Source organism: Providencia sp. PROV024 (assembly GCF_032709665.1).
In the GTDB taxonomy this organism is placed as follows: Bacteria; Pseudomonadota; Gammaproteobacteria; order Enterobacterales; family Enterobacteriaceae; genus Providencia; species Providencia huashanensis.
Window position 1 is genome coordinate 1,153,430 of the sequence record NZ_CP120545.1, and the last position, 57,671, is coordinate 1,211,100.

54 protein-coding genes, 7 tRNA genes and 2 pseudogenes (2 of these 63 running past the window's edge) are annotated in these 57,671 nt (G+C 41.6%); 21 read left to right on the forward strand and 42 right to left on the reverse strand.

Going from position 1 to position 57,671, the window contains the following annotated elements; genetic code table 11:
- From proW to P3L56_RS05240, 5 genes and pseudogenes are all read right to left on the reverse strand, one after another.
- A protein-coding gene (gene proW / locus P3L56_RS05220; protein ID WP_042848392.1) for a glycine betaine/L-proline ABC transporter permease ProW crosses the window boundary here: on the reverse strand, window positions 1-534 show its 5' portion. Its footprint begins 630 nt before the window's first position; 534 of the gene's 1,164 nt are visible here — the first part of the coding sequence; it begins with the start codon at window positions 532-534; its stop codon lies off the left edge, out of view.
- Window positions 527-1,726 (reverse strand): glycine betaine/L-proline ABC transporter ATP-binding protein ProV, encoded by a 1,200-nt coding sequence (gene proV, locus P3L56_RS05225; RefSeq protein ID WP_042848391.1) that lies wholly within the window; start codon window positions 1,724-1,726, stop codon window positions 527-529. Before proV ends, proW begins: the two co-directional genes overlap by 8 nt.
- 727 nt (window positions 1,727-2,453) lie before the next feature.
- Window positions 2,454-3,440 (reverse strand): class 1b ribonucleoside-diphosphate reductase subunit beta, encoded by a 987-nt coding sequence (gene nrdF / locus P3L56_RS05230; RefSeq protein WP_261984780.1) that lies wholly within the window; start codon window positions 3,438-3,440, stop codon window positions 2,454-2,456.
- A pseudogene (nrdE, locus tag P3L56_RS05235) lies at window positions 3,440-5,065 on the reverse strand (class 1b ribonucleoside-diphosphate reductase subunit alpha); the annotation flags it as partial. The gene nrdF and the pseudogene nrdE, both read right to left, overlap by 1 nt.
- Before the next feature lie 173 nt (window positions 5,066-5,238).
- The gene (locus P3L56_RS05240; protein ID WP_000349485.1) at window positions 5,239-5,553 is read right to left on the reverse strand and encodes an ArsR/SmtB family transcription factor; all 315 of its coding nucleotides are present in this window, start codon (window positions 5,551-5,553) and stop codon (window positions 5,239-5,241) included.
- Window positions 5,554-5,664: 111 nt separating this feature from the next.
- Here P3L56_RS05240 and P3L56_RS05245 point away from each other — a divergent pair, with 111 nt between their 5' ends.
- Window positions 5,665-6,699, forward strand: a complete 1,035-nt coding sequence (locus P3L56_RS05245; protein WP_029396327.1) for a permease — start codon at window positions 5,665-5,667, stop codon at window positions 6,697-6,699.
- Between the two features lie 12 nt (window positions 6,700-6,711).
- A complete protein-coding gene (locus tag P3L56_RS05250; protein ID WP_000610829.1) occupies window positions 6,712-7,989 on the forward strand; it encodes an ISL3 family transposase in 1,278 nt (425 codons plus the stop codon).
- A gap of 57 nt (window positions 7,990-8,046) precedes the next feature.
- Here the strand turns inward: P3L56_RS05250 and P3L56_RS05255 are convergent.
- The 3 genes and pseudogenes from P3L56_RS05255 to nrdH all read right to left on the reverse strand — a co-directional run.
- Window positions 8,047-8,565: pseudogene (locus P3L56_RS05255) on the reverse strand (ribonucleotide reductase N-terminal alpha domain-containing protein); the annotation flags it as partial.
- Between the two features lie 12 nt (window positions 8,566-8,577).
- Window positions 8,578-8,991, reverse strand: a complete 414-nt coding sequence (gene nrdI / locus P3L56_RS05260; protein WP_042848388.1) for a class Ib ribonucleoside-diphosphate reductase assembly flavoprotein NrdI — start codon at window positions 8,989-8,991, stop codon at window positions 8,578-8,580.
- Window positions 8,992-8,999: 8 nt separating this feature from the next.
- Complete coding sequence (gene nrdH, locus P3L56_RS05265) at window positions 9,000-9,227, reverse strand: glutaredoxin-like protein NrdH (protein WP_042848387.1); 228 nt, start codon at window positions 9,225-9,227, stop codon at window positions 9,000-9,002.
- 287 nt (window positions 9,228-9,514) lie between these two features.
- Here nrdH and P3L56_RS05270 point away from each other — a divergent pair, with 287 nt between their 5' ends.
- Together P3L56_RS05270 and cspE are read left to right on the forward strand one after the other, a co-directional pair.
- A complete protein-coding gene (locus P3L56_RS05270) occupies window positions 9,515-9,973 on the forward strand; it encodes a methylated-DNA--[protein]-cysteine S-methyltransferase (protein WP_042848385.1) in 459 nt (152 codons plus the stop codon).
- Window positions 9,974-10,190: 217 nt separating this feature from the next.
- Window positions 10,191-10,400, forward strand: a complete 210-nt coding sequence (gene cspE, locus P3L56_RS05275) for a transcription antiterminator/RNA stability regulator CspE (protein ID WP_014657708.1) — start codon at window positions 10,191-10,193, stop codon at window positions 10,398-10,400.
- Window positions 10,401-10,556: 156 nt separating this feature from the next.
- Here the strand turns inward: cspE and lipA are convergent, their stop codons facing one another.
- From lipA to rsfS, 9 genes are all read right to left on the reverse strand, one after another.
- Window positions 10,557-11,522 (reverse strand): lipoyl synthase, encoded by a 966-nt coding sequence (gene lipA, locus P3L56_RS05280; RefSeq protein WP_042848383.1) that lies wholly within the window; start codon window positions 11,520-11,522, stop codon window positions 10,557-10,559.
- 124 nt (window positions 11,523-11,646) lie between these two features.
- A complete protein-coding gene (gene lipB, locus P3L56_RS05285; RefSeq protein WP_370661216.1) occupies window positions 11,647-12,261 on the reverse strand; it encodes a lipoyl(octanoyl) transferase LipB in 615 nt (204 codons plus the stop codon).
- 246 nt (window positions 12,262-12,507) lie between these two features.
- Window positions 12,508-12,771, reverse strand: coding sequence for a DUF493 family protein YbeD (gene ybeD / locus P3L56_RS05290; protein WP_042848378.1), 264 nt, complete (start codon window positions 12,769-12,771; stop codon window positions 12,508-12,510).
- 135 nt (window positions 12,772-12,906) lie between these two features.
- Complete coding sequence (dacA, locus tag P3L56_RS05295; protein WP_042848376.1) at window positions 12,907-14,118, reverse strand: D-alanyl-D-alanine carboxypeptidase DacA; 1,212 nt, start codon at window positions 14,116-14,118, stop codon at window positions 12,907-12,909.
- Window positions 14,119-14,306: 188 nt separating this feature from the next.
- Window positions 14,307-15,278 (reverse strand): endolytic peptidoglycan transglycosylase RlpA, encoded by a 972-nt coding sequence (gene rlpA / locus P3L56_RS05300; protein WP_048606341.1) that lies wholly within the window; start codon window positions 15,276-15,278, stop codon window positions 14,307-14,309.
- Between the two features lie 13 nt (window positions 15,279-15,291).
- On the reverse strand, window positions 15,292-16,404 hold the full coding sequence (gene mrdB / locus P3L56_RS05305) for a peptidoglycan glycosyltransferase MrdB (RefSeq protein ID WP_042848373.1): 1,113 nt from the start codon (window positions 16,402-16,404) through the stop codon (window positions 15,292-15,294).
- Between the two features lie 51 nt (window positions 16,405-16,455).
- A complete protein-coding gene (gene mrdA / locus P3L56_RS05310) occupies window positions 16,456-18,345 on the reverse strand; it encodes a peptidoglycan DD-transpeptidase MrdA (RefSeq protein ID WP_042848372.1) in 1,890 nt (629 codons plus the stop codon).
- Window positions 18,346-18,377: 32 nt separating this feature from the next.
- Window positions 18,378-18,848, reverse strand: coding sequence for a 23S rRNA (pseudouridine(1915)-N(3))-methyltransferase RlmH (gene rlmH / locus P3L56_RS05315; RefSeq protein WP_048606343.1), 471 nt, complete (start codon window positions 18,846-18,848; stop codon window positions 18,378-18,380).
- Between the two features lie 2 nt (window positions 18,849-18,850).
- On the reverse strand, window positions 18,851-19,177 hold the full coding sequence (gene rsfS / locus P3L56_RS05320; protein ID WP_080750930.1) for a ribosome silencing factor: 327 nt from the start codon (window positions 19,175-19,177) through the stop codon (window positions 18,851-18,853).
- Window positions 19,178-19,498: 321 nt separating this feature from the next.
- Between rsfS and P3L56_RS05325 the strand changes: the two genes are divergently transcribed.
- Complete coding sequence (locus P3L56_RS05325) at window positions 19,499-20,170, forward strand: YbgA family protein (protein WP_225832864.1); 672 nt, start codon at window positions 19,499-19,501, stop codon at window positions 20,168-20,170.
- Here the strand turns inward: P3L56_RS05325 and nadD are convergent.
- Genes nadD through leuS form a run of 4 tightly spaced genes read right to left on the reverse strand, consistent with a single transcriptional unit; the run spans window position 20,158 to window position 25,009 of the window.
- Window positions 20,158-20,832 (reverse strand): nicotinate-nucleotide adenylyltransferase, encoded by a 675-nt coding sequence (gene nadD, locus P3L56_RS05330; RefSeq protein ID WP_131680482.1) that lies wholly within the window; start codon window positions 20,830-20,832, stop codon window positions 20,158-20,160. The two genes, P3L56_RS05325 and nadD, sit on opposite strands and share 13 nt — an antisense overlap.
- Window positions 20,825-21,856, reverse strand: coding sequence for a DNA polymerase III subunit delta (gene holA, locus P3L56_RS05335; RefSeq protein WP_042848365.1), 1,032 nt, complete (start codon window positions 21,854-21,856; stop codon window positions 20,825-20,827). Before holA ends, nadD begins: the two co-directional genes overlap by 8 nt.
- The gene (lptE, locus tag P3L56_RS05340) at window positions 21,856-22,395 is read right to left on the reverse strand and encodes an LPS assembly lipoprotein LptE (RefSeq protein ID WP_042848364.1); all 540 of its coding nucleotides are present in this window, start codon (window positions 22,393-22,395) and stop codon (window positions 21,856-21,858) included. The genes holA and lptE overlap by 1 nt, the downstream gene beginning before the upstream one ends.
- A 31-nt stretch (window positions 22,396-22,426) precedes the next feature.
- Window positions 22,427-25,009, reverse strand: coding sequence for a leucine--tRNA ligase (gene leuS, locus P3L56_RS05345; RefSeq protein ID WP_166685904.1), 2,583 nt, complete (start codon window positions 25,007-25,009; stop codon window positions 22,427-22,429).
- 374 nt (window positions 25,010-25,383) lie between these two features.
- On the opposite strand from leuS, the gene P3L56_RS05350 reads away from it, so the two are divergent.
- On the forward strand, window positions 25,384-25,800 hold the full coding sequence (locus P3L56_RS05350; protein ID WP_042848361.1) for a GFA family protein: 417 nt from the start codon (window positions 25,384-25,386) through the stop codon (window positions 25,798-25,800).
- Between the two features lie 309 nt (window positions 25,801-26,109).
- On the opposite strand, the gene P3L56_RS05355 is transcribed toward P3L56_RS05350, so the two are convergent.
- The 4 genes from P3L56_RS05355 to P3L56_RS05370 form a co-directional block, all read right to left on the reverse strand.
- A complete protein-coding gene (locus P3L56_RS05355; protein ID WP_042848359.1) occupies window positions 26,110-26,835 on the reverse strand; it encodes an amino acid ABC transporter ATP-binding protein in 726 nt (241 codons plus the stop codon).
- Window positions 26,832-27,512, reverse strand: coding sequence for a glutamate/aspartate ABC transporter permease GltK (gene gltK / locus P3L56_RS05360; protein WP_042848358.1), 681 nt, complete (start codon window positions 27,510-27,512; stop codon window positions 26,832-26,834). Before gltK ends, P3L56_RS05355 begins: the two co-directional genes overlap by 4 nt.
- 1 nt (window position 27,513) lies before the next feature.
- Window positions 27,514-28,254 (reverse strand): amino acid ABC transporter permease, encoded by a 741-nt coding sequence (locus P3L56_RS05365; RefSeq protein WP_042848357.1) that lies wholly within the window; start codon window positions 28,252-28,254, stop codon window positions 27,514-27,516.
- Window positions 28,255-28,372: 118 nt separating this feature from the next.
- Window positions 28,373-29,266 (reverse strand): amino acid ABC transporter substrate-binding protein, encoded by an 894-nt coding sequence (locus P3L56_RS05370; protein ID WP_210831385.1) that lies wholly within the window; start codon window positions 29,264-29,266, stop codon window positions 28,373-28,375.
- A gap of 650 nt (window positions 29,267-29,916) precedes the next feature.
- Between P3L56_RS05370 and P3L56_RS05375 the strand changes: the two genes are divergently transcribed.
- From P3L56_RS05375 to P3L56_RS05395, 5 genes are all read left to right on the forward strand, one after another.
- Entirely contained in the window at window positions 29,917-30,327 is a 411-nt protein-coding gene (locus P3L56_RS05375) for a hypothetical protein (RefSeq protein WP_042848354.1), read from the forward strand.
- A 48-nt stretch (window positions 30,328-30,375) separates the two neighbouring features.
- Window positions 30,376-32,454, forward strand: coding sequence for a protein-disulfide reductase DsbD family protein (locus P3L56_RS05380; RefSeq protein WP_210831384.1), 2,079 nt, complete (start codon window positions 30,376-30,378; stop codon window positions 32,452-32,454).
- Window positions 32,451-33,182 (forward strand): DsbA family protein, encoded by a 732-nt coding sequence (locus P3L56_RS05385; protein ID WP_042848351.1) that lies wholly within the window; start codon window positions 32,451-32,453, stop codon window positions 33,180-33,182. Before P3L56_RS05380 ends, P3L56_RS05385 begins: the two co-directional genes overlap by 4 nt.
- A 278-nt stretch (window positions 33,183-33,460) precedes the next feature.
- Window positions 33,461-33,961 carry a protein disulfide oxidoreductase gene (locus tag P3L56_RS05390; RefSeq protein WP_042848350.1) on the forward strand — a complete coding sequence of 167 codons (501 nt, stop codon included), beginning with the start codon at window positions 33,461-33,463 and terminating at the stop codon, window positions 33,959-33,961.
- 110 nt (window positions 33,962-34,071) lie between these two features.
- Entirely contained in the window at window positions 34,072-34,599 is a 528-nt protein-coding gene (locus P3L56_RS05395; RefSeq protein WP_048606353.1) for a hypothetical protein, read from the forward strand.
- A 48-nt stretch (window positions 34,600-34,647) separates the two neighbouring features.
- Here the strand turns inward: P3L56_RS05395 and P3L56_RS05400 are convergent, their stop codons facing one another.
- Entirely contained in the window at window positions 34,648-35,361 is a 714-nt protein-coding gene (locus P3L56_RS05400) for an NUDIX hydrolase (RefSeq protein ID WP_042848348.1), read from the reverse strand.
- 151 nt (window positions 35,362-35,512) lie between these two features.
- Here P3L56_RS05400 and P3L56_RS05405 point away from each other — a divergent pair, with 151 nt between their 5' ends.
- On the forward strand, window positions 35,513-36,532 hold the full coding sequence (locus tag P3L56_RS05405) for an SPFH domain-containing protein (protein ID WP_042848346.1): 1,020 nt from the start codon (window positions 35,513-35,515) through the stop codon (window positions 36,530-36,532).
- Complete coding sequence (locus P3L56_RS05410) at window positions 36,532-37,455, forward strand: sugar kinase (RefSeq protein WP_042848345.1); 924 nt, start codon at window positions 36,532-36,534, stop codon at window positions 37,453-37,455. Before P3L56_RS05405 ends, P3L56_RS05410 begins: the two co-directional genes overlap by 1 nt.
- Window positions 37,456-37,504: 49 nt before the next feature.
- On the opposite strand, the gene lnt is transcribed toward P3L56_RS05410, so the two are convergent.
- From lnt to miaB, 5 genes are all read right to left on the reverse strand, one after another.
- Complete coding sequence (lnt, locus tag P3L56_RS05415; RefSeq protein ID WP_210831383.1) at window positions 37,505-39,037, reverse strand: apolipoprotein N-acyltransferase; 1,533 nt, start codon at window positions 39,035-39,037, stop codon at window positions 37,505-37,507.
- Complete coding sequence (gene corC / locus P3L56_RS05420) at window positions 39,037-39,921, reverse strand: CNNM family magnesium/cobalt transport protein CorC (RefSeq protein WP_042848343.1); 885 nt, start codon at window positions 39,919-39,921, stop codon at window positions 39,037-39,039. The genes lnt and corC overlap by 1 nt, the downstream gene beginning before the upstream one ends.
- A 242-nt stretch (window positions 39,922-40,163) precedes the next feature.
- Window positions 40,164-40,637, reverse strand: coding sequence for an rRNA maturation RNase YbeY (ybeY, locus tag P3L56_RS05425; protein WP_042848341.1), 474 nt, complete (start codon window positions 40,635-40,637; stop codon window positions 40,164-40,166).
- On the reverse strand, window positions 40,638-41,690 hold the full coding sequence (locus tag P3L56_RS05430; protein ID WP_210831390.1) for a PhoH family protein: 1,053 nt from the start codon (window positions 41,688-41,690) through the stop codon (window positions 40,638-40,640).
- 44 nt (window positions 41,691-41,734) lie between these two features.
- Window positions 41,735-43,165, reverse strand: a complete 1,431-nt coding sequence (gene miaB, locus P3L56_RS05435; RefSeq protein ID WP_042848340.1) for a tRNA (N6-isopentenyl adenosine(37)-C2)-methylthiotransferase MiaB — start codon at window positions 43,163-43,165, stop codon at window positions 41,735-41,737.
- A gap of 444 nt (window positions 43,166-43,609) precedes the next feature.
- Between miaB and ubiF the strand changes: the two genes are divergently transcribed.
- Window positions 43,610-44,797, forward strand: a complete 1,188-nt coding sequence (gene ubiF, locus P3L56_RS05440; RefSeq protein WP_210831382.1) for a 3-demethoxyubiquinol 3-hydroxylase — start codon at window positions 43,610-43,612, stop codon at window positions 44,795-44,797.
- Window positions 44,798-44,849: 52 nt separating this feature from the next.
- On the opposite strand, the gene P3L56_RS05445 is transcribed toward ubiF, so the two are convergent.
- The 11 genes from P3L56_RS05445 to nagB all read right to left on the reverse strand — a co-directional run bounded on the left by P3L56_RS05445 (window position 44,850) and on the right by nagB (window position 51,151).
- On the reverse strand, window positions 44,850-46,226 hold the full coding sequence (locus tag P3L56_RS05445; protein ID WP_210831389.1) for a dicarboxylate/amino acid:cation symporter: 1,377 nt from the start codon (window positions 46,224-46,226) through the stop codon (window positions 44,850-44,852).
- A gap of 567 nt (window positions 46,227-46,793) precedes the next feature.
- A tRNA-Gln gene (locus P3L56_RS05450) sits at window positions 46,794-46,868 on the reverse strand.
- Window positions 46,869-46,899: 31 nt separating this feature from the next.
- Window positions 46,900-46,984: transfer RNA gene (locus tag P3L56_RS05455), tRNA-Leu, on the reverse strand.
- 6 nt (window positions 46,985-46,990) lie between these two features.
- Window positions 46,991-47,067 (reverse strand) — tRNA-Met (locus tag P3L56_RS05460).
- A gap of 51 nt (window positions 47,068-47,118) precedes the next feature.
- Window positions 47,119-47,193: transfer RNA gene (locus tag P3L56_RS05465), tRNA-Gln, on the reverse strand.
- A gap of 31 nt (window positions 47,194-47,224) precedes the next feature.
- Window positions 47,225-47,299: transfer RNA gene (locus P3L56_RS05470), tRNA-Gln, on the reverse strand.
- Between the two features lie 31 nt (window positions 47,300-47,330).
- A tRNA-Leu gene (locus P3L56_RS05475) sits at window positions 47,331-47,415 on the reverse strand.
- A gap of 6 nt (window positions 47,416-47,421) precedes the next feature.
- Window positions 47,422-47,498 (reverse strand) — tRNA-Met (locus tag P3L56_RS05480).
- A 374-nt stretch (window positions 47,499-47,872) separates the two neighbouring features.
- A complete protein-coding gene (locus tag P3L56_RS05485) occupies window positions 47,873-49,096 on the reverse strand; it encodes an ROK family protein (RefSeq protein ID WP_042848335.1) in 1,224 nt (407 codons plus the stop codon).
- A gap of 11 nt (window positions 49,097-49,107) precedes the next feature.
- Window positions 49,108-50,271, reverse strand: a complete 1,164-nt coding sequence (gene nagA / locus P3L56_RS05490; RefSeq protein WP_042848333.1) for an N-acetylglucosamine-6-phosphate deacetylase — start codon at window positions 50,269-50,271, stop codon at window positions 49,108-49,110.
- Between the two features lie 76 nt (window positions 50,272-50,347).
- On the reverse strand, window positions 50,348-51,151 hold the full coding sequence (gene nagB, locus P3L56_RS05495; RefSeq protein ID WP_042848332.1) for a glucosamine-6-phosphate deaminase: 804 nt from the start codon (window positions 51,149-51,151) through the stop codon (window positions 50,348-50,350).
- A 416-nt stretch (window positions 51,152-51,567) separates the two neighbouring features.
- Between nagB and nagE the strand changes: the two genes are divergently transcribed.
- The 7 genes from nagE to glnS all read left to right on the forward strand — a co-directional run.
- Window positions 51,568-53,595 carry an N-acetylglucosamine-specific PTS transporter subunit IIBC gene (nagE, locus tag P3L56_RS05500; protein ID WP_048606367.1) on the forward strand — a complete coding sequence of 676 codons (2,028 nt, stop codon included), beginning with the start codon at window positions 51,568-51,570 and terminating at the stop codon, window positions 53,593-53,595.
- 236 nt (window positions 53,596-53,831) lie between these two features.
- The gene (locus tag P3L56_RS22615; protein WP_410480077.1) at window positions 53,832-53,945 is read left to right on the forward strand and encodes a colicin E3-like toxin immunity protein; all 114 of its coding nucleotides are present in this window, start codon (window positions 53,832-53,834) and stop codon (window positions 53,943-53,945) included.
- A gap of 29 nt (window positions 53,946-53,974) precedes the next feature.
- Window positions 53,975-54,076: a hypothetical protein gene (locus P3L56_RS22620; RefSeq protein ID WP_370661215.1), complete on the forward strand. Its 102-nt coding sequence runs from the start codon at window positions 53,975-53,977 to the stop codon at window positions 54,074-54,076.
- A gap of 241 nt (window positions 54,077-54,317) precedes the next feature.
- The gene (locus P3L56_RS05510; protein ID WP_166687357.1) at window positions 54,318-54,722 is read left to right on the forward strand and encodes a hypothetical protein; all 405 of its coding nucleotides are present in this window, start codon (window positions 54,318-54,320) and stop codon (window positions 54,720-54,722) included.
- Between the two features lie 35 nt (window positions 54,723-54,757).
- On the forward strand, window positions 54,758-55,525 hold the full coding sequence (locus P3L56_RS05515) for an SEL1-like repeat protein (RefSeq protein ID WP_198861175.1): 768 nt from the start codon (window positions 54,758-54,760) through the stop codon (window positions 55,523-55,525).
- Window positions 55,526-55,714: 189 nt separating this feature from the next.
- Window positions 55,715-56,530 (forward strand): sulfite exporter TauE/SafE family protein, encoded by an 816-nt coding sequence (locus tag P3L56_RS05520; protein WP_129466803.1) that lies wholly within the window; start codon window positions 55,715-55,717, stop codon window positions 56,528-56,530.
- Between the two features lie 164 nt (window positions 56,531-56,694).
- Window positions 56,695-57,671: the 5' portion of a glutamine--tRNA ligase gene (gene glnS, locus P3L56_RS05525; RefSeq protein WP_042848325.1), read on the forward strand. It continues 691 nt past the right edge of the window; only the first 977 of its 1,668 coding nucleotides appear in the window; its start codon is at window positions 56,695-56,697; its stop codon lies off the right edge, out of view.

Here is a 57,671-nt window from a genome sequence, read left to right on the forward strand (position 1 = left end):
CATGGCTTCTGACCATGCTCCGATTGCCCCGATAACAATCATTGAAACGAATGTTGCAATACCCATTGCTCTTCCTGCGAATTGCCATGCTAATAAAGCAAATAAAATAATGGCAACGGGGGAGGGCAGGGAGGTTAAAAATTGCTCGAACCCACTGAGAATAAAATCAATTGGTGCACGAATAGCTTGGAATACTGGGCGAAAATTTTGTACTACCCAATCAATACCGTGAGTTACCCACGAATCTAATGGTAACAATGTGTGCTGAAATGGGTCCATAAAGTTAAATTGATCAATTGATACGCCATCTGTTGGCGCTGCATCTAACCAGTCGTTGCTGCCAGATTCCGCTGGTGCATCTGTTGTTGGGGCATTACCCCATGGGTCATCTGAAGATGTTTGGCTATTATCGGAGCTCGCAGCCCATGGATCATCAGCAGCAGTTTCTGGGGTTTGTGTTGGGGCTTCTTGCACTGAAGCATCCGCCCATGGATCTTGCTGGTTAGTTGTTTGTTCTTGATTATGTTTACTCATTTGGCGTCTCCTTATCCAGTGCTTGCAACAGCATTCCTTTCGAAATTACCCCCAAATAACGATTTTTTTCGTTAATGACTGGTACCGCACAAGGAGCTTGCGCTACAGTTGAGATAACTTCATTCAAAGATGTATCGCCTTGAATAGGCTCGATATCGGTTAAAATTGCAGATTCAATACCGGCTTTTTCACGGAGCGCTTTTTCGAGGGATTCAACAGAAACGACACCGACAAAGGTATGACCTCGAGAGATCAAATAACCATGATAGCGGTCCTCGTCATTTAGAACTTTAAGGGCAGAACGCGGACCAAAACCCGGTGCGATATGTAAAAGAGCATCAGGTCGCCGACGAGCAATATCTTTGGCGCTAAAGACTTGGCTAATATCAACGCCACGGAAGAATGTTTTGACGTAATCATTCGCAGGGTTATTCAGAATTTCATCTGGAGTGCCTATTTGAACAACGACTCCCCCTTGCATGATGGCAATGCGATCACCAATTCTCATGGCTTCATCAAGGTCATGGGAAATAAAAACAACGGTGCGCTGTTTATCCCCTTGTAAAGAGAGCAACTCATCTTGCATTTCAGTTCGGATCAAGGGATCTAGCGCAGAAAAAGCCTCATCCATTAATAGGATATCAGGGTCATTGGCTAGTGCTCTTGCCAACCCTATACGTTGACGCATACCTCCTGACAGTTCATCAGGGTATGAGTTAGCCCATTTCTCTAGGTTGACTTGTTGAAGGGCATCCATTGCTTTTTTATGCCGTTCTTCTTTCGAAATACCAGAAAGTTCCATACCAAAAGCAGTGTTATCAATCACGTTCATATGCGGCATAAGTGCAAATGATTGAAACACCATACTGATTTTAGTTCGTCGAACTTCACGCAGTGCTTTGTCAGTAATACCGGAGATGTCTTCTCCATCAATCATGACTTGGCCACTTGTCGGTTCTATCAGGCGATTGAGGAGGCGTACCAACGTGGATTTCCCTGAGCCAGAAAGCCCCATCACGACAAAGATCTCGCCTTCTTCAATCGTCAGATTAACATCTTGAACACCTACGGTTAGGCCTGTTTTTTCAAAGATATCATCTTTACTCATTCCTGATTTCAGTAGCTTGAAGGCCGGATCAGGATTTTCCCCAAAAATTTTATATAAATTTTTAACTTCTAATTTTGTTGCCATATATTATTTACCCAACTTTCAATCAATAAGGAAGAATGATTGCCCATATTGAATGTGATTAATTCTGTCGTGATAGCTTAAACAATATTTTAAAATTGCGACTATCGGTTGAAAATTATTAGGGCAGAAATTCCTATTTTAGTTTAATGGGTTCGATCATTATGGTTTAAATTTAATTATTCCTGTTTTAGTTATTAGCAAAACTTGCAAGCAATAAACCCTAGCATAATAAAATCGACTGACAACCCTCGGTTAAGCATAATTAATCAAAAAAATCACATGCAGAAAAGACGAATTATTCTTGCTGATTAAAGAAATAATTAGCCTAATTCGTTAGTGCGTTAATTTAAGATCCTATAGGTTAACTAACTGGTGAGACTGAATTTATTAGATAGCGCATTTAATACAATCTATTGGAGTAATAAGTTTTTAATTTATTATTAATACGGATAAAAATTAACATTTAGAGTAGAAAAATAAATGTAATATACACTAGTTTATATTAATTTATCTTATCAAAAATAATTGAAATATGGATTATTTTCAAATAATTTGCCAGATTGACTCATTAAAAATGAGTAATCAAACAGATATACATATAAAAAACGAAATGAATTGTCTGTTTTTTGAGCTAAAAAATATCATGATAAATAAAATCATTATTATTCATCATGATATAGTTTTTTAGGGGATTTGCTTTGATAGATAAACTAAATTTACTGGTTTATTAGAAGTTCCAATCATCATCCTCGGTACTTACTGCCTTTCCAATAATATAAGATGAGCCAGAGCCCGAAAAGAAATCATGGTTTTCATTCGCATCTGGGGATAATGCGGATAATATTGCAGCACTAACATCTGTCACTGTATCTGGGAATAATGCTTCATAACCTAAATTCATTAATGCTTTATTCGCATTATAATGAAGGAATTTTTTTACATCTTCTGACCAACCCACCGAGTCATACAGTTCTTGCGTATACTTAACTTCATTTTCATATAAATCAAGTAATAATGAAAAAGTGAAATCTTTAATTTCTTTTTGTACTTCATTATCATATTGTTGTAATGAGTTTTGAAATTTATAGCCAATATAATATCCATGTACAGCTTCATCCCTAATAATTAATCGAATGAGGTCTGCGGTATTAGTTAATTTACCTCGACTTGACCAATACATAGGTAAATAAAACCCTGAATAAAAAAGGAATGATTCTAAAAATACACTCGCAATTTTTTTCTTCAGTGGATGTGAATTGCAATAATAAGAAAGGATGATTTTGGCTTTATTCTGTAACGCTGTATTTTCTTCACTCCAACGGTATGCGTCATCGACATCAGTGGTCGAGCACAATGTTGAAAATATTGAGCTATAAGACCGAGCGTGTACCGCTTCCATGAAGCTAATATTAGATAATACGGCTTCTTCATGAGGGGTTTGAGCATCAGGCATTAAACAAGGAGCACCAACCGTATTTTGGATGGTATCGAGTAACGTTAAGCCAGTGAATACTCGAATAGTGAGCTGTTTTTCTGCCGCAGTAAGCGTGTTCCAAGATGGTGTGTCATTGGAGAGCGGGATTTTTTCAGGTAACCAAAAGTTGGTGGTTAACCGGTTCCAAACTTCTAAATCTTTATCGTCTTGAAGTCGGTTCCAGTTGATAGCTTTAACAGGTGTATAAGATGTGCTGGTGGTCATTTGATTTTTTCCTATTACAGAGTGCAAGATACGCAGCCTTCGACTTCGGTTCCTTCTAGGGCGGTTTGGCGTAACCTAATGTAATACAGTGTTTTTATCCCTTTTCGCCATGCATATATTTGCGCACGATTGATATCGCGGGTAGTGGCATCATCTTTAAAAAATAGGGTTAAAGATAAACCTTGGTCAACATGTTGAGTGGCCATTGCATAGGTATCAATAATTTTTTCTGGCCCGATTTGGTAAGCATCTTGGTAATACTCTAGATTTTTGTTATCCATAAAAGGAGCAGGGTAGTAGACGCGCCCAATTTTACCTTCTTTACGAATTTCTATTCGTGAAACGATAGGATGAATGCTAGATGTTGAATTATTAATATAGGAAATTGAACCTGTCGGAGGGATAGCTTGCAGATTCTGGTTGTAAATTCCGTGGGTCATAATTGACTGTTTCAAGGCTAGCCAATCTTCACGACTTGGAATTTCGATACCCGAACGTCGGAATAATTCCTGCACATTCTGTGTCTTTGGTAACCAAAGGTTGTTGATATATTTATCGAAATATTCACCAGAGGCATATGTAGAGTGTTCAAAGCCAACAAATGCAGTTTTTCTTTCTCTGGCTAATTGGTTGGATGTTTTTAGCGCATAATAAGTGACACAGTAAAAATAAATATTGGTAAAATCCAACGCTTCTTCAGAACCATAATGAATGTGCTCCCTTGCAAGGTAGCCATGTAAATTCATTTGCCCTAAGCCAATGGCATGGGATTGGCGGTTACCTTGTGCAATAGAAGGGACTGAGCGTATATCACTCATATCTGAAACTGCACTTAAAGCCCGCACAGCAGCCTCAATAGACTGAGCAAAATTAGGGGAGTCCATTGTTTTAGCGATATTCATTGAACCTAAGTTACAGCTAATATCTTTACCAATCTGTTGGTAGCTTAAATCATCTTCATAAGTACTAGGGCGATTAACTTGCAGTATTTCCGAACACAAGTTGCTCATATTAATTCGCCCTGCGATTGGGTTGGCCCGGTTGGCAGTGTCCTCGAAGAGAATATAGGGATATCCCGATTCAAATTGAATTTCAGCTAAGGTTTGGAAAAATTCTCGCGCATTAATTTTGTATTTTTTGATCCCCTTGTTATTTACCATTTCATGGTATTTCTCTGTCACACTAATTTCGGACATTGGAACACCATATATGCGTTCAATATCATAAGGAGAGAACAAATACATATCTTGATTATCTTTTGCTAACTGGAAAGTGATATCAGGAATAACAACCCCTAGAGAAAGCGTTTTGATGCGTATTTTTTCATCGGCATTTTCCCGTTTAGTATCAAGAAAACGCATAATGTCAGGATGATGCGCGTGTAAATAAACGGCTCCGGCACCTTGACGAGCCCCTAATTGGTTAGCGTAGGAAAAGGCATCTTCTAGCATTTTCATGACAGGGACTACACCAGATGATTGATTCTCAATCAATTTTATTGGAGCGCCTTGTTCACGTAAGTTGCTCATTAAAAATGCGACACCACCGCCACGCTTGGATAATTGTAATGCTGAATTTACGGAGCGACCGATGGATTCCATGTTGTCTTCGATTCTCAAAAGAAAACAAGAAATTAGGGGTATCCGGAATTTCTGGTTGATAAAATGTCAAAGATGTAAAGAAGAAAATCTTTCTCAGCGGATTATCTGATTGATCCTCTTCAGCCTACTCTACTGCCAATTTTCTGTTTCCACCTTCGCCTGAGTCTTCATAGCGATGCTGACTAGGGAGGACAGCGAGAGCTGGGCAAGCGTCAAAGCGGTTCTGGTTCATGCGCAATCCGGACACCTGCACAACATTCCTCTTGTAAGAAACCGATCAAATTCTCTAGGTGCCCATACTCGGGTATACAGACAATCGTGCGGCTATGTTTCTCCTGCCGGATCAGCCCTACCTTGGCCATGCGCGCAAGGTGATGTGATAGCGTCGAAGCAGGAATACCCAGCCCCTTCTGGATATCTCCGACCGAAGCCCCATCATGGCCAGCTTTGACCAGAAAGCGGAACACGGACAGTCGGTGACTATTCCCTAGCTCAGCTAAGCTGGCTGCAACCTTTTCGTGATCCATAGCACGCCCCAATAATTCGATGTTTCTAGAATTATAGTTGACAGGTCGGATAAACGCAAGTAGACTGCGTACATCATTTCGATAAAACTAGAAATATAGGAGTAATATTGAATGTCACCTCAACTCCAAGACGCTCTAGGCATGTTCGCCTTTCTCGCTATCGAGCTATCGGTTTTATTCATTGGCATTAGCTTGCTGGTCGGAGTTCTTCAACGTCACATCCCACCATCCAAGGTGGAAGCGTTACTGACTTCCAGTGGGAAGCGAGGCTATTTTCTTGCTGCTGGTTTAGGAGCTATAACGCCCTTCTGTAGTTGCTCGACTATCCCCATGTTGAAAGGGTTGATTCAGGCACGGGCCGGTTTTGGGCCGATGATGGTGTTTCTTTTCACATCTCCGTTGCTGAATCCTATCGTCGTCGGCCTGCTGGTTGCCACGTTTGGATGGACACTTACTGCTATCTATGTGCTCGCCGCTTTGGTGGTCGCGGTAGGTGCCGGATGGCTGCTTCACACGCTTGGCTTCGAGCGTTATGTGCGCCGGACGGCGACACAAGAGAGCAGTGGATGTAGTTCATCAGCAAGCCCGTGCAGTGCTACATCGACCGCATCGAGTTGCGGCACCAACAGCTGCGACACCACTCCGAAGACGGCTTCTTGCGGGGCTGATAGGAAGACAACAGTCTCTACGTCTAGCGAATGCTGTGACAGTCAACCCACTGTCACGGTTAAGAAAGAAGGGAAGTACAATGGTGTGTGGCGGGAAGCTTGGTCGGACTTTATCGATGTGTTGCCTTACCTGCTCATCGCTATTGCGATTGGCAGCGTGATCTATGGTTTCATGCCCACTGACTTATTGGAGCAGTATGCAGGCCCAGATAATCCCTTTGCCATTCCAGTTGCCGCTGTCATCGGCGTGCCGTTGTATATTCGCGCTGAAGCCGTCATACCTCTGGCAGCGGCTCTGATGGCCAAAGGCGTGGGTGCCGGGACGGTGCTTGCGTTGATCATCGGCAGTGCCGGAGCCAGCCTGACTGAGCTCATTCTGTTGCGCTCTTTGTTCACGCTGAAGCTTTTAGCGGCGTTTTTAGCAGTCATTTTTGCTATGGCGATGATTGCCGGTTACGCCACCTACCTGTTTTTCTGATCAAGGCGGGAGATGATTAATTCGTTAAGCCTTCCTGGTTACCAGTTGGTGGATTCTGATGAGCAGAATGAAGACATACATTTTCGGCTTGAAGCACCTACACCAGTAGCCTGCGAGGGGTGCTGCGTGCAGGGTGAGTTCGTGCGGTTCGGCAAGCGTGATGTTCCCTATCGTGACCTGCCCATCCACGGCAAGCGGGTCACCCTCTGGGTAGTTCGTCGCCGGTACACCTGCCGGGCCTGCAAGACCACCTTCAGGCCCCAGCTACCGGAGATGGTGGACGGCTTCCGCATGACGCTGCGGTTGCATGAGTACGTGGAGAAGGAAGCCTTCAATCACCCCTACGCCTACGTGGCTGATACCACGGGCCTGGACGAGAAGACGGTACGCGACATTTTCAACGCCCGCGCCGAATTCCTGGGGCGCTGGCACCGCTTCGAGACGCCCCGCATTCTCGGCATTGACGAGTTGTACCTGAACAAGCGCTACCGCTGCATCCTGACCAACATCGAGGAGAGGACCCTGCTCGACCTGCTGGCCACCCGCCGTCAGGACGTGGTGACCAACTACCTGATGAAGATGAAAGACCGGCAGAAGGTCAAGATCGTCAGCATGGACATGTGGAATCCCTACCGAGCAGCGGTCAAGGCGGTGCTGCCACAGGCCCGCATCGTGGTCGATAAGTTCCATGTGGTGCGCATGGCCAACGATGCCCTGGAGAAGGTGCGCAAGGGCCTCAGGAAGGAGCTGATGCCCTCCCAGAGCCGAACCCTCAAGGGTGACCGGAAAATCCTGCTGAAACGCGCTCACGAAGTCTCAAACCGGGAACGCCTCATCATGGAGACCTGGACCGGCGCATTCCCACAACTGCTGGCCGCCTACGAGCACAAGGAACGTTTCTACGGCATCTGGGACGCTACCACACGGCCCCAGGCAGAAGCCGCCCTGGACGAGTGGATAGCCACCATCCCGAAGGGCCAGAAGGAAGTCTGGAGCGATCTGGTCAGGGCTGTAGGCAACTGGCGCGAAGAGATCATGACCTACTTCGAGACGGACATGCCCGTCACCAACGCTTACACGGAGTCCATCAACCGACTGGCCAAGGACAAGAACCGTGAAGGACGTGGTTACTCCTTCGAGGTGATGCGGGCACGAATGCTCTACACCACGAAGCACAAGAAGAAGGCCCCGACCGCGAAGGTCTCTCCGTTCTACAAGAAAACCATCGGTTACGGACTGCCGGACTTCGCAGAGGAACTCAACTACGGGGTCGATCTATCAACCATCTGATAATGGTATCAGGTTGGTGGGGTAAAGGTGCCCCATCAACCATTAAATCCGTATACCCGAAATTAGTTCACCTCTTTGCTTTTTACCGCAATTCAGGAATGTGGGGGTAGCAGGTTGAAAACGACCGCTGATGATCTCATCCACATATAACATCGCGAGGCTTTCTGAGCCTTGTGCAAGTGTTAATGCCACCATACAGACACGATCTTCATAACGCTCTAAATAACGTTTACCATCAAAGGTTTTTAGGGTATAGCTGGTGTAATATTTGAAGGCACCTAAAAAAGTCTGGAAACGAAATTTATGCGCATAAGCTCGTTTAAATAATGATTTGATAAACTCAAAATCATATTGACCTAATACGCTACTTTCGTAATAGTTTTCTTGCACTAAGAAATCTAATTTTTCTTTTAAGTCATGAAAAAATACAGTGTTTTGATTTACATGTTGCCTAAAATAATGATGTGCAGCTTCCTTGTCTTTATCAAATTGAATGTGGCCTTCGCTATCATATAAATTCAACATAGCATTAAGTGCGTGATAGTCTATATCAGTGGTATTTTGCATTTTATCCATTTTGAAATAACTCTAGTTGTCAGTGCGCTGCCAAAATATTTGAAGGCCTTGCTTAACGGATTGAACATCTTTTTCTGTGCCAAGAAGCTCAAAACGGTAAAGGTAAGGAATACGGCACTTTTGCGCGACAATATCCCCAGCAATGGCATAGGCATCGCCAAAGTTGGTGTTACCCGCAGCGATCACTCCACGGATAAGTGAGCGATTGGCTTCAATATTTAGAAATTGGATCACTTCTTTTGGGACAGCACCCTTTAAGCCTCCACCACCATAAGTAGGCAGCAACAAAACATAAGGTTTTGTTGCAATTAGGCTGTTTTCTTGGCGACCAATGGGGAGCCGTGTTGCTGGAAGGCCTAACTTTTTAACAAAGCGATGGCAATTTCCAGAACGACTGGAAAAATAGATAAGCGCTTCCGTTGCCATAAGAACCTCTAGGCCGCTAATAAGCTAATCATATCTGGACGAAACCCAGACCAATGTTTGTCCCCAGCAATGACTACTGGGACTTGTTGATAGCCTAATTTTTTAACTAGCTCAAGGGCTTGGTCATCTTGAGTGAGGTCAATTACCTGATAGGAAATTTGTTTGCGATCTAGCGCTTGGTATGTTGCATTACATTGAACGCAATTAGGCTTACTATAAATGGTAATCTCAGTCATATTATTTACCTTTTGATTTTTTAACGTGTCATAGCCAACAAGATTAATAAGTAAATACTATATATGGGTGAGTTATTTATCAACCACACAATATGTAGTGGATATGAAAAGTTGAATGATAATTATTCTAATTATTTGCTAGGTTGTTATTAACATTGAAAATAAAAAATAAGTGGATTTAGTGATTCAGTTGGTGACACTAAGAAAAAAGATTATTGCAAAGCGGAAATAATTTACTCTATAACTGTATATACAATCAGGTAATTGATTCCTTTTAAGGAGATACTATGTACCATCAATATTTAGAAACACCGGAAAAGTTTCCTAAACCGTGGATCCATATTACGGCTGATGATGACGGAATAACGAGCCTGTACTTTGTTGAAGAAAAAACAGAAAAAGAAATTAAGAATGAACACTCCAAACTTTGCGTGAAAGAGTTAAAAGAATATTTTAGTCATAAAAGAAAAGTTTTTACGGTTGCTTTAAATCCTCAGGGAACTGAGTTTCAAAAGAAAGTTTGGAAGCATTTATGTGGGATACCTTATGGTGAGCGATGGAGCTATAAGGATTTGGCTTTAAAGTTAGGTTCTGTAAATTACTGTCGTGCTGTTGGAATGGCTAATTCACGTAACCCCATTTCTTTAATTGTACCTTGTCATCGTGTATTAGGGCATGATGGAAAGCTAGTCGGTTATACTGGCGGCCTAGATATTAAAGGTTGGTTACTATTGCATGAGAAGTAATATCTAAATAATTCACTATAGCTAATACTATTAGTTGTAATAATTGCTATTTGTAAGAATTATGGGTGGAATTTGCACAGATAATACCGATAAATAATATATTTTTACTTTTTTAGTCAATTTTCGTGATCTAGGTTGTAGACAAGTAACTTAGATATCTGATGTACTGAGCCTGATACAGATGGTGTGTCTATTTTATTTTAAAGGTAATAATTTGATGTCTAAAGTTAAAGGTAACGTTAAGTGGTTCAACGAGTCTAAAGGTTTTGGTTTTATCACTCCAGAAGATGGTAGCAAAGATGTATTTGTGCACTTTTCTGCGATTGCAAGCGAAGGTTTCAAAACCTTAGCGGAAGGCCAGAAAGTCGAATTTGAAATCACTGAAGGTGCTAAAGGCCCATCTGCTGTTAACGTTGTCTCTCTGTAATTTTAATAATTAACAATTAGAAACTAACAGCTATAAACTCGCTCTAGTTAACTGGGGCGAGTTTTTTATTAAGCAGTAAAAGACAAGAGCCGGATTTAAACAAATAGGTTGAATCCGGCTTTATAGAAATAATGTAGCGTACCAAAAAGCTAGGGGTTATTTGACCTCTTCACCTTTAGCTTGTAAGTCTGCATGGTAAGACGAGCGTACAAAAGGCCCACAAGCTGCGTGGGTGAAGCCCATTGCCATTGCCTCTTCTTTCATTTCGTCAAACTCAGCTGGGCTAACATAGCGTTTTACAGGCAGATGATGGCGACTCGGTTGCAAGTATTGACCAAGCGTTAGCATTGTTACGCCATGACGGCGTAAATCACGCATAACTTCAATAATTTCGGCGTTCGTTTCGCCTAACCCAACCATTAGCCCTGATTTAGTTGGGATATCAGGGTGCGCTTCTTTAAATTTTTCGAGTAATTTTAATGACCATTCATAATTCGCGCCTGGGCGAACTTGGCGATAAACGCGTGGTACGTTTTCAAGATTATGGTTAAAGACATCTGGTGGCGTTGCGGTCAGAATTTCTAGTGCGCGATCCATACGCCCACGAAAGTCAGGGACTAATGTTTCAATTTTAATTGAAGGGTTTTTTTCGCGAATAGCACGAATACAATCCGCAAAGTGCTGTGCGCCACCATCACGTAGGTCGTCTCGGTCCACAGAAGTAATAACGACATACCGTAATGCCATATCTTTGATTGTTTGCGCTAATTTTTCTGGCTCATTGGCATCTGGCGCGTTTGGACGACCGTGGGCAACATCACAGAATGGGCAACGTCGAGTACAGATAGCACCTAAGATCATAAAGGTTGCTGTACCATGGTTAAAGCACTCGGAAAGGTTTGGGCAGGAGGCTTCTTCACATACCGAATGTAGACCATTTTTACGCATAGCGGCTTTAATGCCTTGAATACGAGTTGAGTCAGCGGGAAGCCTAATTTTCATCCAGTCAGGTTTACGTAGAATTTCTTCTCGTTCAGTCACAACGTTTTTGACAGGGATCAGCGCCATTTTGTCGGCGTCACGATATTTAATTCCGCGTTCTATCTGAATTGGTTTACTCATAATATGACGGTTCCAGTTATCTTTTATGCTGATGGATAATTTTTAATTCTAAATAAAACCGAATGGAAAGCCGTAACCCATTCATTAAAAAATAGTTTAAAAATGTTAAAAAATTATAGCATTATTATTGAACAATATGAAATCCTAGTGTGTCACAGAATTGACGGATTAGCACAGGCTGAACATCAGATAATGACACTTTGGGAGCAAGATCACTAATCTGAGTCATCTTTAATTCACTGTAACCACAAGGGTTTATACGGTTAAATGGCTCAAGGTCCATATCGATATTTAAAGCAAGTCCATGGAAAGAACAGCCTTGCCTAATGCGTAAACCAAGAGAACAAATTTTGTCCCCGTTAACATATACACCGGGCGCATCGGGGCGAGGGTAAGCTTCGATATGAAAATGGGCGAGGGTATTCACAACGGTGTTTTCTAGTGCGGTGACTAACTCACGCACACCAAGTTTATTGCGTTTTAAGTCTAGCATAACATACATGACTTGCTGGCCGGGGCCATGGTAGGTAACTTGGCCCCCCCGATCACTTTGAATGACTGGGATATCGCCAGGAGCAAGTACGTGCTCGGCTTTACCGGCTTGGCCTTGAGTAAATACTCGGGGGTGTTCAACGAGCCAAATTTCGTCGCAGGTTTCAGGCGTACGGCATTGCGTAAATTGGTGCATCGCATCAGAAACGGGTTGGTAAGGCGCGAGGCCAAGTTGGCGGATGATTATACTTCTGTCTGACAAAATTAAGCGTCCACGTTGTCATTATCGTTAGGTCAGTATAACGCCTATGTTTGTTACACATCAAGTTGTCAAGGTATTAGCTTGTTGTATATAAGTGAGTAGATAAAGAATTAATGGTTAGCAATGATAATTTTTAAATCTCGGCTGTATTTTGGCATAAAAAACCCCCAGTAATTGGTTGTCCAGCTATTGGGGGTCACTTCACTATTTGGTTTTTTATTTACTCGTTGATTAAAGCACAACTTTAACTAATTCTAATGCGCCTAATTCGCTATACAAGGTTTCAACCTGTTCGATATGTGTTGCATTAATAGTAATAGAAACTGAGTGATAGTTGCCTTTGCTACTTGGTTTTACATCGGGAGAGTAATCACCAGGCGCATGACGCTGAACAACTTCAATCACTTGATCAACCAACTCAGGCTGTGCCAAGCCCATCACTTTGTAAGTTAATGGACATGGGAACTCAAGCAGTTCACCTAATTTCGTTTTCATGGGCACTCCTAATTTTTTAAATTGTGTCGCTGGTTGAAAAAGATTGGCTGGTATTAAACCAGCCAATCAAAAGTATTCATCCAACAAACATTTCGATGCTTACTATATGGGGGTGATTTATTTTTGTTTCAAGCCCTAGCCAAACCAACGGTGAAATAATAGTTTGATATAGTCAATTAATCGGCTGAAAAAGCCACCTTCTTCAACATCTTTTAGAACGGCTAAAGGGTGTTGTTCAATAGTTTTTCCATCGAGCTGGAAGCTGATCGTACCGACTTGCTGACCTTTGGTCAAAGGCGCTTGTAATTCTGTCGTTGACAGTTCATAGCTGGCTTTTAAATCTTTTAACCGTCCCCGAGGTATCGTTAAGTATAGGTCATCCACTACACCTAATTTCACTTCATTTTCATCACCAAACCAAACAGGAACACTCGCAAAATCAACGTTAGCTTGTAATGGTTTAACTGTTTCATAGAAACGGAAACCATAAGTGAGTAATTTTTTACTTTCAGCATCACGTCCTTTGCTGCTTTTCCCACCCATCACAACGGAAATTAAACGCATATCACCATCTGTTGCGGATGCAACAAGGTTGAAACCTGCGGCATTTGTGTGACCTGTTTTGATCCCATCAACAGCAAGGCTCTTATCCCACAACAAACCGTTACGGTTAATTTGGCGGATGTTGTTAAAGGTAAATTCTTTTTCTTTGTAAATGGCATATTCTTCTGGTACATCACGTACTAAAGCTTGACCAATAAGCGCCATATCACGTGCGGAGCTATACTGGCCTTCTGCATCTAAGCCATGAACAGTTTCAAAATGGGTGTTTTTCAAACCTAATTTATTCACATATCCATTCATTAATTGAACAAAATTGGTTTGATCTCCAGCGATATAATCAGCCATTGCAACACAAGCATCGTTACCTGATTGCAGGTTAATCCCACGAGTCAGTTGAGAAACGCTGACTCGATCTCCTGGTTTTAAGAACATCAAGGATGAGCCTTTAAACACAGGGTTACCGGTTGCCCATGCATCATTACCCACGGTGACTATGTCATTTGCACCAATTTTACCTGATTTAATCGCCTGACCAATAACATAACTGGTCATCATCTTGGTTAAACTGGCTGGGTCACGACGCTGATCCGCATTACTTTCAGCGAGGACTTTTCCTGAATTATAATCAATGAGTATATAGGCTTCAGCATCTATGGCTGGTGCTGCGGGAATTGAAGTATTTGGAAAGCTGTCATTGGCATTTGCAATACTGGCAGTCAAAAGAAGCAGAGCAGAACCCAGCACTGTATAACGCACGATGCGTGATGGAGCGACATTATTCATGGTTTTACCATTTACATCCGAAATTCGGTTAACACAAGGAGGCGCAGTTTAGCAAAAGAATAGGGCAAGAAAAAAGCCACTTTTGCGCTCCACCAATTATTTTTGTCAGTTTGATACAGTCATACTTTAGGCCCCATCAACATCATCACAATGTTGAGAGACCTAAAATGTTTGGTATGTATTCAGATTTAAGGTGCGACTACCATCGAAGTTTGGTTTTTTTCTGATTGTAGACGGCCCTGTACTTCAACAGCTTGTTGTCGAGTACTAAACGGCCCTAATTGAACCCGGTAGATACCATTGTAGGGTTGTAAACGCCCAGGAACATTAAATTGTGTTTTTAGTTCATCCAGCATTTTTTGTGCGTTCGGTTGGCTGCTAATTGCACCCGCTTGGACTAAAAAGCCACGCTCAGGCACCGCTTCTTCGGCCGCGGGTTGTGGCTCTGGCGTAGGGGTTTGTAAGCTCATATCTGGCATCACTGGTTGCATAGGTTCTTTGGGCTGTTGGACAGGCAACGCATTTTCTGGCGTTGGTAAGTTTTCCATCACAGGCGTTCCCATAGGGCCTGAACCTAGCTGTGGGCGCCCAGGTAGTGCATAGCTCTGCTTAACAAAATTAGAGCCGACAGTACCGGTACCAGAAAGTGTACCGTCTTGGGCGACTTGGATAGCGTCTATTTTAATCTTAGTGGTTGGTAATAAATTTAAGCGGTCAGCCGCAGCCCGAGAAATAGCAATGCTTTTACCTTGCATATAAGGGCCACGGTCGTTGACTCGAACCACCATCATGCGGCCATTCATCATATTGGTAATACGCACATAACTAGGGATTGGCAAAGTCGGGTGTGCTGCGGTTAATTCTACGGGGTTAACTCGTTCACCAATGGCAGTCATATTGCCTGTTGATTCAGCACCATAAATTGAAGCGTAGCCAACTTGGCTAAATTGTGCCGGGTCACGTACGATTTGGTATTGCTGGCCATTACGTGAGTAATCACTATTTGCTGTTGGGTGATATGGCTCATAATGAGGTTCAGCACCTAATACATCTTGAGTGGGCACATTGGTTGGCACTTGGGCGGGTTGCTTAACCTCTTCTGTAACACAGCCACTAAGTAGCGCGGCAGTGACACCAAGCATTATCCATTGTAAACGCATACTAAGCCTCATTTTATAAACTTTTTGAAAGGAATCTTCGGTGTGTATGTATCGACATGATAATACCGAATCCAGCCATTAAAACAATTAAGGCAGAACCGCCATAACTCACTAAGGGGAGGGGAACGCCAACGACAGGTAATATACCACTGACCATGCCGATATTCACAAACACATATACAAAAAGGATTAAGATCAAACCACCAACCATCACTCGACCAAAGGTATTTTGTGCGCTGGCGGCAATATAGAGCCCGCGGATAATCAGCAAAATATATAAGCCAAGAAGGATAAGAACACCGACTAAGCCAAGTTCTTCGGCTAATACAGCAAAAATAAAGTCAGTGTGCCTTTCAGGTAAAAATTCAAGTTGTGATTGTGTACCGTGCAGCCAACCTTTCCCCATTAACCCACCAGAACCAATCGCAATTTTTGATTGAATAATATGGTAGCCCGCACCTAATGGGTCAGTTTCTGGGTCCAATAACATCATGACACGAGCCCGTTGGTAGCCATGCATCAAGAAGAACCACAGCAATGGAATGAAGGCCGCTAGGGCGATAGCAGCAATAGCAATCAGCCGCCAACTCATCCCAGCAAGAAATAAGACAAATAACCCCGAAGCCGCCACAAGGATTGATGTTCCAAGGTCAGGCTGTGCAGCCACTAATAATGTCGGTACAAAAATGAGGACGAGTGCAATCAGTGTATTTTTAAATGAAGGGGGACACAAATCACGATTCATAAAGCGGGCAACCATAAGTGGCACCGCTATCTTTGCAATTTCTGAAGGTTGGAAACGAATAAAACCGAGGTCTAGCCAACGTTGGGCCCCTTTACTGATTTGCCCAAACACATCGACAAAAACTAATAAAATGACACAAAAGATAAACAGATGTGGAGCCCAATTTTCATACATTCGAGGGGGAATTTGAGCCATAACGATCATTACAATAAAGCCAGAAGCTATTTGCCCTAGCTTTCGCTCCATCATTTCAGGGTCTTGACCACTAGCGCTCCACATAATAAACGCGCTATAGGCAAGCAATGCCATGATAATTAATAGCATAGGCACATCTATGTGCAGACGTGTTGATAATGAAATTTTTTTCTTATCGTCTGTCATCTTTTTTATAGCTCACTGTATTTGGTTGAAGCTGATAGCTTGAACGGGACATCAGCGGTCCTCCCCAGCGCTAGTTGGTGAGGTGGCAATTTCTGTACGGTTATCACCAAGAAGAACATGGTCAAATATTTGCCGCACTATGTCCCCTACAGAAGGACCTGCGCCGCCATTTTCTAAAATAATAGTGACAGCGATAGTTGGCTTATCATAAGGCGCATAAGCAATCATCAATTTATGGTCACGCAAGTGCTCGGCGAGTTTACTTGCATTATAGGTTTCATAACTAAAGACTTGAGCCGTTCCAGACTTCGCGGCAGCTTTATAAGGGGTACCGATAAAACTACGACGACCTGTACCATTAGGTGCATTGGCTACGCCATACATCCCCTGTTTAGCGAGTTCCCAATAACCCGAATGAATGTCCCCAATTTGAGTGGTTTCTTTATCTTCATAAGGCACCATGGCATTACCAAGTTTGGTGCCATAAAGTAAGTGAGGCGTTTTGACCTGACCGTCATTGATTAAGGTCATTAAGGCCTTTGACATTTGAATTGGGGTAGCAGTCCAATAGCCTTGGCCGATCCCGACTGGAATAGTATCCCCTTGGTACCAAGGTTTCTTATAACGTTTTTGTTTCCACTCACGAGTAGGCATAATGCCTGAACGCTCTTCGGCAAGGTCGATCCCAGTGTACTCGCCAAAGCCAAAGCGGGTCATCCATACAGAGAGACGGTCAATACCCATATCATAGGCAACTTGGTAGAAGAAGGTATCTGCAGACTCAATAATAGATTTCATCACATTCAGCTTACCATGGCCCCAGCGTTTCCAATCTCGGTAGCGTTTTTCTGAGCCGGGGAGTTGCCACCAACCGGGGTCAAATATTGTGGTGTTGGGCGTGATGACTTTTTCACTCAATGCGGCAACAGAAATAAAGGGTTTTACGGTTGAGGCTGGGGGGTAAAGCCCTTGGGTTGTTCGGTTAATCAACGGCCTATCAGGGTTATTCAGTAACGCTTGGTAATCTTTGTTTGAGATACCGTTGACGAACAGGTTTGAGTCATAGCTTGGGTTAGAAACCAGCGCCAGTATTTCCCCGTTGCGTGGGTCTGTCACTACGACAGCAGCACGGCTAGTGGTTAATAATTTTTCAATATAGATTTGTAACTCGAGATCAATCGTTAAATAGATATCCCGGCCAGCTTGAGGCGGTTGTTCATGAAGCTGGCGAATAACCCGCCCTCGGCTGTTAACTTCGACTTCTTCATAGCCTGTTTTACCGTGTAATACACTTTCATAATAACGCTCGATGCCTAATTTACCAATATCATGGCTAGCCGCATAGTTAGGTAATAACCCGTCTTTATCAAGGCGCTCGATGTCTTTATCATTAATTTTAGCGACGTAGCCGATGACATGGGTCAATGCAGAACCATATGGATAGGAGCGACGTTGATAACTTTTAACTTCTAAACCGGGGAAGTGGTATTGGTTTACGGCAAAGCGAGCCACTTGAACTTCATTTAATTGTGTTTTTAAGGCGATAGAGGTAAAACGACGTGAGCGCTTACGTTCTTTTTCAAAATTAGCAATATCCTCATCGGTTAAATCAACGATATCACGAAGTTTGTCTAAGGTTTCTTGTAGGTTATCGACTTTCTCTGGCACGATTTCTAACTGATAAAAAGTGCTATTTAGGGCGAGCTGTGTTCCTTGCCGATCGTAGATAATGCCACGGCTTGGTGCAATGGGCACCAATTTGATTCGGTTATCATTAGAGCGAGTTTGGTAATCCTCATGGCGAACAATTTGTAAATGGTACAAATTGGTCACGAGGATCGAGGTTAAAATGACAATCACGCCGAAAGCAATAAGCGCTCGGCGGATAAACAAAACAGATTCTGCGGTGTGGTCGCGAAAAGGGGTGCGTTGTGTTTTCATCCCATTGCCATTTTGAACTTATTCAAACCAAACTATTCCCTATGATAAGGGTGATTAGTCGTAATACTCCATGCGCGATAAAGACTTTCGGCAACAAGGACACGAACTAGTGGGTGAGGAAGCGTAAGTGGTGATAATGACCAACTTTGCTCAGCCGCCGCCTTACAAGCGGGAGCTAGCCCTTCGGGACCACCGATCAATAAGCTGACATTACGGCCATCTTGTTTCCACTTATCCAATTGAATGGCCAGTTTGGGAGTATCCCAGCGATCTCCTGGAATATCCAAGGTGACAATACGGTTTCCTTTACCCACGGCTGCGAGCATTAACTCGCCTTCTTTTTCTAAAATGCGTTTTATATCTGCGTTTTTCCCGCGTTTCCCAGCGGGTATCTCCGTTAATTCAAACGGCATATCTTTAGGGAAACGGTGGAGGTAATCCATAAAGCCGGTCTGGACCCAGTCCGGCATTTTTGTTCCAACGGCGATGAGTTGTAATTTCAAACTCAGCTCCAGAGTTTTTCTAATTCGTACATGCGGCGGCTTTCGTCTTGCATAATATGCACAATAGCATCACCTAGGTCTACTACGATCCAATCAGAAATGCCTTGCCCTTCAACACCTAATGGCATTAAACCATTTTTACGGCAGGCATCTATTAACCGGTCAGCGACAGACATCAGATGGCGGCTTGATGTCCCTGTACAGATGATCATCTGATCGGTAATACTTGATTTCCCTTGAACATCGATAGTGATAATGTCTTCTGCTTTGGCATCATCAAGCTGATCGATAATAAATTGTTGGAGTTCAGTTCCTTGCAAAAGGTTCACCTTTCATTCAAATAAACAGAATATTACATTAAACACTGTTTGTAGTTTGTAGATAAAGCGTTTGCTGATAGCTAATGAATCAAAATCATTCTCAGCGAAGCCATTTTACCCTAGATTTTAAGAAAAATCGGCTAAATTCTTTTTTATTCATTATGGAGTGAAATTTATAGGGATATCTGCTCACTTGAGCAAGAGGTTTGTGTTAACTTTACAAAATAACTCAACAAATTCGCACCCTAGCAAATATTTTAGAGTGAGATGGATATTGTGCAAATAATGAAGCCAAATATTTTCGTATTTGAAGGGGGTAGTCATCTCCCCATGAAAATTCAACCATGGGTAGAGCCTATTGTGGAATACCTAACGGCTGATGTTGTCAATTCAGCCCACAACCGCGTAGATGGCATTATTTGTGCTGCGCAAGATAGGCTTCAATTGGCTGGGTTATTTCCAGCGAGTATTGCGGTGATCACTGACGAGCAATGGCATGATGTCGACTACTGGGATAGTTTCTTAACGAAACTGTATGTTTTGCAAAGGCTTAATAACTTATGCCAACACCTAACACAGGCTGAAATCATCCAATTTCATAGCCGCCATAAATATTTGATAATGGCATATTCTCCTGTGGGGTATCAATTAACTGGCCGCTTAGTGGCAAGTATTCGTAAGGGAAGCGATCTCCACGGTTTTTTTAACCACTACAAAGCAGGGCTAATGGAAATATTTTCGTCCCTTCCAGCTAGAAATATTCAAGTAAATGCGCTTAGCCATATGCAAGGATATTTTAAACGTAAAGCAACCTCAGATGAGAAAAAACGGTTGTTATGGTTGATCAATGATTATCGAGAAGGGAATTTACCAATAAGCCAGCCGTTAGCAATGATGCGCCAATTATTGGTGCAATACCCTGATAACTATTTGAGTGAACAATATTTTTTTGAACCTTACCCTAATTGCATCCCCATAAGAGAACTTCCTTATCGTTGGTAAAGGTGCTGTTGGTGAATATATTGAAGAACGGTTTCAGGGATAAGTTCGCTACAGGTGTCCCCTGCATTTAGTTTTTCACGTATTTCTGTGGCAGAAATATTGATAAGAGGGGTGTCACCAATAAAAATATAACCATTGGCAGATTGGCTTAGTTGCGAGGGTGTTGTGGCTTGATGTTGTACCAGCCAAGCTTGCATTTTGGGGTCGGTAAATTGCGTAGCATATCCTGGGCGGGCACAAACTAATAAGTGGCAATTATCAAGAATTTTCTCCCATTCGTACCATGTATTAATAGATAACAAGGAATCTTGCCCAATGATAAACGCAAGGGGTTGGGTTGGGCCCATTTCTTGGCGTAGTTGAGAAAGTGTTTCTATCGTATATGAAGGGCTATCTTTTTCTAGCTCACGAGTGTCGATGGCAAATAACGGGTTATTTTTAACCGCTAATTTTACCATTTCCAAACGCTGCAATGGGGTAGCCTCTGGTTGCGGACGGTGTGGCGGGACATGATTGGGTAATAAAATAATTTTTTCTAACCCAACTTGTTGAGCTAGAGCCTGAACAGGGCGTAAATGACCGAAGTGGATCGGGTCAAATGTCCCACCAAATAACGCTTGAAGGTGATTGTGTTTATCTTTAGGCGAAAAATGGTCAGTCATGAATAAAATTCTCTGCAAATGCTTTACCACATAATAACATAGATAGTGATTGTAGGTCAGGCCATGCTGAGTGACTAAAATCTTGTTTAATATGGATTTCAGCTTGTGTTAATAACATTAGTGCAGATTGTAATTGATGCAACGTTAAACGCTGTAGTGCTTCAGAGATCATTCCACGGCGGTTTTGCCAAACTTTGTGTTGGTCAAATAACGTTTTCAATGGTGTTGTGACTGATTGGCGTTTTAACGTAATAAGCAGTATTAATTCACGTTGTATTGAACGTAACAAAATGACGGGTTCAACATCTTCATGTTGAAGTTGTTCTAAAATATGCCATGAACGGCGTGATTTACCTGCAAGTAACGCGTCGACCCAATGGTACGGTGTAAAATGGGCAGAATCATTAACTGCATTTTCAACTCGGGGGTAGGTGAGTTTGCCATCAGGGTACAGTAATGACAGGCGCTCAAGGGCTTGCGCCAAACCTAGTAAATTACCTTCGTAGCAATAACAGAGCAGTTGGTTGGCTTCGGCTTCTAAAGATAAGCGCATACTGTACGCGCGTTTCGATACCCACTGAGGGAGCCGTTGGTATTCAGGCGTCAGGCAACTGACATACACCGCCTCTTTACTGAGGGCTTTAAACCACCCGCTGTTTTCTTGGGCTTTTGTTAGTTTATGTCCACGTAGTACAAGGAGTAGATCTGGGTGAAGTAACTGCGACAACTGGCTTAATTTTTCCGCCATTGCTGCGTTGGGGCCATTTTCAGGTAATAACAGCGTCAGAGTTTGACGACTAGCGAATAAGCTTAGCGCCTGACATTGGCTAAAAATTTCATCCCAGTCAGTGTTCTGCTCAAGAGAATACACAAAATGTTCCTCAAAGCCTTGTTGTTGGGCAGCTTTGCGGATGGCATCTTGACTTTCTTGAAGTAGAAGGGGCTCATTGCCCCAAATCAAATAGCGGCCTCTTAGCGTTTCTTGTAACGAAGAGGCCAGCTGTTCAGGGTAAATACGCGTCATTATGGTTGCGTGTTCGTATCAGCCGCTTGGTTTTTTGCTTTTTCAAGTTCGGCTGAGTGGACAAGCAGTAACTTACGAACTAAGTTACGTGCAGCTTGCTCCTGCATTTCTTGCCTAACAATTTCTTTTTCTGCATCTTTCGCAAGTGCTTCTAAAGGGTTGTCAAAGAAAGTACGCTCAACACGACTTTGTAGCGGGTAAATAGCGCCATCAGGCATCAACACTTGCGCATTCATAACAAGTGTAAGTTGCTTTTCTGCTGCTTTACCATCTTGATAAATCGAAACGGTTTCCGTGTTTTCATTGGAACCGAGGACTTTCAAAATAGGGACACTTGCGTTGCCTGTTTCAAGGATTGTTACGTTATTCAGCCGTAACTGCTCCCTAAGTGCCCTTGTAGGATAGCCATATGGGTCACTTGAACTCAGCTGCAACGTTTTCAGTTCTTCAGGAATTTGGGTGGTTCCTTGAAGGCGAAAACCGCAGCCTGCGGTGACTAGCACCGCCAGGCTCAAAAATAAAGTTATCAGATAACGCACCTGGCCTCCTTATCAGCCATCAACCTAACTATTAACCTACAACAAGGTTTAGCAATTTGCCTGGAACATAGATTACTTTGCGGATGCTAACACCTTCAAGGTATTTCGCTACGCTAGACTCTTTTTGTGCCATATCCAGTACAAACTCTTGGTTTGCATCAGCAGGAACTGTTATGCGACCACGGACTTTACCATTAACTTGAACAACAACCAGCTTGGTGTCATCAATCATCGCTTGCTCATCAGCAACTGGCCAAGAAGCAAAATCAATATCTTCATTATGCCCAAGCGCTTGCCACATTTCGAAGCAAGCATGTGGGATAATCGGTGACAACATTAACGTAATTGCTTCTAGAGATTCTTGAACTAACGCACGGTCCTGTTCGCTCTCTTGTGGGGCACGAACGAGTTTGTTCATGAACTCCATCACAGCAGCAATAGCAGTGTTGAATGCATAGCGGCGGCCAACATCGTCGGTAACTTTAGCAATCGTTTTGTGCAGGTCGCGACGTAAGTCTTTTTGCTCTGGCGTTAACGTGCTGATATCTAAAGGTAAGGTTGCCCCTTTTTGTGAGTGTTCGTGTACTAAACGCCAAACACGGCGAACAAAGCGGTTCGCACCTTCTACGCTAGATTCTTGCCATTCAAGGGTTAATTCAGGTGGTGCGGCGAACATCATAAACAGACGAACGGTATCGGCACCGTATTTTTCGACCATTAATTGTGGGTCAATACCGTTGTTTTTCGACTTAGACATCTTGCTCATACCGGTATAAACCAGTTCATGGCCTTCTGCGTCTACAGCTTTAATAATACGGTTCTTATCGTCACGTTCAACAATCGCTTCTGCTGGAGAAACCCAAACGCGCTGACCGTCACTCCCGGTGTAGTAGAATGCATCAGCTAATACCATGCCTTGGCACAGCAGACGTTTAGCTGGCTCATCGGAGTTTACTAAGCCTGCATCACGCATTAATTTATGGAAGAAACGGAAATACATTAAGTGCATGATAGCGTGTTCGATACCACCAATGTACTGATCAACCGGTAACCAATAGTTAGCCGCAGTTGGGTCTAACATACCCTCATTGTGTTGTGGGCATGTATACCGAGCGTAATACCAAGATGATTCCATGAAAGTATCGAAGGTATCTGTTTCACGCAGGGCTGGCTGACCATTAATCGTGATTTTAGCCCACTCAGGGTCGGCTTTAATCGGGCTAGTAATACCATTCATTACGACATCTTCAGGTAAAATTACTGGCAGTTGATCTTCAGGAATTGGAACGACTGTGCCATCTTCTAATGTTGCCATTGGGATAGGTGCACCCCAATAACGTTGACGTGAAACCCCCCAGTCACGTAAACGATAATTTACTTTACGTTGACCTGCGCCAAGAGCAACCAGTTTGTCTGATATCGCATTGAAACCAGCTTCGTGATCTAACCCGCTAAATTCACCTGAATTAATCAGAGAACCTTTATCCGTCATAGCTTCTTGCGATAAATCAGGCTCGTTGCCTTCTGCATCAGCAATAACGGCTTTGATAGGTAAGTTGTATTTGTGTGCAAACTCCCAGTCACGTTGGTCGTGAGCAGGAACTGCCATGACAGCACCCGTACCGTATTCCATTAAAACAAAGTTAGCGACCCAAATTGGCAGTTTTTCTTGGGTTAATGGATGCACAACGAATAACCCTGTTGCCATCCCTTTTTTATCCATGGTTGCCATATCCGCTTCTGCGGTTTTGGTATTACGGCACTCATCAATAAATTGAGCTAATTCAGGGTTGTTAGTCGCTGCCTCTTTAGCTAAAGGGTGACCTGCGGCAACAGCCACGTAAGTCGCCCCCATAAAAGTGTCTGGGCGGGTAGTATAAACGGTTAATTTTTCATCACGTTCGGCTACATTAAAGGTGATTTCAGTCCCTTCTGAGCGGCCGATCCAGTTACGTTGCATCGTTTTAACTTGCTCTGGCCAATCTTCGAGTTTATCGAGGTCATTGAGCAGTTCTTCTGCGTAATCTGTGATTTTAATAAACCATTGTGGGATTTCTTTGCGTTCAACTGGGGTATCACAACGCCAGCAGCAACCATCAACAACTTGCTCATTGGCGAGTACAGTTAAATCGTGTGGGCACCAGTTAACCGCTGAGGTTTTTTTATACACTAAACCTTTTTCATATAATTTAGTGAAGAACCACTGTTCCCAACGGTAATACTCAGGGGTACAGGTTGTGACTTCACGGTTCCAGTCGTAACCAAAGCCCAACATTTTTAGCTGGCCTTTCATGTAATCGATATTGGCGTATGTCCAAGGTGCAGGAGCTGTGTTGTTTTTAACCGCAGCACCTTCAGCAGGTAGGCCAAACGCATCCCAACCGATTGGTTGGAGTACATTTTTCCCTAACATGCGTTGGTAACGAGAAATAACGTCACCGATGGTGTAGTTACGTACGTGGCCCATGTGTAGTCGACCAGAAGGGTAAGGTAGCATGGACAGGCAGTAGTATTTTTCTTTGCTGTTGTCTTCTGTCACTTTGAAAGTTTCTTTTTCATCCCAGTGACGCTGTACTTTAGGCTCTATATCTTCTGGACGATATTGTTCTTGCATGGCACCGATAATCCTATGGTGAATATAAATGCTACATCTGTAGCGTGGATGTCTATCTTTATTTAGATCCGCATAGCATAGCGGATCTGTACCGAAAACAACAATAGTTGATTAGCTGAACCTGCGGGGGGAAGCTGAATATTGCTTTTCGGGGAACGGGATCAGCATATTTTATGCCGATAACCAAACAACTTAACTAAAAAAACAGCTAAATGGTAGTGGTTTGTTGAACTATTTTGAATTCAGCAAGTTGTTGTTTATTTCTATAGAAAGAGCATTGTCTTTATTGTCCCGAATGAAAAAGCATGAATTCCTTAAATAAGATGAACTCATTGAACGTAAATTAGAGGTGATACCGATAAAAGGGGAAACAAATGAACGCGATTAAAGCTCAATGCCACTGTGGGGCAATAAAGTTTACAGTGAAATTAACCGATGGGTTAAATACGGCTAGGCGCTGCAATTGTTCTTTCTGTGCGATGAGAGGGGCTGTCGCTGTTTCTGCACCATTATCAGGGATTAAACTTTTGGAAGGAAAAGATAAGTTAACAGAATATCGTTTTAATACTCATCAAGCTGTTCATTTTTTTTGTTCGGTGTGCGGTATTTATACCTTTCATCAACGGCGATCAAACCCAGAGGAATACGGGGTAAATGCTGCCTGTTTAGAAGGTGTCTCACCATTTGATTTTGCATCTGTGAATGTAATGGATGGTGTTAACCACCCAAATGATGGTGGCGGTGGCGTAATGGGGCAGTTAATATTTAAAAAAATGACTAAAGAAGAATGACGAGCTAAAGCGCTTTATACCAAAATAGTGCGGTTTCATGAGCGTTTTTGGTGCAACGGTATAGCGCTTTATTATAACCCTCGACACAACAATTCTTGTGTACATAATTCTTGTGTAAATAACGTGGTGAAATCGCAGTGAGTACAGTCTAATTCGTCGGGGTGAGTAATCTATAAGATGGAAATATTTTGTCGGTTGATTTTCATGGTTGTTAAGAAAAATGCGGTTAGACGATAAATTATGGAAGATTACGTGACAGCGACTCCAAGGGAGCCCTGCCACGTTGTTTAGATATATTATTGAGATGAATTAATGAAGTATTTTCGCAAGGAAATCTTTAGCACGTTCAGATTGTGGGTTAGCGAAAAAGTCTTCTTTTTTACTGTCCTCAACAATTTTCCCTTCATCCATAAAGATCACGCGGTTTGCTACTTTTTTGGCGAAGCCCATTTCATGGGTAACCACCATCATGGTCATCCCTTCATGAGCTAATTCAACCATGACATCAAGTACTTCGTTGATCATTTCAGGGTCAAGAGCAGATGTTGGTTCATCAAATAACATTGCAATAGGGTCCATACAAAGTGCGCGGGCAATGGCGACACGTTGTTGCTGTCCCCCTGATAATTGAGCAGGGAATTTGTTCGCATGGCTTGTTAAGCCAACTCGTTCTAAGAGTTTCAACCCTTTAGCTTCAGCGGCTTTTTTATCTCGGTTTAATACTTTGACTTGTGCCAATGTTAGGTTTTCTATAATTGATAGATGCGGAAATAGCTCGAAGTGCTGGAACACCATTCCCACCTTAGAACGCAACTTTGCAAGGTCAGTTTTTTTGCTATTAACTTGAATATCATTCACAAAAATTTCACCCTGCTGAATAGGTTCTAAGCCATTCACTGTTTTTATTAATGTGGATTTACCAGAGCCAGATGGCCCACATACTACCACGACTTCGCCTTTTTTGACTTCAGTTGTGCAGTCTGTAAGCACCTGAAATTGGCCATACCATTTAGATACATTTTTCAGGGTAATCATGAAACAGTCCTTTTCTTAAGATAATTCACTAACATGGAAGCGCCAAAACTGATTATAAAGTACACCAGACCTGCGAATAGTACCATTTCCACCTGTGTGCCATCCCGTTCGCCAATGTTAGTGGCTGTCCGGAAGAAGTCCGTCAAACTTAGGACGTATACCAATGAGGAGTCCTGAAATAAGACAATACCTTGAGTTAGTAGCAATGGTACCATTGCTTTGAAAGCCTGTGGTAATACAACTAGCCTCATGGTTTGCATATTTGTCATACCAAGTGCTAATGCTGCTGATGCCTGACCTCGGGAAATACTCTGTATACCCGCACGAATAATCTCTGAATAGTAGGCCGCTTCAAAAAGGGAGAAGGCTATCATTGCTGAAATTAAACGAATATCATTTTTTGGTGATAAGCCTAGAACATTTTGTAATAAGCTAGGCACAATCAAATAAAACCACAATAAAACCATGACTAACGGGATAGAACGAAAGGTATTAACATATAAGGCAGCAAACCAACTGATAGGCTTGAAAGGTGATAGCCGCATAACAGCTAAGACTGTTCCCCATAAAATCCCGACGACAATGGCGGTAAGTGTAATTTTAGCGGTGACAATAAAGCCATCAATTAAGAAGGGGATACTCGGTGCAATTGAGCTCCAGTCAAATTCGTAAAGCATCTTATCGCCCTCCAATAGTGCCAGGTAAACGAACTTTTCGTTCGAGTAGCGACATTAAAATCATAATGATGACGTTAATACCAACATAAGCTAATGTTATGGCTGTAAATGATTCCCATGCATGGGCAGAGTAATCCAGTAGTTTCCCCGCTTGTGCAGCCATATCAACTAAGCCTATTGTTGATGCGATTGCTGAGTTTTTGACCAAATTCAACATTTCTGAGGTCATTGGTGGCAATATTACTCGGTAAGCATTCGGCAATAAAACGTAACGATATGTTTGTGGGAGAGTTAGCCCCATCGCCAGAGCTGCGCTTTTCTGCCCGCGAGGGAGCGATTGAATAGCGGCTCGAACTTGTTCGGTCATCCGTGCGGCTGTGAATAACCCAAGGCATAACATTGAAGAAATAAAAAATTGGTAGTTAGGGTCTAACTCCATTTTAAACCAATCCCCAATGGAGCGAGGCAGCAGCTCAGGGATCACCAAATACCATGTAAAGAATTGCACAATCAATGGTACATTACGGAATAACTCAACATAGGCAGTGCCAATAAAGGCTAAGTAACGATTAGGTACGGTACGTAGAATACCAAAAATTGAACCGACTAAGAATGCGATAATCCATGCACAAATAGAAAGTGTAACGGTGACTTCAAGGCCAGATATTAACCACCCTAGATAGGTGGTATTCCCAAACGGGGCTTCCTGAAGGAAAATCCCCCAATTCCAATCAATAGACATAATGTTGACTTCCTGTGGGCAATTAGATCCCCGAATACTGTTATCGATAAGTATGCAAGGCGGGGAACGACCGCCTTGCCACTATCTACTTCACAGTAATACCCTGTTTGTCTTTTTATTAGTTTAATGCTTTGTCATTCGGTGCTTTAAATAAGGCTTTCATTTCATCGGATAACGTAAATTTCAGGTTGAGATTTTTGGGTGGAATTGGCTGGTTGAACCAACGCTCAAAGGACTTCTCTGCGATGCCTGATGTTTGTGCATTGGCGATAGTTTCATCAACGAGAGCTTTAAACTGAGGGTCATCTTTACGTAACATGCAGCCATAGGCCTCTTCAGTTTGCGGTGTACCGACTATCTCCCATATTTCAGGTTTTTTAGCTTTAGCACGCTCACCCGCTAACAGCGCATCATCCATCATAAAGGCAACTGCACGACCGGATTCTAAGGTACGGAATGAATCACCGTGGTCTTTGGCGCTAATAATGCGCATCTTCATATTTTTTTCGTCATTTAACTGATTGAGTAGAATTTCAGAGGTGGTACCAGAGGTAACCACGACGTTTTTCCCAGCTAAATCTGCGAAATCTTTCACACCTGAATCGCCTTTGGTTAACAAGCGTGTGCCGACCACGAAGATAGTGTTAGAGAATGCAGCTTGTTTTTGTCTCTCTAAGTTATTGGTGGTTGAGCCACACTCGAAATCAAATGTGCCATTTTGCAGTAATGGAATACGATTTTGTGAAGTAATCGGGATCAGTTTGACCTGTAAATCAGGCATATTGAGTTTTTTCTTTACTGCATCGACAATTTCGTTGGAATAATCTTGTGAGTAACCAACGACTTTTTGGCTATTATCATAGTAGGAAAATGGGACAGAGGATTCACGGTGACCAACAACAATTACACCGTTGTCTTTGATTTTTTTCAGAGTACCGTTTAGCTCTTCTGCTTGAACAGCGCAGGTTGCACCTAAAATCATCATTGATAATACAAGCTTACTTATACGCATAATTACAGCTCCTTTAGACCATCGGTGTAAACCCATCGTATTTCAAACGCTATCTTGACGGGCGAGCGTCAGTTGGGCTAATTGCGGTTAAAGCTGCTGTTAGCTAAACTGTTGTTCTTCCGTTAGATACCCCTTGAATGACTTTGGCTTTGTTGTGTTGTGTTTGCGGATATTTTGCTGATTTAGACAATGCCGCGATTATCCGCTATATGTTTTATTATTGTTAAAAAGTAATTAAATTTGTTAATTAATGAAAACAAATTGTTTCAATTTCGGGAGCTGTCTCGCATATTATTTGGCGATTTCTTGAATTGCTGCACTAACATGATAAACAGCGGCTAAAATTTGCTTAAATCCGACAATCATGCTCCGTTAGAGTGCAAATCATTTCGTTTTCACTCGATGATTAAAATAAAGCAATTTTTGTGCCTACTTTTAGATGTGTTTAGATTTTCATTGAGCTAAAAAGGAATGTTTTTTTGTAAAGTTAGATGATGATACTTGTACGGAATGTTTTGCTGTGTAAGATGTAACCTCTATTTAACTTATAGATGGTGTAATGGTATTAATCAAAGCATGGTTTTTATCATTGCTACCAGCGTGTAAACCATATAATTGGTGTTATTTCAGGAAGATATACCGAGATACGCATGAACAGGCATTTGAAATTAGGTAAAGGATTAGTGATACTCGCCTGTCTGATGGTGTTGGTTTGTATGAACCAACGTGCTGTCGGAGAGCGTCTGTTCGCCAATTTTTTTGTGCCTAATGTGTTAGTACAGGCGCAAGACCCTACCGGGTATAGCTTTAGCTATGTCGAACAACCTCAAATAGAACAGAGTGATAACAGTAGTACTCAACTTTCCAGTTGTGAACTTAGCGCGAAGTCATTAATGACATTGTTGCCTGCTGTTATTGAACCATTCTTCTTTATGTTTCTTTCTTTAGCTGCATTAACTCTATTTTGCACTAATCTATTTATATCTAGAGCTAACAATGAAGAGAAACATGCCCCCCCTCGTGTCAGACGACATTTACAGTTTTGTAATCTTCGGAATTAGCACACAACAAATAGGGATCTGTTTGTGTAATTTATTCTGGAGGAAACAATGCGTTTTTTGATTAATTCATTTTTAATTTTATTTGCTCTTTTTTCGAGCAGCATTCATGCTGCGGATACGGGGTGGTTGCAACCAGCGAATAACGGGTGGATGAGTGATAACACCCCAAGGCATGCACAAGTGAGGTTACTCAGTTCTACCCAAGAACAGGGTAAAATCGATATTTTGCTTGATGTGAAACTTGATGATGGCTGGAAAACTTATTGGCGCTCACCGGGAGAGGGGGGCGTTGCACCTGAAATTGTGTGGTCATCACCTGTAGAGTCCACCGATTGGCAATGGCCAACGCCTGGGCGTTTTGATGTCGCAGGGGTATCAACTCAAGGCTATATGGGGGATGTTGTTTTCCCTATTACAGTCAAAAGTACTGAAAAACTAGATAAACTGGCTGGGACATTAACATTATCGACTTGTAGTAACGTTTGTATTTTAACGGATTATCCGTTTGAGCTCGATTTAACTGAGCCTGTTCCTGCTGATTTTACTTGGGCGTTTAACCAAGCGAAAGGGGCAGTACCGCCAACAAGTGGTTTAGTTGAGCAAACTAAAGTTGGTTTTGCCCATGACAAGCTCGTTATCGAATTACAAAAAAATTCAGGTAGCTCGTGGGGGAAACCGAATATCTTCACTGATGTTGTTGAAGGTGCAACATTAGGGGTGCCTGAGATTGAAGTCTCAGGGGAGCATTTAACAGCAACTATCGACGTTGGTGATGATTGGGGTGGGGAATCCCCAGATTTAACCGGTAAAACTGTTTCATTTGTTGTGAGTGATGGTGATATTTCTCAGCAAATTAATAGCCAAGTTGGTTCATTTTCAGGAACTATTGGTGGAAGTAGCGCTGGAAGTGCAATTTCCTTATGGCAAGTGGTGGTATTTGCCTTGGTTGGTGGGTTAATCCTTAACTTAATGCCATGTGTTCTTCCTGTGCTTGCGATGAAGCTGGGCTCGGTATTGATGGTGCCTCAAGGTGAACAAAAAACCATTCGTCGCCAATTTTTATTATCTTCCTTAGGAATTTTAGTTTCCTTCTGGTTACTTGCTTTACTCATGACGCTGTTACGTGTTGGGCAACAAGCCGTTGGCTGGGGAATTCAGTTTCAAAACCCATGGTTTATTGGTTTTATGGTGCTAGTTACAGCACTGTTTACTGCTAATTTATTTGGTTTATTTGAAATTAATTTAGGGAGTAAGGCTAACACTCGTCTTGCAACCGCTGGTGGGCATGGAAATAGTGGGCATTTTTGGCAAGGCGTTTTTGCAACCCTGCTAGCGACTCCTTGCTCTGCACCATTTTTGGGCACCGCAGTTGCTTTTGCACTTACCGCCCCGATGGAAGAGTTATGGTTGATTTTCACGGCTCTGGGAGTCGGGATGAGTTTGCCTTGGTTATTAATCGCCGCTTTCCCAGTAATATCAAGGTTATTACCAAAACCTGGCATGTGGATGCTAAAATTACGTGCTGTGCTTGGGGTGATGATGCTCCTCTCCAGCTTGTGGTTAATTAGCTTATTAATTCCTCATTTTGGTGTCACAGTATCAACAGCTATAGCGGTAATTTTCTTAGTACTGCTGGTGGTTTTTATTGCGATAAAAAGAGGGGGACGAGCTGCGTTCTTGCCATTGTTGTTATTTGCTGTTTTCGCTATTGGTTTTGTGTGGATGACGCAAGAGCAACATACCGGAAGCCGTTCTTTAGTAAAGGATAGTGTAGATTGGCAGCCATTAACTGAGCAGGCAATTACAGATGCACTGGCCGATAATAAACGTGTCTTTATTGATGTAACCGCTGAATGGTGCGTGACTTGTAAGGCGAATAAATACAATGTGTTATTGAGAGATGATATTCAGCAGCTTCTTAGTGAGCCTGACGTCGTCGCTTTACGTGGTGATTGGACGAAACCATCACCAGAAATTACTGCCTTCTTACAAAAACGTGGGCAGGTAGCTGTTCCATTTAATCAAATTTATGGCCCTAACTTGGCCGAAGGCGAAGTACTGTCAACTATACTTGACCGTGAGTCGTTAATATCAGTTATGAATCAGGCCAAAGGAGCCACAAAATGAATAAAACAATTTTAGCTGTTCTATTTTCATCACTTATGTTTGGTGCAATGGCACAAGCCGCGCCACTAAATGCAGAACAGGAAGCACAAGTTCGTAAGTTAGTCAGAGATACGTTAGTAGAAAACCCTGAGATTTTAGAAGAGGCGATCGTCGCACTGCAAGCCAAACAGGGTGAGAAGCAACAAGCGCAGATGAAAGAAACGCTAAAAATGGAAAAAGAGGCATTATTTAATGACCCAACTAGCCCAGTTTTAGGTAATAAAAATGCGAAGCTAGTTTTGGTCAACTTTACTGATTTTAACTGCCCATTCTGTAAACGTTTTGACCCACAACTAGAGGATATCGTGAAAAAATATCCAAATGATGTTGCTGTGGTTATCAAATATCTGCCATTTAAAGGCCAGACTTCAATGGATTCGGCTCAATTAACGATGACATTATGGCAAGAGAATCCAAAGGCGTTTGAAGCGTTACATCATAAATTTATGCAAAAGCAAGGCATGCTGTCTGATGCGAATATCAAAGAAGCCCTGAAAGCGACGGGTAATGATAAACTGAAAGCGAGCGAAAAAAGCCGTGAAGGTATTCGTACTAACATGATGTTAGCTGAAAAACTGGGAGTGAATGGGACACCAGCGACACTAGTCGGTGAAGAAATGATCCCAGGGGCTATTGATGCGCAGCAGTTTGAAGCGATAGTGAAAGAGCAGTTGGCTAAGCTCAAATAATATCCTTGTTATACTTCGCGCTGTGGCGTTGTTGGCTTGGCATACTAACCCTAGTCACATACTGATGTATGCTCCTAGGGCTTAGTTTCACTTGCCGCCTAGCCACAACACGAATTATTTAGGGGATAAAGCTAAGCTTAAGATTGACTTAGAAAAGTATTAGCGAATCAGCAAAGAAAGCATTTTAACTTAATGACAAAGCATTAATTTCGATTAAATGCTTTGCTTTGCTACAGTTTAAATTTGTACTATTTGATAACAAATAGGTTAATAACCGTATGAATAGACTGAAAAAGTGGTCTAAAGAAATTATCGTTTTAGCCATTATATTGTTTGTTGCCTTTACGGTAATGGACTTGTGGCGTAAACCACAAACTTTAGCCCCTGCATTGTTGGAACAACATACTTTAGTTAATGGTGAAACGGTTTCATTAGCTGAGTTAAGTAAAGAAAAACCGATATTGGTTTATTTTTGGGCTACATGGTGTGGTGTGTGCAATCTAACTTCGCCAACAGTTTCAGATTTAAATCAATCAGGTATGCCGATTATTTCTGTTGCCATACGTTCCGGTGAAACGGCTCGCTTAGTCTCAGGGATGGAAAAAAAGGATTTAAACTTCCCTGTTATCAATGACAGTAGTGGGCAGCTCTCGAATGCGGTAGGAGTCAGTGCAACACCGACGTTTATGGTAATTGATAACGGCGAGTTAGTTAGTTTTACTTCAGGCTGGACTAGCTCTTATGGTTTAAAAATGCGTATGTGGTTAGCCTCATTTTAATATTTTTATGATCCCCTCGCTCGTTAAAAGGGGATTTTTCTGTCTATAAGTTTAATTTATCATTATGGTAAACTCATCCTGCTATATAAATAATAAAATAGGTGGATGGGATGGTAGTGTTCAAAAAAACAGTATGCTTACTGTTAGGTGCAGTATTAATGGTTGGGTGCTCGCCTGATACGGAAGAAAAAGCAAAATCTGAGCCGTCTTCTGTAGCAACTGCGAATTCAGAATTAAAACAGCGCGTTGATGAAATTAAAAGCAATTCGACAGAAGATAAAATCAATGCATTTAATGCCAAGTCAGATGATGACCCGACAATGCTGCGTGGCATTTTTTTGTCTGAAATGGCGAAATCATTACCTATGTTGATTGATGATGTAACATTATTAACAGAGGTGACAGAAAAAAATGGCATGTTGTTTTATCAATATACTATCAAAGGGATCCCTGACAATGTGCTAGAGAGTAATAGCTGGCAGCAGAACATGCGTAAGGTCTTAGATATAAATTACTGCGGTAAGGATGCAGGAATGAAAATTTTACATGAAATGTTCCCTGATGGGATCACACATAATTATTATAAATCCAATAAATTAATTTTTACCTATATTGTTACTCCTGCTATTTGCCTCTGACCTTTATCATTGCGCCTGATAATCGCTATTTATCAGGCGTACTCATGATTAAAACTCTAAATTACGAATAAAACGGTATTCAGCCGATTGGGGTTTTAAGCGGTATAAATTGGCTGGTCGGCCGCGCTCATGGCGTTTTTCCCCTGTATCGATAAGCAAGTCTGCTTGTTCTAAACGACGTCTAAAAGACTTATTTTGCAAAGTCTTACCAATTAAAACCTCATGGACATGCTGCAATTCAGACAGTGTAAAAACGTCAGGTAAAGCAAAGCCGGGTACGATGGAATAAAGTGATTTTTGTTGTAAGCGCTCACGAGCCTGTTGATAGAGTTGTAAATGGTCAAATGCCAGAGGCAATGTAGCGATGTCATCAATAGATACCCATTTTACTGATTCGACGGTCTCAATATGAGCTTCACAATCTTGATAAGCAATTAAAGCGGTATAACAGACAGTGACAGACCAACCCCGAGGATCACGTTGTTTATTACCTACCGTACAAAGTTGTTCAACATAAGGCGGGATAACCCCAGTTTTTTCTTTTAGCTTACGTAGGATTGTCTCTTCGATAGTTTTATCATTTTGTTCATCAACGAAGCCACCAGGTAACCCCCATTTCCCCTTTTCAGGGAAATTTGCCCTTTCGACTAATAAGACTTTGAGTGTGTTTTCATGATATGTGAACAAGACGGCATCAACAGTCAGCAGTGGTGAGAGATATTCATTTTTGTTATATCCTGCTAAAAATTCTTTTTCATTCATATTGTTACCTACTTTAAATTGCACTCAAATCAATAGAACTATCATACGCTAAAAGCCAATTAATGTCATTAAGACATTTAATGCTTGACTTGTTTGTGTCTATAGGACAATAATTAATTAAAGTCATAAGGACATTAATGAGAGGTGGACTATGTTCAATTTTAAATATTTCAAAGCAGACTCATCTACATTTGTTATTCAGTCAGTGAATGGGAAAGTGCGTAAGCAAGGAAAGGGGATTAGTTTTTGGTATAACTCGGATAAGACATCTATTGCGGCATTACCGTTAAGTGCTCAAGAAGCTCCTTTTATTTTTAATTTACAAACTGCGGATTTTCAAAGTTTACGCATTCAGGGGCAAATTTCATTTCAAGTGAAGAACCCAGAAAAAACAGCAAATGTATTAAATTTCAATTTAACTAAAGATGGAAAAAATCACGCTTCTGAAGACCCACTTAAATTGAGTGATAGAGTAGTGAGGGCTGCGCAAACTATTATCCAAGCCAGAATTCAAACGACTTCATTGCGTGATGCATTACTTATTAGCCAATCATTAGTGACTTTAGTCACTCAACAACTGGCAGAACAAACGCTAATTGAATCATTAGGCCTTGAAATTTTAGACGTCTCTTTTGCTGCAATAGCGCCTTCACCTGAAACTCTTAAAGCGTTAGAGGCGCAAGCGAGGGAGTCAATTCTAAAAGAAGCGGATGATGCTATTTACGCAAGACGCAAATTTTCTGTTGAACAAGAAAGAACGATTAAAGAAGCGGAATTAGAAACGGATTTATCTGTTCAAGCAAAAGAACAACAAATTGAAGAAGCTCGCCTTGATAATGAACGTAAGCTATTACGTGAACGAGCAGAAATAGAGCAAGAAGAGTTGGTTGCGCAAGTTAGTGCAGAGGCAAAGCGCCAAGAGTTAGTCACACTCAGTGTGGGAAACCAGCGTATTCAATCAGAAGCAGATGCTTATGCTATTGAAACCAAAATGAAAGCCTATAGCCAGTTACCCGTTGAAAATTTAAAAGCGCTAGCGCTGGCAAAAATGAACCCAGAACAATTAATGGCAATGGCTTTTGAGTCACTGGCTCAAAATGCAGGGAAGATAGGGGAACTTAATCTATCACCTGATCTATTTGGTCAACTAATGAAAAAAGGAGGGAAGTAATGGAAGGAATGGATAATGCTAGATTTGTATTAGTAACACGTAAGACGCGCTTACAGGAATTGATTGAACGCTTTAATACATGGCCACAAGCGAAATTCTATTTAGAGCATAACCATGTGGAAGTTGATGATTATCTTAATGAGCATGATCTTTATCAGAGGCAATTAATCCAAGCTGAATCAATATTAAAACCATTAGGTAGGTTTCAATTATTAGAAAGAAAACTATTGCCCAGTTACCAATTTTCTAAGCAAGATATTGTGGTTGTGATCGGGCAGGATGGCTTAGTTGCCAATACGTTAAAGTACCTGAATGGGCAGCCTATTATTGCGATTAACCCAGACCCAGCGAGATGGGATGGCAAATTATTACCTTTTGAAATAGGCCAACTAAAGGAAGTTGTACAAAAAACAATACAAGGCAAGGCAGAGCAAAAAACAGTTACTTTTGCACAAGCAACAACCAATGATGGTCAATCATTATTAGCGGTGAATGACTTGTTCATTGGCCCGAAAAGTCATACCTCTGCGCGTTATTTATTGAATTGGAAAGGGGAGAAAGAGTTTCAATCTTCTTCTGGAATTATAGTTTCAACAGGGTTGGGGTCAACGGGGTGGTTTCAATCTATTTTAGCTGGAGCTAAAGCGATTACAGGCGTGGCACATCATCCCCTTTCTAATGGATTTGGTTGGGGAGACAATAAATTGCAATTTAGCGTTAGGGAGCCTTTTTTAAGTAAAACAACGGGCACGAAATGGGTGTTTGGCACGATAGAAACAGAATCACCTTTAATGCTTGAATCGTTGATGCCTGATAATGGCGTTATTTTCTCAGATGGAATAGAAGATGATTTTTTACAGTTTAATGCGGGCTGTATTGTTACAGTGAAAATCTCAGATTTACGAGGGTTACTTGTTGGTTAGTTTAGTTTCATCAGCCTCAATATTTTTGCTTATTGAGGCTGATGACAGATTAAATTTTTCTACGTCGGTTCATTGTGAAACCTAGTAAGCCAAAGATGACAACCACGGCCCACATTGGGTAATTGCTCCAACGTGCATAAGGCGTTAACCCTGTCGTCGGGATGACATCAGTGGCGAGTACCGCTGTTTTAAACTGAGGCAGTATATCTTGGATTGTCCCGTCAGCGCTGATCACAGCAGTAATTCCATTATTGGTTGAGCGTAGTAATGGGCGACCTAATTCTAACGAACGCATTCGAGCCATTTGGAAATGCTGCCATGGACCAATCGATTTTCCAAACCATGCGTCATTCGATACGGTAAGTAAGTAATCGCTATCTGGCTTAAAGTTATCTCTAACTTGCGTACCTAAGATTATCTCATAGCAAATTGCGGCTGTAAGATGCATATTCCCTACCGCTAGCTGAGCTTGTTGATAATCACCTCGACTAAAACCTGACATAGGTAAGTTAAAGAAAGGGGCAATAGGGCGTAGTATATCCTCTAAGGGAACAAACTCGCCAAATGGAACTAAATGGTGTTTGTTATAACGATTTTTAGAAGGGTAAAGATACGGCGTTTTATCACCTAATACGATAATAGTATTAAAAAATTCATACTCACCATTCGCTGGCCTTGCATCGACAATTCCGGTTATTAAGCGCGTATTAGAGCCTGCCAGCAGTTGATCGAGGGATTTTAACCAAGCTTGGTTATCGAGTTCAACGGAAGGGACGGCAGATTCGGGCCAAATGATCAGTGAAGCTTTACCTATATAAGGCCTTGATAACTCCATATAGGTGTCTTTGGTCTTTTGTAAAAAGCTGGCTTCCCATTTCATCGATTGGGGAATATTGCCTTGTACTAAAGCGACTTGCATTTTTTTGGCTTCAAGAGGGGTGAACCATTGAATATTTTTGGCAAGTAGGGGGGCAAACAATAAAATCGCAGCCGCTATTAAGGCCATAAAACTGCGGCGTATTATCGCTAGCACTAATAGGCCACTGATACTAAATAGCAACAAGGTAACCATTTCAACACCAAAAACTGGTGCTAATGCTTTCATTGGCCCATCAATTTGGCTATAACCAAATTGGAGCCATGGGAAGCCAGTTAATACCCAACCTCGTAGGAATTCAGTTAACTGCCAAAGTGCAGGTGCAAGGAAGACTAAACGCCAGATATTGGCACTGGGAGCAAATTTAGTGAGTAATGCCCCAAATAGACCGGTATAAAGAGAGAGATATGCCGCCAGAAGAATAACGATAAGTACATTAACAGGGCCAGGCATTCCACCAAAGTCAGCAATACTCACGTAAACCCAATTGACACCGCTACCAAATAAACCAAACCCCCAAGCAAAGCCAATCGAAAAAGATTGCTTAACCGTCCGCTGTAAGGTGAGTAATTGAAGGAAAAGAATAGAAAGTAGTGCAGCGGGCCAGATATCAAAAGGCGAAAAAGCCAGTGTTCCACTGGCTCCAAATAGTAAAGCCAGCAGTAACCGTAACCGCTGACTTTGATAAATAGACGTTGAATTCATTAAGTCTGTTCTTCTTCCAAAGTCGGAACTGGCGCGTCATCTGGAATTTTCACGTGAAGCAGAAGAATTCGACGACTGTCTGCCATGGCAACTTTAAATTGGTAATTGTCTATAGTGATAACTTCACCACGGGAAGGTAAGTGACCAAAGGCTTGCATAACTAAACCGCCCACGGTATCAACTTCTTCATCACTAAATTGTGTATTAAAAGCATCATTGAAGTCTTCTATCTGCGTCAGCGCGCGGACAGAATAAGAATGCCGACTGAGTTGACGGATATCAACGTCATCTTGGTCGTCATATTCGTCTTCGATTTCGCCAACAATAAGCTCTAAAATATCTTCAATGGTAACAAGCCCTGACACACCACCAAACTCGTCAATGACGATAGCCATATGGTAGCGTTGAGAGCGGAACTCTTTGAGTAGCCTGTCTACTCGCTTACTTTCAGGTACAACAACTGCTTGACGTAAGACTTTATCGATACTAAAAGGTTCTGCGTCAGTGCGCATAAATGGCAGCAAATCTTTTGCCATTAATAAACCTTCTATGTGGTCTTTATCTTCACTAATAACAGGGAAGCGTGAGTGGGCTGAATCAATAATGACATCAAGGCACTCATCAAGCGTTTGATTGCGTTTTAAGGTAACAATTTGGGAACGCGGGATCATAATATCGCGTACGCGTTGATCCGCAATGTCCATTACCCCTTCAAGCATTTCGCGGGTATCAGGATCAATCAAATCGTTTTGTTCAGAGTCGCGGATTAATTCGACTAAGTCATCACGATTTTTAGGTTCACCGTGGAACAGGTGATTTAATAGTGCAAAAAACCCTTTCTTAGGACCAGGGTTATCGCTACTCGAAGAGTTATCGTCGCTCATGGCGGTTAATTTTGTATTCCTCAATAAAATACTCGACATACTTTGAACTACAGCGCTGTTAGCTGTACTCGGCTATGGGTTTAATAGCACAAGTTAAAGTATTTAGAGCTAGGTTAGTTAATAAAAACAACTTGCTTGATTCTTTTTTAGCATAAAACTGACGGTTTATCCTCATAATTACCGTCAGTTTTTTGTAAAATAATGCTTTTTTATAAAAGATAACTAGAAAAATTATAGTTAGATCATGCTTTCTCTGCAAGATAGGGGTCGTCATAACCTAATTCTGCTAAGATTTCAGTTTCTAAGCTTTCCATTTCTTCAGCTTCATCATCTTCAATATGGTCATAACCTAGTAGATGTAAGCAACCGTGGATCACCATATGTGCCCAGTGCTCTTCAGCACTTTTTTGTTGTTCAATCGCTTCTTGCTCAACAACTTGACGACAAATAATTAAATCGCCTAATAATGGCAGCTCAATTTCCGGCGGTGCTTCAAAAGGAAAAGATAATACATTTGTGGGCTTATCTTTTCCTCGGTAGGTTAAGTTTAAATGATGGCTTTCCGCTTCGTCTACAATGCGAATGGTGACTTCACTTTGCGCTTGAAATTTAGGCAGTACTGCGGCTAACCAGCGTTCAAATAAAGCTTCAGAGGGTAAGCCGTCCGGATTTTCACATGCAATTTGTAAATCGAGAATAATATCGATGCCACTCATTTATTGGTTTTCCTGCTTTTCAAATTGCTGTTGTCGTTCTTTTTCTTCACGTAACTGCTGGCGGCGCTTATTGTCTTGCTCTTCCCATGCTTCATAAGCCATAACAACTTTAGCCACTACTGGGTGACGAACAACGTCTTCACTGTGGAAAAAATTAAAGCTTAAATCATCAACCCCAGAAAGGACTTCTATGGCGTGACGTAAACCCGATTTACTGCCGCGCGGTAAGTCAACTTGGGTAATATCCCCTGTTACCACCGCTTTGGAATTAAACCCAATACGCGTCAAAAACATTTTCATCTGTTCGATGGTCGTGTTTTGGCTTTCATCTAAAATAATAAAAGCATCATTTAATGTGCGACCGCGCATATACGCCAATGGCGCAACTTCAATCACGTTTCGCTCAATCAGTTTTTCAACTTTTTCAAAGCCTAACATTTCAAATAAGGCGTCATAAAGGGGGCGAAGATAAGGGTCAATTTTTTGGCTTAGATCCCCCGGTAAGAAACCGAGCTTCTCACCAGCCTCAACAGCTGGACGAGTTAGCAATATTCGGCGAACTTCTTGGCGCTCTAGTGCATCAACAGCAGCGGCAACAGCTAAGTATGTTTTCCCTGTCCCAGCAGGGCCAATCCCAAACGTAATATCATGGTCTAAAATATTTGCGATATATTGCGCTTGGTTTGGTGTACGAGGCTTGATTACACCACGTTTTGTTTTGATATTCACGGCCTTACCGTAGTCTGGCACGCTGTCAGCGGATTGCTCTAAGACACGGCTATCGAGTATCGCTAAGTGGATGTTTTCAGGGTCTATATCCGGAATAACACCGCGCACAGGGGAGGTATCCACATACAGCTGGCGTAAAATTTTACTTGCCGCTTGTACATTAAGTGGTTTGCCCGATATTTTAAAACGGTTATCGCGTCGGTTAATTTCGATGGCAAGACGGCGTTCAAGTTGCTTAATATTGTCATCAAATGGCCCGCAGAGGCTCATTAAACGCTGGTTATCTGCGGGTTCTAGAAAGATTTCTTGTGTTGCGATTTGCAAAGTTGTTGTATCGGTCACTGAATATCCTATCGTTAGATTATTACTTAGGGTTGATAGTTGCCAACACCTAGCTCATCTTCTTTACGAGTACGTGCAATGACAGATGCAGGGGATTCGTGAACACGAAGATCCATTTGCTCCTCTGTGCGGATCACTTTGCCGCGTAGAGAGTTTGCATAGACGTCCACGATTTCTACATCCACAAATTTACCAATCATATCCGGTGTGCCTTCAAAATTCACAACGCGGTTATTTTCGGTACGGCCAGAAAGTTCCATGAGGCTCTTACGTGAAGGGCCTTCCACTAAGATGCGTTGTACAGAGCCTAACATGGCACGGCTAAAGCTCATGGCTTGTTGGTTAATGCGCTGCTGTAATAAGTATAGACGCTGTTTTTTCTCATCTTCACTGACATCATCTGGAAGGTCGGCCGCAGGTGTACCGGGACGCGCTGAGTAAACAAAGCTAAAACTCATATCAAAATCCACATCAGCGATTAACTTCATAGTTTTTTCAAAATCATCGTTAGTTTCGCCAGGGAAGCCAACAATAAAATCTGAACTAATAAGAATACCAGGGCGAGCTTCACGCAGTTTGCGAATAATGGCTTTATATTCTAGTGCGGTATGAGCCCGTTTCATCATGGTAAGAATACGGTCAGAACCACTTTGCACTGGAAGGTGTAAATAGCTCACCAATTCAGGGGTATCACGGTATACTTCAATGATATCATCTGTAAATTCAATTGGATGACTGGTTGTAAAGCGTACACGGTCAATCCCATCGATAGCAGCAACGAGGCGTAATAATTCGGCAAATGAGCAAATTTCACCATCAAAGGTTTCACCACGATAAGCGTTAACGTTTTGCCCTAACAAGTTAACTTCACGGACACCTTGTGCTGCTAATTGTGCAATTTCAAATAAAATATCATCACAAGGGCGGCTAACTTCTTCGCCTCGTGTATAAGGCACTACGCAGAAAGTACAATATTTATTACAGCCTTCCATAATTGAAACGAATGCGCTTGGGCCTTCTGCTCGTGGTTCAGGTAAGCGATCAAACTTTTCAATTTCAGGGAAACTGATATCAATCACAGGGCTACGGGTACCTTGCACCTGATTAATCATTTCAGGCAAGCGGTGTAAGGTCTGTGGACCGAAAACAATATCAACACTTGGTGCACGCTGACGGATAAAGTCCCCTTCTTGTGAGGCTACGCAACCGCCGACACCAATAATGATATCTGGGTTTTTATCCTTAAACGTTTTCCAACGCCCGAGTTGATGGAAAACCTTTTCTTGCGCTTTTTCACGAATTGAGCAGGTATTTAGCAGTAATAAATCAGCTTCTTCTGCAACTTCAGTGAGTTGGTAACCATGGGTGTTTTCCAATAAAGAAACCATTTTGGATGAGTCATACTCATTCATTTGGCAACCCCAAGTTTTAATGTATAGCTTTTTATTCGTCGACATGTCGTATATCCGGTGTTTTCGAAGCGGCTAGTGTAATGGACCTCGAAACGCGTTGTAAATCCAAAGTCCTACCCTCTTTTTGGGAACTTGCATGCATTTTGATGAAGAACATCATTGTATGATGGGATAAATGCAAAGATATTTAAAATAATATCACTACACCAAATTTAAGGGCAGGCAATTTGCCTATTGTTTTAAAGTTAGGGCGTATTGTATTCATTTGAGGCATCAGTGACTAGAGGATGTTGAGTATTTGTGGTTAATTTTTATGCAAATTAACGGCTTTTAAGCAAAACAGGCCACTTATGGCGTCGCGGTATTCACTCAATGTAGCACTCTTATGGGTTTCTAACATGGATATTTTCTGTGAGAGCCGCAAATATTGGGTACAATAGCTTAATCAAATAATAATCCCATCAAACAATGAATAGTGTAGCTAATGTGATGAATAAATTAATCGAATCTTATGATGTTGTCGTGGTGGGAGCCGGTATGACGGGTGCCGCGGCAGCATTGGGCTTTGCCCAAGAAGGCATGCGAGTCGCTTTGCTTGAAAAGGCAAAACCAGCGGCATTCGATCCACAAAGCGCACCTGATGTCCGTATTTCTGCGATTAGCCGTGCATCCGTTGAATTATTGCAACAATTAGGTGCTTGGCAGCATGTAGAGGCCATGAGGAGTGCCCCTTACAGGCAGCTAGAAACATGGGAAGAACCGGGTAGCAATGTTCTTTTTGACGCTCAAAGCCTTGGGTTGCCAGAACTCGGGTTTATGGTTGAAAACCGCGTACTGCAACTTGCACTATGGCGTGAGTGTGAAAAATACGACAATTTAGAATTGGTTTGCCCTGCGCAGTTGGTTAATTTATATCGGCCTCAGAACCAAAAAACGTGGTGTATTGAATTAGATGATAACCGAACTATAGAAGCGCAACTTGTTGTGGGAGCCGATGGCGCTAACTCCCAAGTGCGTAAAATGGCGGGGATTGGCAACCGTGGTTGGCAATATCGCCAATCATGTATGTTAATTACTATTCAAACACAGCAACCTCAGCAAGATAAAACATGGCAACAGTTTTTTCCATCGGGCCCTAGAGCATTCTTGCCTTTATATGATCACTGGGCTTCTTTGGTTTGGTATGATAGCCCTGACAAAATTAGGCGTTTGCAAGGGATGTCGATGGAACAGTTAACAGGGGCGGTTTCAGAGGCCTTCCCTGAAAGTTTAGGGCCAATAACCGCAGTGGCTTCAGGGGCTTTCCCATTAACACGTCATCACGCGAACCGCTATGTTCTTGATGGTCTAGCACTGATTGGCGATGCGGCGCACACCATTAATCCATTAGCGGGGCAAGGCGTCAATCTTGGGTACCGTGATGTAGATGCGTTGTTAAAAGAAGTCATTTATGCACGTGAATATCTACAGCCTTGGTGCTCCATTGAGGTATTAAAACGTTATCAGCGTCGTCGTTTACCTGACAACTTAGTTATGCAAGCAGGGATGGATGTTTTCTATATGGCATTTAGTGAAAGTTTACCGGGGTTGAAAATGTTAAGAAACCTCGGGTTAATGGCAGCTCAGCGCGCTGGAGAAGCTAAAAAACTGGCATTGAAATATGCCTTAGGGTTATAACGTTGATGTGAAATGGACAATAAAATAGGCCGCTACCAGCGGCCTATTTTATTTAAGGTAATAAATTTGGTTTATTGTTAACTAGATCAATAGGTTGTATATCATTTGATTTATTGATATTAATAATGCTATCACCTTCAGTTACCTCTGGGTCAAATGTCTCATTTTTATCTGAAAATTCATGTGCTAACTTTTCGGTATCTAATTCTTTTTCCCAACGGGCGACGACAATACAGGCGCATGCGTTACCAACTAAATTAGTTAAAGCACGGCATTCTGACATAAAACGGTCGATACCGAGGATTAATGCCATACCTGCAACAGGGATGCTTGGTACTACCATTAATGTTGCTGCGAGAGTAATAAACCCTGCGCCAGTCACCCCTGCAGCTCCTTTTGAGCTGATCATTGCGACAAGCAGTATAGAAAGTTGCTGCCAAATTGTGAGTTCAATATTAGTGGCTTGGGCAATAAACAGTGCAGCCATGGTCATATAGATATTGGTACCATCAAGGTTGAATGAATAACCTGTTGGGATCACTAAACCTACAACTGATTTTTCACAGCCAGCCCGTTCCATTTTTCTCATCAAACTTGGTAGTGCAGCTTCAGAAGAAGAAGTCCCTAAAACGAGCCAAAGTTCATCCTTGATGTATTTAATGAGTTCGATGATTGAGAAGCCGTTGTATTTTGCGACAGCGCCAAGAACAACTAAGACAAAGAGCAGGGAGGTAATGTAGAAAGTTACTATCAGCATCATTAAGTTACCGATAGATGAAATACCATATTTACCAATGGTAAATGCCATTGCCCCAAATGCCCCGATAGGTGCTAGTTTCATTAGCATCGCAACCATTTTGAACACAGGTTCAGAAAAGTTTTGCAGCAATTTAACTATTGGCTCACCATGTTTACCTGTTGCGGCTAATGCTAACCCGAAAATAATCGCAATAAATAAGACTTGTAGGATATTACCATTCACTAATGGGCTAATGACCGTATCTGGAATGATGTTCATCAAAAAGCCAACAATGGAAGACTCATGGGCTTTTTCGACATAGCTAGCAACTTTTGTGCTATCGAGCGTTGCTGGGTCGATATTAAGCCCAGAACCTGGGCGGATGACATTCGCGACAATAAGGCCGATAAATAATGCAATGGTTGAGAAAGTCAGAAAGTACAGCATAGCTTTACCAGCGACACTGCCGACCGCTTTCATATTAGACATCCCTGAAATACCGGTTACTACGGTTAAAAAGATGACAGGTGCGATGATCATTTTTACTATTTTGATGAACCCATCACCAAGTGGTTTTAATGATTCTCCGGCCTCAGGGAAAAAGTGACCAAGTGCAATACCGAGCAAGATGGCTACGATCACTTGAACATATAAAATCTTATATATTGGTTGCTTTATCATGTTTCGCATAAATTTTCTCTGTAAAAATGTTACGTTTGGCAATTTATAATTATTAGGTTTTAAAACTTTTATTAGAGTTTTTGAGAGCTAATCAATTGGAATGGAAGATGGGATTGAATGTACTAATGACCGCAGCTAGAAAGGATCTTACCCGCCATTAATCACACCTAACTACAATTCGTCGGAAGATTACCACTTTCACTGGTTAATAAAAAATGACTTAAGTCACATATCTGATATAAAAGTTAAACAAAGGTAAATTTTATGCGTTAAATGTTGACCTATTTTAACTGTAAGGAACTAAATTTGTTATTTGTCGGATAATGATGATTTGTAAAAGGCAGGCAATGAAAAGAAATTTTTCAGCTAATAACCAGCATGAAAATATGGAAAATTTATAAAAATAGCGCGTGTAGAAAGAGATGTATGGATTTATTCGTGGAATGCCAAATTGTTTCTATTTAAGTTTTTAATAAAAATAATAAGCCAAAATAGCATGGCATCGCGTTGATATTATAGGAGAAAATCAATCAGTAAACTGAGATAGGAAAAATGAAAGAAGGAAGTGAAGAAAGATGGCTGGGGTACCAGGATTCGAACCTGGGAATGCCAGGATCAAAACCTGGTGCCTTACCGCTTGGCGATACCCCAATCTTAAATTTTGTTCTACCAAGAAGGTAGATGGTGCGGGAGACAAGACTTGAACTTGCACACCTTGCGGCGCCAGAACCTAAATCTGGTGCGTCTACCAATTTCGCCACTCCCGCAAACAATGGTGGCTATGACGGGATTCGAACCTGTGACCCCAACATTATGAGTGTTGTGCTCTAACCAGCTGAGCTACATAGCCATTTTATGTTTTTCAAAATGAAGTTTTCGACAATCTAGATAGGGTAGTAGATGGCTGGGGTACCAGGATTCGAACCTGGGAATGCCAGGATCAAAACCTGGTGCCTTACCGCTTGGCGATACCCCATCCGGGAATTCTACTACAGATTGTATTAAGATGGCTGGGGTACCAGGATTCGAACCTGGGAATGCCAGGATCAAAACCTGGTGCCTTACCGCTTGGCGATACCCCAATCTTAAATTCAATGCTACCGAGAAGGAAAATGGTGCGGGAGACAAGACTTGAACTTGCACACCTTGCGGCGCCAGAACCTAAATCTGGTGCGTCTACCAATTTCGCCACTCCCGCAAATAATGGTGGCTATGACGGGATTCGAACCTGTGACCCCAACATTATGAGTGTTGTGCTCTAACCAGCTGAGCTACATAGCCATCTTTTTTTGCATAACCTTCGTCGGCGTTGCGGGGCGCATTATGCTAATTACAGACACGACAGTCAACAGCTTTTTGCACTATTTTTCAGAAAATGCGTCTGTTTGTCTGATGAATAATCATTTTGTCGATAAAGCCAGCAAAAAACAAGCCCATATTTGAAAAAATCTTTTTCGGGAGGATCAAGATGGAAGGGGAATTATTCGAATGATAGCAGCGTTGAAAACGTATACTTAGTGAAAACAGAGTGGAACCCAGCTTTAAAATTTAAGTTATTTAAGTTTAATCAATCCAATGAATTGCTGAGTTTTCGCGTTAGGGGAAAACAAAAAAGCAGGCATAAAACCTGCTTTTATGAAAAATAAACGGAGAAATTAATTTTCAAATAATTTTTGCAGTAACTCACCATTAAGCATAGCTCGTTTGGTGAGGGCAAATGCGCCTATTGCTGAGTTATGGACAAGTTGTGATGTGACAATAGGTAAGTTTTCTCTAAACCCTTTAAGGGCTTGAGTGTCAATGCAGCTTTGGATCGCCGGAATAAGAACCAGTTCGGCTTCTGTGATGTCACCTGCAATAACCACTTTTTCAGGGTTGAAGAGGTTTATTGAAATAGCAATGGCTTTACCGATCTGACGACCGACATGTTGGATGACTTCAGTCGCTAGCGGGTCACTTTTGTTGGCCGCTTGGCAGATATGAGAAATTGTACAGGTTTCTGCGGTCAGAGAACTTGAATAACCTTGTTCTAGGCGCTGTCTTACGCGGGCTTCGATAGCTTGGTTTGAGGCAATGGTTTCTAAGCAACCAAAATTACCACAGTGGCATAGTTCACCCAGTGGGTCTACTTGGATGTGACCAATCTCCCCTAAGTTCCCACGGTGATTGAGCAGGATTTCTTTGTTAATAACTAAGCCTGCTCCAGCGCCTCTGTGGATACGTACTAGAAGTGAGTCCTCACAATCACGGGTTGCACCAAAATAGCTCTCAGCAAGGGCTAGGCTGCGAATATCGTGGCCAGCATAGCAAGTGATATTAAAATGTGATTGTAAATTATCAATAAGGTGCCAGTTATCAACTTTAATATGCGGCATGTAATAGACAATACCGCTGTGAGGGTTAACCAACCCCGGAAGGATAACAGAAATTGCGATTAACTCTTTAAGGCGACGATGGTTTTTATCAATAAAGTCTTCAAGGGCAGCAATTAACTTTTCTTCGACAGCCTGCTGAGAAGGCGCTGTAATAGGATAATGACCATCAATAATCATTTTACCACCTAAGTCGTATAAGGCTATGGTGGCATCATAGCGCCCTAAACGGACACCAATAGTATGGAAATTTTTATGTTCAGAAACAATTGAAATGGCACGGCGGCCCCCAGTGGAGGCCTGCTGGTCAACTTCCTTGATTAAACCACGTTCGAGTAGTTGGCGAGTGATCTTAGTGACACTGGCTGGGGCAAGCTGGCTTTGCTCCGCTATTTGAATTCTTGATATCGGACCTTGTTGGTCAATCAAGCTATAAACGACGGCACTATTTAATTGTTTGACGAGATCAATATTACCAATTTGCTTTAGCGAGTGGCTTTGATTCATTAGCTAGTTACTCATTTTTTGTAGACTTCGTCTCCGTTAACGTAGGTTGCGAGGACGTTGAAGTCGTGGTTAAACGCGGTCAAATTCGCAATTTTACCAGGAGCAATCGACCCTAAGGTGTTATCAACTCCAATGGCTCTTGCGGGGTAGAGCGTTGCCATTCTAAGTGTTTCATCCAATGCAATGCCGACGTGTTCTACACTGTTTTTGACTGCATCAATCATAGTCAGTGATGAACCGCTGAGTGTGCCATTTTCATCCACACATAATCCATTACGGTAGTATATGGTTTTACCTGCAAAGATAAAATGATCCATTTCACCAGTTTGCGGATCAATCCCTGCTGGTGCAGTTGCATCTGTGACTAAAATTAATTTATCACCTTTTAAATGCTTACTGTTGCGAATATTTGCCCATTGTACATGTAAACCGTCAGCAATAATTCCAGCATACACTTCCGGTGTGTCATAAATGGCACCGACTAACCCTGGTCCTCGGCCTGAAATATATGGCATAGCATTGAAAAGGTGGGTTGAGAAATTTATACCCGCTTTAAAGCCCAGTCTGGCTTCTTCATATGTGGCATTAGAGTGCCCCGCTGAAATAACGATACCCGCGTTTTTTAATTGACGGATATAACCCTGTTCAACCATTTCAGGTGCTAAGGTGATTTTAGTGATAGCGTCTGCGTGAGAAGCTAAGTAATCAATCATTTGTGCTGTTGGTTGACGAATAAACTCGGGGTTATGTGTGCCTTTTTTGATGACATTAATGTAAGGGCCTTCTAAATGAAGCCCAAGCGCTTGGTTTTTATGTTCTTTTAAGTATTCAGTCATGACTTCAACGCCATGTTTCATTAGCTCATCGGAACAAGTGATCAATGTCGGTAAATAACTTGTGCAGCCTGTGCGCTCGTTGGCTTTTTGCATGATATCCAAGTTTTTCAATGTAACATTTTCTTTATTATCATTGAATTGGACACCGCCACAGCCATTGACCTGCAAGTCAATAAAACCAGGGGAGAGAATAGCCCCTTGTAAATCATGCTGTGGAATATTGGCAGGCAGTTCAGCGACAGGACAAACATCCTTGATGATTTCACCATCAATGATGACAGCATGGTTATCCAGTCTTTCATGACCTGTATAAATAATGCAATTAGTTAGTGCATACATGGCTTAAAACTCCTGACCTCTGGGGATTTGGGTCACCGACCAGCTTTCGCTGATCGGGTGATTGATAAATATAATCTTAGTTAAACTTCTCAAGAATTTCAGATTCTAGCTGTTTGAAATATTTAAGTGTTTTGACTTTCAATTCGAGTGTTGCGGGTTCATCACAAACAATCAGTGCTTTCGGGTGCATTTGCACACAACTGATTGTCCACATATGGTTAACAGAGCCCTCAACGGCAGCGTGTACGGCATTCGCTTTATTGGCACCAGTAGCTAAGACCATCAGTTCTTGGGCATCCATTAATGTGGCAACACCTACGGTTAATGCAAACTTAGGTACTTGATTAATATCATTGTCAAAAAAGCGCGAATTTGCTTGGCGAGTTTCTGGTGTTAACGTTTTAATTCGCGTGCGAGAATTCAAAGATGAACCGGGTTCATTAAAAGCAATGTGGCCATCATTGCCAACGCCGCCCATAAACAGGTTTATTTTACCAAAAGATTTAATTTTATCTTCGTAGCGTTGACATTCGGCATCAACATCAGGGGCATTGCCATTAAGTAAGTTGATATTTTCAGCTTGGATATCAATATGATTGAAAAAATTTTCATGCATAAAGGTATGGTAGCTTTGAGGATGATTAGCTGGAATACCAATATATTCATCCATATTGAATGTTACTACGTGCTTAAAACTCACTTTACCCGCTTTGTATAAAGCAATCAGTGCCTTATATGTTGCTAGGGGGGTACCACCTGTTGGCAACCCAAGTACAAAAGGTTTCTCTGCAGTTGGGTTGAATGCATTGATTTTATCAGCGATGTACTGTGCGGACCAGATTCCGACATCATGTGCATTGTTAAGTGGGATTAGCCTCATGTCTCTATTACCTCTAATAAGTCTGTGAAATCTTTCATGTATATATGTATCCCTGATGTTATTCATTAGATATAGGAATACTCGTTATACTTCAAATTTATTGTGCGTTATCACTTGGTTGCCATGTTATTTTTATCTCATAACATCGTTTCAAGTGTGCTGAGAATATACAGGTTAATGGCTTAAATAAGTTATTTTTAATCATAAAATAAGTTTTCAATAATAGCTACTAATTTAGTCATATCAGGAACTCTTTCGTTGACATTTATCACAAATCACACCTATTTATTTTGCATCGCGAAACAATTAATTTAGACTATGAAATTGATACTCTCAATAACCTAAATTATGATTTAGGTGTGTGAACAAGAAGATCCCGTAAATGGGGCAAAAATAGGGCGATAAAGGGGGAGTTTGTGAATATTCTTAGCTACTTACAGCGGATTGGTAGGGCACTTATGGTGCCAGTTGCTGTACTACCAGCCGCAGCAATCCTTATGGGGATTGGCTATTGGATCGACCCAGATGGTTGGGGAGCGAATAGTGCAATCGCGGCGTTACTGATTAAATCTGGTGCGGCAATTATTGATAATATGTCCGTACTGTTTGCAATTGGTGTTGCTTATGGAATGTCAAAAGATAAGGATGGTGCAGCTGCACTGACCGGTTTTGTCGGCTTCTTAGTGGTGACAACACTGTGTTCTCCTGCATCTTATTCCATGATTATGAATGTTCCGTTGGAAACTGTTCCTGCGGCATTTGGTAAAATTAATAACCAGTTCGTCGGTATCTTAGTTGGGGTACTGTCTGCTGAATTGTACAATCGTTACAGTGGTGTTGAGCTACCGAAAGCATTGTCGTTTTTCAGTGGTCGTCGCCTTGTCCCGATTTTAACTTCTTTCTTAATGATCATCTTAGCCTTCATACTGATGTATGTTTGGCCGGTGGTGTATAACGGTTTAGTGTCTTTCGGTGAAAGCATTAAAGATTTAGGCTCAGTTGGTGCCGGTATTTATGCCTTCTTCAACCGTTTATTAATTCCTGTTGGTTTGCACCATGCACTTAACTCTGTGTTCTGGTTTGACGTTGCAGGGATCAATGATATTCCAAACTTCTTAGGCGGTGCTAAGTCTATTGAAGCAGGTCTTGCAACTGTGGGTATTACTGGCCGCTACCAAGCTGGTTTCTTCCCAATTATGATGTTCGGTTTGCCGGGTGCAGCATTAGCGATTTACCACTGTGCACGTCCAGAAAACAAAGCAAAAGTAGCGGGTATCATGATCGCGGGTGCATTCGCGGCATTCTTTACTGGTATCACTGAACCTCTTGAATTCTCATTTATGTTCGTGGCGCCAATACTGTATGTTGTTCATGCATTATTAACGGGTATTTCGGTATATATCGCAGCCACCATGGAGTGGATTTCTGGGTTCGGTTTCAGTGCAGGTTTAGTCGATATGCTGTTGCAATCACGTAACCCATTAGCTGTTCAGTGGTATATGTTGATTGTCCAAGGTTTAGTATTCTTCTGTATTTACTATGTCATTTTCCGCTTTATGATCCGCAAATTTAACCTGTTAACGCCAGGTCGTGAAGAAAGTGCGGGTGACGAAACCATTGACGGTTATGACGAAAGCATTAGCCCTGCTGATAGCAGTGACAGCGATATCCAAAAAGAAGCGCGCCAATATGTTGCCGCAGTAGGTGGTAGCGACAATATCGTCAGTATTGATGCCTGTATTACGCGTTTACGTTTAGGCGTTAAAGATTCAGCAGTTGTTAATGATGCCATGACCAAACGTTTGGGCGCTTCAGGTGTTATCCGTTTAAGCAAACAGAATGTTCAAGTGATTGTGGGGACTCGAGCTGAATTGGTCGCAAAAGCAATGACTGAAGTGATTGCAAAAGGCCCAATTGCAGGTTCTGCGCCAGTTGCAGCAGCAGAAGAGAAAAAAGCCGCAGAGCCTGAGAAAGCAAAAGGTAATGCGATTCTATCCTTAGTTGCGCCAGTAAGTGGTCAAGTTTTCTCCCTTGACGACGTACCAGATGAAGCATTCTCTAGCCGCATTGTGGGTGATGGTATTGCTATCAAACCAACAAGCAGCGAAGTGTTAGCGCCGGCATCAGGTACGGTGGTGAAAATTTTCGAAACTAACCACGCATTCTGCCTTGAAACAGAAAACGGTGTCGAACTCATCGTTCATATGGGGATTGATACGGTTGCACTGAAAGGCGAAGGTTGTGCTCGTTTAGTGGAAGAAGGTGCAGAAGTGACTGCGGGTACACCTATCCTGAAATTAGATTTACCGTTCCTTGAAGCTAATGCTAAATCAATGATTAGCCCAGTTATCATCAGCAATATCGATGATTTCGCGGGTGTCGAGATTTTAGTTGAAGGCGACGTGAAAGCAGGCGAAACGGTTATTTATAATGTGCTGAAATAATTCAGTTTAATATTATAAGTTAGTAAAAGGGTGGCTTAGGCCACCCTTTTTTATGATATTTAATAAGGAAAAGAGAACCATACAGGGTATAACAAATAATGATAATCAGTATTAATTGAGTTTGGTTTATAAAAAAAACATAATTAATTTTTAGCTTTTTTGGGGCTGAAATACGAGAATAATTAAAATCAAAGCATCTAAAAGCAATATAAGAAGGTGTCTATAAGGATAAAATTATGGGGTTAAAACTCATCTGGTTTGATAAACAAACAGAAGAATATGTTGGTGAAGAGTATTCTATTGACTTAGAGAATGACGGTAGCATTATAGAAGCAATTATTAACCCTTAAAAACATTATTAATTAATGGTTGTTTTGATGTGGTTTCTGATTGGGGCTCTAATCTTCAATATTATATAAAACGTAAAATTGATTTTAGTAAATATGATTGCCAAGTTTCATTCGATTATCTAGATGGATGATAATTAATTATATTATTAATAATATAATTTACTTGTTTTTATACAGATTAATATTTTTCTATAAAGATGGATGAACTATTTAAAAAAATAATAAAAATAAGTGGTAAGTAATTCATTGTTATTATTTAAAATAAAGGTAAAAGATTGTGGCAATGTTAGGGATTTATTTAAAGTAATAACATAAGGAATATGTAATATGACGGAATCAGTGAAGCATCTACAGATTCATAAGCTAGAAGATATGAATATACACAGAAACTTAGGTGCAAGTCATAACCCGATGCAGATAGGGCCACCCAGTATAACCATTCATGTCGCGCCTAAAGGAAGTCCAATTTACAATCATTTAGGAGAAGATATAGGGAATACATCTCAATGGGGACACACCTATATTAGTATTCGAGGCGTTAGCCCAGTGACACATAATTATGAACAGATTAGCATGGGGCTTAGTCTAGGGGAAGATTGGGGGACATCAAAAGATAATTTGTCTTTTAATGACCATGTTCGCTATAAAAGTGCTTCTACATTGACGATTACATCAAATAATCAACAGTTTTTTAGTCATTCTTTAATAGCAGGTACCATAACAAGCTATTCTCATACAGTTTCACTCCCTACCATTGATTTAGGAGAAATTTCGTGAGGTTGATTTCATGGTCTATCGTTATAGGAGCGTTCATGATGGGGACTCCAACGTGGGGAGGAAATACAACCCCTCCTTTAATTCCAACTGTAAGGGATCGTCTATATACCATTGGGTATAATGAAACAGAGCTACGTTATGACTCAGATCTACCTAAACGAGTACCTTATCCCAAAAATCAACAACAAGTGGTTGAATTATATCATCGGGCATTAAAATCTAATAAGGAAGATGATAACTATGCTTTGTTTTCTTTTTTCAGAATTGGTTGCACCGATTTTAAGCATTTACATAATGTGAAAGTTACAAAAGAAGAGTGTGCACTGGCAAATTTCTTTTTGAAGAGGGTGCTAGAAATTAATTCTAACAATGGATTAGCTCTGTTATTTACAGGGGTAAACTATCAGCATGGTAATGGGGGGGAAATAAATATGCCAGAAGCAATTTTATATTATGAACAAGCTTACCACCTTTATGGTAATAAGGTACTTACCGCAGGTAAAAAACTTTCGACGATTTATTTACATGGACTCGGAGGGGTCCCTCAGGACTTTAATAAAGCTAAGTACTACTTAGAAATGGTAGCAAGAGATAATCCAAAGGGGCAAGATGCATATTACCTCAAGAATTTTGATACTTATGTTGATTTACTCAAAATATCAAATGAGGGCGATAAATGTAAGCAACAAAATCCTAATAACCGCACTTGGGTAAATGAATGTAATGATAAAGTAGAAAAACAAATAAAGGCATACCAAAAAAATATAGAGATAATCAGAAAAATGCGATTGGTTAATTTATGACTAGTATGAAAGGTAACTGTGAATAATACCCTAAAATAGAGTAATAAAAATACTCTATTTTTTTCGTGTTAAAAAATTAAATTTGTTAATTATTTTGGCGAAATCTCAAACTAGGTTGTCTAATTTGCATAAGCAAGGGGCTTTTTTCATCGATAAGATAACTTTTCAATGACTCATGAGGACTTATCTGTGGATTGGCTACTGTGTTTGTTTGGATTTATTTCAGGAATAACAACGGCATTATTCGGTTTTGGTGGCGGTTTTATTACGGTTCCATTGTTATATGCTTTGATTACTTTAGTGTGGGGGCCGCAAAGCGAGGCAAGCAGTGTAGCAATGCAAATTGCAGTAGCAACATCAACCTGTGTAATGATCTTTTCATCGGCGCTTTCTAGCCGTGCTCATTACCTTAAAGGCAACCTGAGTTGGCCGATTATACGTCCCTTTGTTATCCCTATTTCAATTGGTGGAATTTTAGGGGCAATAGTGGCGCTATCAATAGATAGTGCGTTGATCCGTTGGATATTTATAGGTTACTTAGTTATTACTATTTTAGATTGCTTTATCCGCCCTGGTTTTATGAATACACAGGCAAATGGTGTAACCGCATCACAAGGGGGCATTTTTGCAGATACCCCCATTGGGGTGGTGATTGGTGCTGTGGCTGCATTTCTTGGGGTCGGTGGGAGCGTGATGACAGTCCCTTTAATGCGACGTAGAGGCGCGAGTATGATCCAAGCGGCTGCATTTGCCAATCCATTGACATTACCAATGGCGATTACAGGAACATTGACGTACTTCTTTTTTGCTATCGACCAACACATTGACCTTGGCGCGGGTTTCCTTGGGATGATCTACATTAAAGGTGCATTGATTTTAATCGCAGCGTCATGGCTGGGAATTCGCTTTGCTGGTTTACTAATGCCTTATCTTAGTGATAAACGTCATGCACAAAGTTATCCGCTATTATTGCTAGTGGTGTTAATGGTGATGTTGTTCACTTAAAAATGAATTGGGCTGATGTCGGGAGTTTTTTGCCCTAAATTCCAGTTTGTTGCACCTTTTGGTGGCTAAGCGCAATCAAACGGTTGTTTCCTGATTGATTATGATAGAATATATTCAGATACTACACGCTTTTAGCGCGCTTTTGGCATTGAGGAATGATGACAATGAATGAGGCAGATGCTCGCCCAACAAATTTTATCCGTCAGATCATAGATGAAGATCTGGCGAGCGGAAAACACACATCAGTGCATACACGTTTTCCACCAGAACCGAATGGCTATTTACATATTGGTCATGCGAAATCAATCTGCTTGAATTTTGGCATTGCCAAGGACTATCAGGGACAATGTAATTTACGTTTTGATGATACCAACCCTGTAAAAGAAGATGTCGAATACGTTAACTCCATTCAAGAAGACGTTAAATGGCTAGGTTTTGAATGGACGGGGAATGTTCGTTATTCCTCTGATTATTTTGATACTTTGTATCAATACGCAATTGAACTGATCAACAAAGGTCTTGCTTATGTTGATGAGCTCAGCCCTGACGAAATCCGTGAATATCGCGGGACTTTGAAAGAGCCGGGTAAAAATAGCCCATACCGTGAGCGTTTAATTGAAGATAACTTAGCATTATTTGAAAAAATGCGTGCAGGTGGCTTTGAGGAAGGTAAAGCGTGTTTACGTGCTAAAATTGACATGGCATCCCCATTTATGGTGATGCGCGACCCGGTTTTATATCGTATTAAGTTTGCGGAACATCACCAATCTGGTAATAAGTGGTGCATTTATCCGATGTATGACTTCACACATTGTATTTCTGATGCGTTAGAAGGTATTACACATTCTTTATGTACACTTGAGTTCCAAGATAACCGTCGTTTATATGATTGGGTATTAGATAACATCACGATTGATTGTCATCCACGTCAGTACGAGTTTTCTCGTCTGAATTTGGAATATACGGTGATGTCTAAGCGTAAACTGAACCAATTAGTGACAGAAAAACATGTCAATGGTTGGGACGATCCACGCATGTTAACCATTTCAGGTTTACGCCGTCGTGGTTATACCGCAGCTTCTATCCGCGAGTTCTGCCAACGTATTGGTGTCACTAAGCAAGACAACAACGTTGAAATGGC

Excerpts from the sequence above, each read along its gene's own strand:
- proV (WP_042848391.1), bottom strand. The coding sequence starts at position 1,726 with ATGGCAACAAAATTAGAAGTTAAAAATTTATATAAAATTTTTGGGGAA.
- P3L56_RS05240 (WP_000349485.1), bottom strand. The coding sequence starts at position 5,553 with ATGGATCACGAAAAGGTTGCAGCCAGCTTAGCTGAGCTAGGGAATAGT.
- P3L56_RS05245 (WP_029396327.1), top strand. The coding sequence starts at position 5,665 with ATGTCACCTCAACTCCAAGACGCTCTAGGCATGTTCGCCTTTCTCGCT.
- P3L56_RS05250 (WP_000610829.1), top strand. The coding sequence starts at position 6,712 with ATGATTAATTCGTTAAGCCTTCCTGGTTACCAGTTGGTGGATTCTGAT.
- nrdI (WP_042848388.1), bottom strand. The coding sequence starts at position 8,991 with ATGGCAACGGAAGCGCTTATCTATTTTTCCAGTCGTTCTGGAAATTGC.
- nrdH (WP_042848387.1), bottom strand. The coding sequence starts at position 9,227 with ATGACTGAGATTACCATTTATAGTAAGCCTAATTGCGTTCAATGTAAT.
- P3L56_RS05270 (WP_042848385.1), top strand. The coding sequence starts at position 9,515 with ATGTACCATCAATATTTAGAAACACCGGAAAAGTTTCCTAAACCGTGG.
- cspE (WP_014657708.1), top strand. The coding sequence starts at position 10,191 with ATGTCTAAAGTTAAAGGTAACGTTAAGTGGTTCAACGAGTCTAAAGGT.
- lipA (WP_042848383.1), bottom strand. The coding sequence starts at position 11,522 with ATGAGTAAACCAATTCAGATAGAACGCGGAATTAAATATCGTGACGCC.
- ybeD (WP_042848378.1), bottom strand. The coding sequence starts at position 12,771 with ATGAAAACGAAATTAGGTGAACTGCTTGAGTTCCCATGTCCATTAACT.
- dacA (WP_042848376.1), bottom strand. The coding sequence starts at position 14,118 with ATGAATAATGTCGCTCCATCACGCATCGTGCGTTATACAGTGCTGGGT.
- rlpA (WP_048606341.1), bottom strand. The coding sequence starts at position 15,278 with ATGCGTTTACAATGGATAATGCTTGGTGTCACTGCCGCGCTACTTAGT.
- mrdB (WP_042848373.1), bottom strand. The coding sequence starts at position 16,404 with ATGACAGACGATAAGAAAAAAATTTCATTATCAACACGTCTGCACATA.
- mrdA (WP_042848372.1), bottom strand. The coding sequence starts at position 18,345 with ATGAAAACACAACGCACCCCTTTTCGCGACCACACCGCAGAATCTGTT.
- P3L56_RS05325 (WP_225832864.1), top strand. The coding sequence starts at position 19,499 with ATGAAAATTCAACCATGGGTAGAGCCTATTGTGGAATACCTAACGGCT.
- nadD (WP_131680482.1), bottom strand. The coding sequence starts at position 20,832 with ATGACTGACCATTTTTCGCCTAAAGATAAACACAATCACCTTCAAGCG.
- holA (WP_042848365.1), bottom strand. The coding sequence starts at position 21,856 with ATGACGCGTATTTACCCTGAACAGCTGGCCTCTTCGTTACAAGAAACG.
- leuS (WP_166685904.1), bottom strand. The coding sequence starts at position 25,009 with ATGCAAGAACAATATCGTCCAGAAGATATAGAGCCTAAAGTACAGCGT.
- P3L56_RS05350 (WP_042848361.1), top strand. The coding sequence starts at position 25,384 with ATGAACGCGATTAAAGCTCAATGCCACTGTGGGGCAATAAAGTTTACA.
- P3L56_RS05355 (WP_042848359.1), bottom strand. The coding sequence starts at position 26,835 with ATGATTACCCTGAAAAATGTATCTAAATGGTATGGCCAATTTCAGGTG.
- gltK (WP_042848358.1), bottom strand. The coding sequence starts at position 27,512 with ATGCTTTACGAATTTGACTGGAGCTCAATTGCACCGAGTATCCCCTTC.
- P3L56_RS05365 (WP_042848357.1), bottom strand. The coding sequence starts at position 28,254 with ATGTCTATTGATTGGAATTGGGGGATTTTCCTTCAGGAAGCCCCGTTT.
- P3L56_RS05370 (WP_210831385.1), bottom strand. The coding sequence starts at position 29,266 with ATGCGTATAAGTAAGCTTGTATTATCAATGATGATTTTAGGTGCAACC.
- P3L56_RS05375 (WP_042848354.1), top strand. The coding sequence starts at position 29,917 with ATGAACAGGCATTTGAAATTAGGTAAAGGATTAGTGATACTCGCCTGT.
- P3L56_RS05380 (WP_210831384.1), top strand. The coding sequence starts at position 30,376 with ATGCGTTTTTTGATTAATTCATTTTTAATTTTATTTGCTCTTTTTTCG.
- P3L56_RS05385 (WP_042848351.1), top strand. The coding sequence starts at position 32,451 with ATGAATAAAACAATTTTAGCTGTTCTATTTTCATCACTTATGTTTGGT.
- P3L56_RS05390 (WP_042848350.1), top strand. The coding sequence starts at position 33,461 with ATGAATAGACTGAAAAAGTGGTCTAAAGAAATTATCGTTTTAGCCATT.
- P3L56_RS05395 (WP_048606353.1), top strand. The coding sequence starts at position 34,072 with ATGGTAGTGTTCAAAAAAACAGTATGCTTACTGTTAGGTGCAGTATTA.
- P3L56_RS05400 (WP_042848348.1), bottom strand. The coding sequence starts at position 35,361 with ATGAATGAAAAAGAATTTTTAGCAGGATATAACAAAAATGAATATCTC.
- P3L56_RS05405 (WP_042848346.1), top strand. The coding sequence starts at position 35,513 with ATGTTCAATTTTAAATATTTCAAAGCAGACTCATCTACATTTGTTATT.
- P3L56_RS05410 (WP_042848345.1), top strand. The coding sequence starts at position 36,532 with ATGGAAGGAATGGATAATGCTAGATTTGTATTAGTAACACGTAAGACG.
- lnt (WP_210831383.1), bottom strand. The coding sequence starts at position 39,037 with ATGAATTCAACGTCTATTTATCAAAGTCAGCGGTTACGGTTACTGCTG.
- corC (WP_042848343.1), bottom strand. The coding sequence starts at position 39,921 with ATGAGCGACGATAACTCTTCGAGTAGCGATAACCCTGGTCCTAAGAAA.
- ybeY (WP_042848341.1), bottom strand. The coding sequence starts at position 40,637 with ATGAGTGGCATCGATATTATTCTCGATTTACAAATTGCATGTGAAAAT.
- miaB (WP_042848340.1), bottom strand. The coding sequence starts at position 43,165 with ATGTCGACGAATAAAAAGCTATACATTAAAACTTGGGGTTGCCAAATG.
- ubiF (WP_210831382.1), top strand. The coding sequence starts at position 43,610 with ATGAATAAATTAATCGAATCTTATGATGTTGTCGTGGTGGGAGCCGGT.
- P3L56_RS05445 (WP_210831389.1), bottom strand. The coding sequence starts at position 46,226 with ATGCGAAACATGATAAAGCAACCAATATATAAGATTTTATATGTTCAA.
- P3L56_RS05485 (WP_042848335.1), bottom strand. The coding sequence starts at position 49,096 with ATGAATCAAAGCCACTCGCTAAAGCAAATTGGTAATATTGATCTCGTC.
- nagA (WP_042848333.1), bottom strand. The coding sequence starts at position 50,271 with ATGTATGCACTAACTAATTGCATTATTTATACAGGTCATGAAAGACTG.
- nagB (WP_042848332.1), bottom strand. The coding sequence starts at position 51,151 with ATGAGGCTAATCCCACTTAACAATGCACATGATGTCGGAATCTGGTCC.
- P3L56_RS22615 (WP_410480077.1), top strand. The coding sequence starts at position 53,832 with ATGGGGTTAAAACTCATCTGGTTTGATAAACAAACAGAAGAATATGTT.
- P3L56_RS05510 (WP_166687357.1), top strand. The coding sequence starts at position 54,318 with ATGAATATACACAGAAACTTAGGTGCAAGTCATAACCCGATGCAGATA.
- P3L56_RS05515 (WP_198861175.1), top strand. The coding sequence starts at position 54,758 with ATGATGGGGACTCCAACGTGGGGAGGAAATACAACCCCTCCTTTAATT.